Source organism: Streptomyces sp. (assembly GCF_031181555.1).
Lineage (GTDB): Bacteria > Actinomycetota > Actinomycetes > Streptomycetales > Streptomycetaceae > Streptomyces > Streptomyces fimbriatus.
This window is the reverse complement of record NZ_JAPSKQ010000022.1, coordinates 1-55,497: the sequence shown is the minus strand read 5'-3', so window position 1 is coordinate 55,497 and position 55,497 is coordinate 1. Positions and strand designations below refer to the sequence as shown.

Annotated in this window: 17 protein-coding genes and 5 pseudogenes; 9 read left to right on the top strand and 13 right to left on the bottom strand. The window is 73.9% G+C overall.

Annotation, left to right across the window (positions count from 1 at the left end; all coding sequences use genetic code 11):
* Positions 1 to 180, top strand: a pseudogene (locus RIM90_RS07490) (hypothetical protein); the annotation flags it as partial.
* 104 nt (positions 181 to 284) lie between these two features.
* Here RIM90_RS07490 and RIM90_RS07485 read toward each other — a convergent pair.
* The 10 genes from RIM90_RS07485 to RIM90_RS07440 form a co-directional block, all read right to left on the bottom strand.
* Positions 285 to 1,451 (bottom strand): MupA/Atu3671 family FMN-dependent luciferase-like monooxygenase, encoded by a 1,167-nt coding sequence (locus RIM90_RS07485; protein WP_309059783.1) that lies wholly within the window; start codon positions 1,449 to 1,451, stop codon positions 285 to 287.
* Entirely contained in the window at positions 1,448 to 14,803 is a 13,356-nt protein-coding gene (locus RIM90_RS07480) for an SDR family NAD(P)-dependent oxidoreductase (protein ID WP_309059782.1), read from the bottom strand. The genes RIM90_RS07485 and RIM90_RS07480 overlap by 4 nt, the downstream gene beginning before the upstream one ends.
* Positions 14,800 to 26,946 (bottom strand): SDR family NAD(P)-dependent oxidoreductase, encoded by a 12,147-nt coding sequence (locus tag RIM90_RS07475; protein ID WP_309059781.1) that lies wholly within the window; start codon positions 26,944 to 26,946, stop codon positions 14,800 to 14,802. The genes RIM90_RS07480 and RIM90_RS07475 overlap by 4 nt, the downstream gene beginning before the upstream one ends.
* Positions 26,943 to 39,290: an SDR family NAD(P)-dependent oxidoreductase gene (locus RIM90_RS07470; protein WP_309059780.1), complete on the bottom strand. Its 12,348-nt coding sequence runs from the start codon at positions 39,288 to 39,290 to the stop codon at positions 26,943 to 26,945. The genes RIM90_RS07475 and RIM90_RS07470 overlap by 4 nt, the downstream gene beginning before the upstream one ends.
* 18 nt (positions 39,291 to 39,308) lie before the next feature.
* A complete protein-coding gene (gene fabD / locus RIM90_RS07465; protein WP_309059779.1) occupies positions 39,309 to 40,181 on the bottom strand; it encodes an ACP S-malonyltransferase in 873 nt (290 codons plus the stop codon).
* Positions 40,182 to 40,222: 41 nt separating this feature from the next.
* Entirely contained in the window at positions 40,223 to 40,876 is a 654-nt protein-coding gene (locus RIM90_RS07460; protein WP_309059778.1) for a hypothetical protein, read from the bottom strand.
* On the bottom strand, positions 40,873 to 42,309 hold the full coding sequence (locus tag RIM90_RS07455) for a PfaD family polyunsaturated fatty acid/polyketide biosynthesis protein (protein ID WP_309059777.1): 1,437 nt from the start codon (positions 42,307 to 42,309) through the stop codon (positions 40,873 to 40,875). Before RIM90_RS07455 ends, RIM90_RS07460 begins: the two co-directional genes overlap by 4 nt.
* 17 nt (positions 42,310 to 42,326) lie before the next feature.
* Positions 42,327 to 42,863, bottom strand: a complete 537-nt coding sequence (locus RIM90_RS07450; RefSeq protein ID WP_309059776.1) for a hypothetical protein — start codon at positions 42,861 to 42,863, stop codon at positions 42,327 to 42,329.
* Positions 42,864 to 42,890: 27 nt separating this feature from the next.
* Positions 42,891 to 43,391 (bottom strand): hypothetical protein, encoded by a 501-nt coding sequence (locus RIM90_RS07445; RefSeq protein ID WP_309059775.1) that lies wholly within the window; start codon positions 43,389 to 43,391, stop codon positions 42,891 to 42,893.
* A 266-nt stretch (positions 43,392 to 43,657) separates the two neighbouring features.
* Positions 43,658 to 46,507 carry a LuxR C-terminal-related transcriptional regulator gene (locus tag RIM90_RS07440; RefSeq protein ID WP_309059774.1) on the bottom strand — a complete coding sequence of 950 codons (2,850 nt, stop codon included), beginning with the start codon at positions 46,505 to 46,507 and terminating at the stop codon, positions 43,658 to 43,660.
* Positions 46,508 to 47,259: 752 nt separating this feature from the next.
* Here RIM90_RS07440 and RIM90_RS07435 point away from each other — a divergent pair.
* Genes RIM90_RS07435 through RIM90_RS07420 form a run of 4 tightly spaced genes read left to right on the top strand, consistent with a single transcriptional unit; the run spans position 47,260 to position 52,158 of the window.
* Positions 47,260 to 48,834 (top strand): ABC transporter substrate-binding protein, encoded by a 1,575-nt coding sequence (locus RIM90_RS07435; RefSeq protein WP_309059773.1) that lies wholly within the window; start codon positions 47,260 to 47,262, stop codon positions 48,832 to 48,834.
* Positions 48,831 to 49,790, top strand: a complete 960-nt coding sequence (locus RIM90_RS07430; RefSeq protein ID WP_309059772.1) for an ABC transporter permease — start codon at positions 48,831 to 48,833, stop codon at positions 49,788 to 49,790. The genes RIM90_RS07435 and RIM90_RS07430 overlap by 4 nt, the downstream gene beginning before the upstream one ends.
* The gene (locus RIM90_RS07425) at positions 49,787 to 50,605 is read left to right on the top strand and encodes an ABC transporter permease subunit (protein WP_309059771.1); all 819 of its coding nucleotides are present in this window, start codon (positions 49,787 to 49,789) and stop codon (positions 50,603 to 50,605) included. Before RIM90_RS07430 ends, RIM90_RS07425 begins: the two co-directional genes overlap by 4 nt.
* Positions 50,602 to 52,158, top strand: a complete 1,557-nt coding sequence (locus tag RIM90_RS07420) for an ATP-binding cassette domain-containing protein (protein ID WP_309059770.1) — start codon at positions 50,602 to 50,604, stop codon at positions 52,156 to 52,158. Before RIM90_RS07425 ends, RIM90_RS07420 begins: the two co-directional genes overlap by 4 nt.
* An 85-nt stretch (positions 52,159 to 52,243) precedes the next feature.
* On the opposite strand, the gene RIM90_RS07415 is transcribed toward RIM90_RS07420, so the two are convergent.
* Positions 52,244 to 52,810 carry a DDE-type integrase/transposase/recombinase gene (locus tag RIM90_RS07415; RefSeq protein ID WP_309059769.1) on the bottom strand — a complete coding sequence of 189 codons (567 nt, stop codon included), beginning with the start codon at positions 52,808 to 52,810 and terminating at the stop codon, positions 52,244 to 52,246.
* A 14-nt stretch (positions 52,811 to 52,824) separates the two neighbouring features.
* Here RIM90_RS07415 and RIM90_RS07410 point away from each other — a divergent pair.
* The 3 genes and pseudogenes from RIM90_RS07410 to RIM90_RS07405 all read left to right on the top strand — a co-directional run.
* Positions 52,825 to 53,397 (top strand): annotated as a pseudogene (locus RIM90_RS07410) (transposase family protein).
* A gap of 83 nt (positions 53,398 to 53,480) precedes the next feature.
* The gene (locus RIM90_RS31530; protein WP_375165409.1) at positions 53,481 to 53,672 is read left to right on the top strand and encodes a transposase; all 192 of its coding nucleotides are present in this window, start codon (positions 53,481 to 53,483) and stop codon (positions 53,670 to 53,672) included.
* Between the two features lie 69 nt (positions 53,673 to 53,741).
* Positions 53,742 to 54,209: pseudogene (locus RIM90_RS07405) on the top strand (tyrosine-type recombinase/integrase); the annotation flags it as partial.
* 140 nt (positions 54,210 to 54,349) lie between these two features.
* On the opposite strand, the pseudogene RIM90_RS31525 reads toward RIM90_RS07405, so the two are convergent.
* Positions 54,350 to 54,739 (bottom strand): annotated as a pseudogene (locus RIM90_RS31525) (CPCC family cysteine-rich protein).
* Positions 54,736 to 55,101 carry a hypothetical protein gene (locus RIM90_RS07395; RefSeq protein WP_309059767.1) on the bottom strand — a complete coding sequence of 122 codons (366 nt, stop codon included), beginning with the start codon at positions 55,099 to 55,101 and terminating at the stop codon, positions 54,736 to 54,738. The pseudogene RIM90_RS31525 and the gene RIM90_RS07395 overlap by 4 nt, the downstream one beginning before the upstream one ends.
* Before the next feature lie 98 nt (positions 55,102 to 55,199).
* Between RIM90_RS07395 and RIM90_RS07390 the strand changes: the two are divergent.
* A pseudogene (locus tag RIM90_RS07390) lies at positions 55,200 to 55,497 on the top strand (esterase family protein); the annotation flags it as partial.

Genomic DNA, 55,497 nt, shown 5'->3' with positions numbered 1-55,497 from the left:
CTCGCCGAGCCGATCGACGCGGAGTGGCTCGCCTACCTGTCGCCCTTCCACTACTACATCGGCGGCGAGCCGCTGCGGAACGGCTTCCAGTGGGGCGACTACGGCGTCCTGGTGCTGCTGTCCGCCGCGTGCCTGGCCGTGGGCCTGAACCGGCTCAACCGGCGCGACATCAACAGCTGACGCGGCTGACCGCGGCCCGTACCCGGCGGGGGCGCACCGGACGATCCGGTGCGCCCCCGCCCTGTCCGCGTATCCGGCCGTCGACGACCGGGCCGCGACGCGGGTCAACGGTCGTAGTACCAGGCCATCGGTGAGTCGGTGGCTCCGGCGGAGGCCGCAGCGCGGGCCGCGCTGGGCACCCGGCCCGCGGGCGGCGCGGTGCGCGGGTGCGTGGTGGCCGGGGCGGGCGCGGGTTCGGCGAACCGGGCGCGCAGGGCGTCGAGGCGGGGCAGGGCGTCGAGCACGGTGGCGAAGGGGAGGCCGAAGTCGACCATGCAGGCGATCTCGTCGACGCCGGTGTCCCTCGCCCGGCGGACCACGGCCGCGCACTTCTCCTCGGTGCCGAGCAGGGAGCGGCGTTCGTAGAAGTCCTCGGCGACCACCTTGGCCAGTTCCTCCTTCTCGGCCGGGGTCATGGCGTTCGCGGTGGCGTCGTTGCTCTTCTGGGTGAGGAAGGTGTCGATGTAGCGGCGTACGGGATCGGCGACCAGGGCGCGCACCTTCTCCTCGTCGTCGCCGACGTAGGTGTGCATGCCGACGGTCACGATGCCGGTGCGGGGGTCGTGGCCCGCCTCCGCACGGGCCTTTCGGTAGGCGGCGATGTTGCCTTCGAGGCGCTCCCAGCTGTCCACCAGGGCGAGGACGTTGGTGCCGAGTTCACCGGCGGTGACCCAGGTCGCCGGGTTGGAGGAGTGCACGATCCACAGGGGCAGTTCGGCGCGGTACGGGCGCGGATAGGTGCGCACCGGCAGCATCCGCCCGCCGGGGCCGGGAAACTCGACGGTCTCCCCCGCCCACAGCCTGCGCAGTACGGGGATGGTGCCGAAGGCGACCTCGCGGCGCCGTTCGAAGTTGTCGGGGTAGAAGACGAAGTCGCCGCTGTGCCAGCCGGTGGCCACGCACAGCGCGGTGCGGCCGCCGGAGAGCTGGTCGACCAGCGCCCACTCCTCGGCGACCCGCACCGGATGGTGGTGCGGCAGGACGATACTGCCCGCGCGCAGTTCGAGCCGTTCGGTGGCGACGGCGAGGGCGGCGCTGAGGACGGACGGGTTGGGGAAGCTGCCGCCGAACTCCTGGAAGTGCCGTTCCGGCGTCCAGATCGCCTTGAAGCCGAGCAGGTCGATGGCCCGGGCGACGTCGAGGATGAAGCGGTAGCGGTCGCTGAACGGCCTGTCGTCGTTGGCCGCGAAGAAGTAGACGCTGAATTCCATGGTGCCCTCCCGGTCGTTCACTGGATCAGGTCACCGGCCTCGGGTGCGGGGGGTCCGCCCAGTGCCGGGGTCATCAGCCGGGCCATGGTCCGCAGCCCCGCGTCGTGGACGATGGTGAAGTGGTCGGCGTCCACGTCGTGCACGCGCAGCGGCTTGCCGACGAACCGGCCGAAGCCGTTGGTGCGGTCGCCGTCCAGGCGCCGCATCGCGGGCAGCCCGGCCGGGTTCCGGGCGCCGACGAAGCCCTGGGTGGCGTGGAAGAAGGTGACGTCGACGGGTTCCGGCAGCGGCTGCGGCACGTACTCGGTGAGCAGCCTGACGTTCTGGTTGAAGGCGTCATTGGTGCGCCGCAGCAGCGTCAGGACGTTGTCGTGGGCGAGTTTCGCCGCCGCCTTGTCGACGACGTGCCGGGCGATCAGCCGCAGTTGTTCGTCGATGTCCTTGCCGAGCAGCGACTCCAGGCTGACCAGTTCGGTGATGTTCCACCGGTGGCAGTAGGCGTTGCCGAGCATCATCAGCGGCAGGCTCTCCGACTCGTCGTCGGTGAGCGAGGACCAGTCGACACCCGCCCAGGCGGGCGTCGTCGGCATGATCCCGTCGGCGATGACGAGGGAGTGGACGCGTTCGCCGTGGTGCATCAGCTGGCGGGCGACCTCGAAGGCGACGACCCCGCCGAACGACGAACCGGCCAGGGTGAAGGGGCCGCCGGGGTGGTCGGCGCGGATCGCGGCCGTGTACGCGGCGCACATCTCCTGGAAGGTGTCGAAACGGTGCAGCCGGGCGTCGAGGTCGATCTGCTCGACCCCGAGCAGCGGGTACTCCGCGCCGAGGTAGCGCGACAGGTACAGGCCGTAGCTGACGTCGCCGTACATGTGGTGCATCCAGTACGACCGCTGCCGGTGCCCGGCCCGGTTGATGCCGGTGATGAACTTCCGCTCCTCGCGGGCCGCTTCGGGCGCCGGCCGCCGCAGCCTGCGCAGGTCGACGGCCGCACCGGCGGAGACCAGGTAGTCGGGGCGGCTCGGCAGGTCGACGGTGCGCGGCGGCACGTCCAGCCAGCGCGCCCAGTCACCGGTCGTGGGCCGGCCGTCCAGCAGCGCCCGTACGACGGTGACGCGGGCCGGTCCGGACAGCGGCCGGGGCGTGTACGACGCCAGGGCGGTGTGCAGCGCGATGCGGTGGGCGTGGGCCTCGCGGAGCCAGTCGGTGAGCATCGCCTCGCCCATCGGCGGGCTGGCGTGGGTGGTGAGCACCCGGGCCGCCTCGGCGTGACCGCCGTCTCCCGCGCCGTCCGGGACGTCCCCGCCGAGCCACCGGTACGCGCCCCAGACCGTGCCGAACGCGCCGGTCAGCGCGTCGAGGCCGGAGGGGACGGGCTCGCCGGGCTCGGGGGCGCCGACGAGGAGGAGTTCGTCCACCCGGTGTCCCTGTGCGAGGAGCCTGCGGGCCGTCTCGAAGGCGACGACCGCGCCGCAGCCCTGGCCCGCCAGCCGGTAGGGGCCCTCGGGCCGATCGGCGAGGACCGCGGCCGTGGCGGCGTCCGCCAGTTCGGTGACCGAGGACAGCGGGGTCAGGCCGGTGCGGAAGCCGGGCGGTTCGACGCCGAGGACGGGGCCGTCGTCGGCGAGGACCGTCTGCACATGGGTCAGCCAGCTGAGTTCGCCGGTGTCACCGGGCAGGCAGTGCACGGGGACGCCGGTGCCGTCCGGGACGAAGGGGGCGACACGGGCTGTCGGACGCTCGGCGGCCGTGGCGCTGACCGGTTCCGGGGCGGCGGAGGCGGCCGGTTCGGGGGCCGTGGGCCGCGGGCTCAGGGTGGCGATGTGGGCCACCAGGCGCTCCAGCGTGGACTGTTCGAAGATCGCCGCCATCGGGATCTCCTCGCCGAACCGCGCCTGGACCCGCTGCATGATCCGCAGCGCGACGATCGAGTCGATCCCGTACGCCGCGAAGTCCTTGGCGGGGTCGATCTCCTCCGGTGCCAGCCCCACCCCCTGCGCCACCAGCTCCCTGACGTGCACGGCCAGTTCGGAGGTGTCGTCGACGGGTGCGGGATCCGGCGGGGCGGGCTCCTGCGCCTGCGGGGTCTCGGGTGCGGTGGGAGTGTCCCGCTGTGGCGCGGCCTCGGGCAGCCAGTACCGGTCCTCGGCGAACGGGTACGCCGGCAGCGGCACCCGCCGTCCGGCCGGGCCCTCGAGCCGGGACCAGTCGGTCTCCTTGTTCCGGACCCATCGGATGGCCAGCTCCCGCAGCGGGCCGACGCCTTCCGGTTCGCGCGGCCCGGAGCCCGCGGCCCAGGCGCGCAGCCGGGCCGCCAGCTCGGGCAGGGTGTCCGCGATCACCGCCAGTCGTTCGGTGAGGGCGGGTCGCCCCACGCGCAGGGTGTGCGCCACGTCGGCGGGACGGTACGCGCCTCGCTCCAGGCCCTCGGCCAGGAGTTCCGCGTACCGGCGCAGCCGCTCCTCGGTGAGGGCGCTCAGCACGAACAGCTGGGGGCCCGCCGTTTCGGGGCCGGGCCGGTCGGGCTCGGCGGGCTCGAACTCCTCCACGACGACATGGGCGTTGACGCCGCCGAAGCCGAAGGAACTCACCCCGGCCCGGCGCGGCACCGCACCGCCGTCCCGGCCGGTCGGGCGGTGCCACGGCCGGGCCTCGTCGAGGAGGTGGAACGGGGTGGTGGTGAGGTCGATGAGCGGGTTGACGCGTTCCAGGTGCAGCGACGGCGGCAGGGTGCGGTGCTGGAGCGCCTTGATCACCTTGATCAGGCCCGCGATCCCGGCCGCGGTCTCCAGGTGCCCCACGTTGGTCTTCACGCTGCCGAGGGCGCAGTAGCCGGTGCGGCCGTCGCCGCCCAGCTCGTGGAAGGCGTCGACGAGGCCGTTCACTTCGATCGGGTCGCCCAGGGCGGTGCCGGTGCCGTGGGCCTCGACGTAGGTGACGGTGTCGGCGGTGACTCCGGCGGCGCGGTGGGCGCGCACGATGACATCGGTCTGCGCCTGCGGGTTGGGTGCGGTCAGGGAGTTGGCGCGGCCGCCGTGGTTGACGGCGGTGCCCCGGATGAGGGCGTGGACGTGGTCGCCGTCGGCGAGGGCGCGGCCGAGCGGCTTGAGGAGCAGGGCGGCGACGCCCTCGCCGCGTACGTAGCCGTCGGCACGGTGGTCGAAGGTCTTGCAGCGGCCGTCGGGCGAGAGCATCCCGGACTTGCCGAAGGCGAGATAGCCGGTCGGGGACAGGATGACGTTCACCCCGCCCGCCACGGCGGCCTCGCACTCCCCCGCGCGGATGGCCTGCACGGCCCGGTGCACGGCGGTCAGCGAGCTGGAGCACGCGGTGTCGACGGGCTCGCTGGGGCCGTGCAGGCCGAGCAGGAAGGAGACCCGGTTGGCGAGGACGCTGTGCGCGTTGCCGGTGGCGGCCTGCCCGTCGATCTCGACGCCGCGGCCGATCAGCAGCTGCGCGTACTCGGAGGAGCCGACGCCGACGAACACGCCGGTGCGGCTGCCTTCGAGGGAGGCCGGGTCGTGTCCCGCGTCCTCGATGGCGTGCCAGACCGTCTGGAGGAACAGCCGGTGCTGCGGGTCCATCGTGCGGGCCTCGCGCGGGGAGATCCGGAAGAAGTCCGCGTCGAAGCGGTCCACGCCGTCCAGGAACCCGCCCCAGCGGGACGGCACCCGGTGCGGGTCCTGACCCGGGTCGCCGTGGATGTCCCGCCAGTCGAAGCGGTCCTCCGGCACGTCATCGATCAGGTCCCGGCCCGCGACCAGGTGCTCCCAGTAGGCGTCGAGGTCCGGGGAGCCCGGGAAACGGCCCGCCATGCCGACCACGGCGATGGGCTCGTCGGCCGGTTCCCCGGCGGGCGGCGCCGGGGCGGTGCCGGCTGCGACCGGTTCGGGCACCGGCGGCACCGGCACCCGCGCGGCGAGGGCCGACACGAGCGAGGCGACGTCGGTGTGCGCGTACAGCTCGGGGGCGAGGACGCCCATGCCGAGCCGGTCACTGAGCACCGCCGCGAGTTCGGTGAGGGTGACGGAGTCGAAGCCGAAGTCGCTCAGGTGCTCCTCGGGGCCGACCTCCTCGGCGGGCAGGTCGAGGACGCCGCTGATGGCGGCGGCGACGATGTCGTACACGTCGTCGGTGGGGGCGGTGGCCGGGGCGGCGACGGGCGCGGCTTCGGGTACCGGGGCCGTGATCGGCTCGGGCTCGGGCAGCCAGTGCCGGTCGCGGGCGAACGGGTAGCCCGGCAGGGAGATGACGCGACCGGTGCCGTCGAGTTCCCGCCAGTCCACGTCCTCGCCGTCCGTCCAGCGCCTGGCGGCGGCCGCCCAGGCCGGCGACAGCGCGGCGAGGTCGGGAGCGGGCGCCGGGCCGCCGTCCGCCAACGCGCCCAGTCCGTCGATCAGTTCGGACAGGTCACGCGCGACCAGCGCCGCCCGCGTCCGTAGCGGCTCGCGCCCCACGCGCAGGGTGTGGGCGACGTCGGCGAGGGCGGCGTCGGCGCCCGGCCCGCGCAGGAAGTCCCGCAACCGGGCCGCCAGCCGGGCCAGTTCGCCGGGCCTGCGGGCACTGAGCGGGACGAGTCGCGGTCCCCCGGTGTCCTGGGCGACTTCGGCGGGCCGGGGCGGGGCCGCCACGATCAGCTGGGCGTTGGCGCCGCCCACCCCGAAGGAGCTGACGACCGCGTACCCCGCCGGGTGGCCGTCGCCACCGGGCCAGGGCTCGGTCCGGCGGACGAGGACGAGCGGGGAGCCGTCCGCCGAGAACGCGGGCACGGGTGTGGTGACGTCGAGGGTCGGGGCGAGCTGACCGGCCCGGAACTGGAGCAGCACCTTGGTGAGCTGGGCCATGCCGGACGCGGCCTCCAGATGGCCGATGCCGGGCTTGAGGGAGCCGACGCGGACGGGTCCGCGCCCGGCGTCCCGGGGGGTGAAGACCTCGCGCAGGGCCTCGGCCTCGACCGCGTCGCCCACCGGGGCGCCGGTCGCGGCAGCCTCGACGTACTGGATGTCGTCGGGGCCGAGGCGGGCCCGGCGCAGGGCACGGCGGAGCAGCGCGGCCTGCGCACCGGCGTCGGGGGTGGTGTAGGTGTCGTCGCCCGCGGTGTGGTTGACGGCCGAGCCGACGATCAGGGCGTGCACGCGGTCACCCGCGCGCAGCGCCTCGGGCAGCGGTTTGAGGACGACGACGCCTACGCCCTCACCGGTCACCATGCCGTCGCCGTCCCGGTCGAAGGCGCGGGCGCGGCCGTCGCCGGAGAGCATCCGGGCGCGCGCCAGCTCCTCGTGGTGGGCCGGGTGCAGGATCAGGTTGACGCCACCGACCACGGCGGCGCCGCAGTCGCCCCGGCGCAGGGACTCGCAGGCCAGGTGGAGGGCGGTGAGCGAGGACGAGCAGGCGGTGTCCACGGCGACGCTGGGGCCGGAGAAGCCGAAGCAGTGCGAGAGGCGGTTGGCGAGCGACCAGTGCGCGGAGCGGGCGTCGGGCCGCTCGCCCCGGGCGCGGCGGTCGGCCGCCAGTGCCTGGTAGGGGGTGTGCATGGCGCCGGTGAAGACTCCGACACCGGTCCCGGACGCGTGGACCGCGTCGGCCTCCAGGCGGGCCCTGGTCGCTCCCGCGTCCTCCAGCGCGGTCCAGGCCGTCTGGAGCAGCTGCCGTTCCTGGGGGTCCATGGCGGCGGCCTCGCGGGGCGAGATGCGGAACAGCAGCGGGTCGAAGCGGTCGACGTCGGTGAGGAAGGCGCCCCAGCGGAGGCCTGGTGCGGCGCCCTGCCCGTCGGCGTCGGCGTCGGTGTCCCAGCGGCCGGCCGGGATCTCGCCGATCGCGCGCCGCCCGTCGCGCAGGTTGTCCCAGAAGGTCCACAGGTCGTCGGCGCCGGGGTAGCGCCCGGCGACACCGACGACGGCGATGGGGGCCTCGTCGGACGGCTCCGGCCAGGGCTGGTCCGCCGTCTGCCGTACCACCGGCGCGGCGGCGGGCACGGTGACGCCCTTCGCGAGCACCAGGTCCGCCACCTCGGTGAGGGTGAGGCCGGTGAGCGGCTCGTCGAGGACGACGCGCTGTCCGAGGTCCTTGCTCAGCGCCTCGGTGGCCTCCATGACCACCAGCGAGTCGACGCCGTAGTCCAACAGCGGTATGTGCGATTCCAGTTCGGCCGCGTCGAGCTTGAGGCTCGCGGCGAAGCGGGTGCGCAGGCGGTCGACGAGCCAGGTACGGCCGTCGTGGTCCTGGTCGACCGGCATGGTCGGGGCCTCCGTTACGGCGGTGGCGGGCGCGGGATCCGGCTCCGGTGCCGGGTCGGCACCGGCTTCCGGGTGGGCGCCCTGGGGGCGGATGGTGCCGCGTTCGGCGAGCACGAGGCTCTGGTCGGCGTGTGCGTCGGCGTCCTCGGTGGCGGCCAGCGCCCGTACGTCGCGCAGCCCGGCCTCGGCGAGGAGCGCGCCCCAGTCGTCGGCCGCGAACAGCGGTGAGTGCGGCAGTCGCAGCGCGCCGTCGCCGTACAGCCACCAGCCGTCCGTGAGGCCGAAGACGAGGGTGACGGCGTCCAGGACGGCGGTCGACTCGGTGACGGCGAGCAGGGCGCCGGGGCGCATCAGGGACGCGACGTGGTGGAGGGTGGCGCGGATGTCGCCGGTGGCGTGCAGGACGTTGGCGGCGACGACGATGTCGTACCGTTCCCCGGCGAAGCCCTGCTCGGCGGGGTCCGCGGCGATGTCGAGGGTGCGGAAGACGGCCTCGGGGTGGTCGGGGCCGAGCCGTTCGGCGGTCTGGCGGACGAGGGCGGGTGAGATGTCGGTGCAGACGTAGGCGGGTGCTCCTCCGTCGCACCGCTGGAGGGCGGCGAGGAGGGGGCGGGTGGTGCCGCCGGTGCCCGCTCCGATCTCCAGGACGCTGAGGGGGCGGCCGGGTTCGCGCCGGCGCAGCTCCGTCACCCGGCGGGCGACCGCGGCGGTGCACATCGCGTTGAAGTGCCGGGAGCGCGGGTCGTCGTGGTAGAGGGCGGCGATCCGGTGCTGGGAACCGCCGGGGAAGAGGACCTCCAGTCCCCGGCGGCGGCCGGTGAGGACGTCGGGCAGGGCCGCCGCGCAGTCGGCGATCAGTTCCACGGTGGGCGTGCAGTGCGGGTGGTCGGCGACGAGCCGCTCGGTCAGCCGGGTGCGGTCGTCCGCGTCGGTCGCGGGGTACGGGTCGGTGGGGAAGCTGAGGCGGCCGTCGTCGTCCCGGAGGAGGCCGGGGCCGCGCAGCATGTCGAGCAGGGCGTCGAAGAGGCGCCGTTGCCCGGGGTCGACGCCCAGGTCGGCCGCGAGGGCGGTCGGGGTGCGGGCGGCGTCGGCGGGGCGGGGGGCGCCCATCCGGTGGAGGGCGGCGAGGACCTCCCGGCGGGCGAAGTCGTCCAGGCGGGCGAGGTAGCCGGGCGGTACGGAGGAGTCGCGCCGGGCCTCGGTGGCGCCCGCCACGGCCGCCCGTACCGCCTGTCCGTCGTCGGGGGCGTCGAGGGTGTCGGCAGGGGTGTCCGTGACGCCTTCGAGTGCCTGGTCGCCGGTGGTCTTCAGGACGGTGGCCTGGGTGAGCGGGGCGCCCAGCACGCGGCGGAACGCCTCGATGCCCTCCTCGTCGGTGAGCCCGGCCACGCCGAGGCGGGCCACCCGGCGCCGGTAGTCCTCGGTGGCGACGGAGCCGCTGTCGCTCCACAGGCCCCAGTTGAAGAGCCTGACGGGCAGCCGGGTGCGGGCGGCCAGGTGGTGGGCGTAGGCGTCCTGGAAGGTGGAGGCCGCGCTGTAGTTGCCCTGTCCGGCGTTGGCCCGGTGGGAGACGGCGGACGAGAACAGTGCGAGGACGTCGAGCGGTTCGCCCGCCAGTGCCTCGGCGAGGACGACGGTCCCGTGGGTCTTGGCGTGCAGGGCGGCGCGGAAGGTCGCCTCGTCCATGCGGTGCAGCAGGCCGTCAGCCAGGGTGAAGGCGGCGTGCACGGCGCCGTTGACGGCGCCGAAGCGGGCGCGGACCCGGGCGAGCAGCGCGCCGACGGCGTCGCGGTCGGTGATGTCGGCCTGTTCGTAGACGGCTTCGCCGCCCGCGTCGCGCAGTTCGGACAGCAGGGTGTCGGGCAGTTCGCCGAGGGGGCGGCGGCCGACGAGGACGAGGCGGGCGGCGTACTCGCGGGCGAGGTACCGGGCCACCGCCCGTCCCAGACCGCCCGCGCCGCCGACCAGCAGATAGGTGCCGCCGTGCCGGAGCGGCAGCCCGGCGTCGGGAACGTCGGGCAGGGTGACGGGGCGCAGTGTCTTGCCGAGCCGGATACGGCCGCGCAGGGCGACCTCCCGCACGGGGAGGTCGCCGGGCTCGGCCCGTACGGCGGCGGCGAGCCGGTCCAGTTCGGCGCCGCCGCGGGCCAGGGCGCGGCGGTCCAGGTCGAGACAGCTCACGGAGACGGACGGCAGCTCGCGGGCGAGGGACTTGGCGAGGCCGACCAGTGCGGCGGCGTACGGGTTGCGGGCCGGGACGCCCTCGTCGGTCTGCTGGCTGTCGCTGGTGACGACGGACAGCCGCAGCCCTTCGGGGCGCCGGGCGGCGAGCCGTCCCGCGAGCCGGAACAGGGCGAGGCAGCCCTGGTCGAGGGCGGTGTCGAGGTGGGCGAGATCGTGGCTGCCGTAGAGGCGGTCGTCGATCCCGCCGAGGAAGTGGAGCACGCTGTCGTCGTCCAGGGCTTCGACGGCGGGGCCGACGTGCCGGTACGCGTCCGCGGTGTCGAGGCGCAGCACGCGGGCGCGGGGCGAGCGGACGGCCAGGGCCTGGCCGAGGCCGAAGTCGCGGGCGGTGGTGAGGATCAGGGTGTGGCCGGTGTGCGGTGCCGGCGCGGGGGTGGGGGCGTTGAGGACCTCCCAGGCGGTGCGCAGGTGGCGGACGGCGGCGGTCTCGGCGCGGGCGGTGACGGTCTCGCCCCGGACGGCGGGACGGGCCACGCGCAGTTCGTGGAAGGCCGCCACGGGTACGCCGTCCGTGTCCGTCAGCGTCACGTCGGCGCGGGCCGTACCGCGTTCGGGGTCGTGGTCCAGCAGGCGTACGTGCACATGGCGGGCGTCCCCGAGGCGCCCGGTCAGCTCCACGCGGGCCACGGACGCCGGGAGGAACGGCGCGGTGCCCTCGGCGGGTTCGGGGAGCACGCCGTGCAGGGCGTGCAGGGCGCCGTCCAGGGTGCCCGCGTCCACCGCCCAGTCGGGCGCGGACGTGCCGGGCGGCGGTGTCAGCTCGCCGAGGGCCTCGCCGTCGGGGCCGCTGTGGACGGCCGCGAGTCGCCGGAAGAGGGGGCCGTAGACGAGGCCGCCGTGCTCGGCGCGGTCGGTGTAGAAGGCGGGGCCGTCGTGGCGGGTGGTGCAGCGGGCACGGATCGCGTCGAGATCGAGGGCGGAGGGCTGTTCGGCTGGGTCGGAGCCTGGGTGGAGGGTGCCGGTGGAGCAGGGCCGTCCGTCCCGGACGCCGATCGTGTAGTCGAGCGTGCCGTCCGCGGCGGCGGTGAGGGCGACGCGGACCGTGGTGCCGCCGTCGGGGATCTCGACGGGGGTCCGCCACCGTACGTCGGTGATCTCCCGTACCCCACCGCCCTCCGGTCCCTCGGCGGCGGCAGCGGCCAGCTGGAGCTGGGCCACTCCCGCGAGCAGGGCGCGCCCCTGGACGACGTGGTCGGCCACGATCCGGTCGTCCCGGGCGAAGTCGGCCTCGTGGTCCGGGCCGTCGAGGGTCGGTACGGCGCGGTCGAACGGTCCGGGCGGGGTGGGGCGCGCGTTGCCGCCGGGGTCGAGGGGCGGGGTGGTGGCGACCCAGTGGCGGTCGCCCGCGAACGGGTACGTGGGCAGCGGCACGCGCCGGGCGCCGCCGAAGGCACCGGTCCAGTCGACGGTGGCGCCCCGGGTCCACAGCTGGGCGAGCGTGCCGAGGTCGCGGGCGGCGAGCAGTTCGCGGGTGCGGGCCGGGTCGGCGGGGGGCTCGGCGGCGGGTTCGACACGCCCGGTGACCAGTCCCGGGGCAGCGCCGGTGGCGAGGAATTCACCCAGCCGGGTGCGGAGTTCGGCCAGGGTGCGGGCGGTGACGGCGAGTCTGCTGTCGAGCTCGTCGCGGCCGGTGGCCAGGGTGTGGGCGAGGTCGCGCAGGGCGGGCGCGGGACCGGACTCGAGGTGCCGGTGCAGCCGTCGCACGACTTCGCGCAGCCGTTCCTCGGTCTTCGCGGACAGGACGATCAGCTGTTCGGTGTCCGGCTCGGCCGTCGGGCCGGGGCGTGGGGTGTCCGGTGGTTCCTCGAGGATCACATGTCCGTTGGCGCCGCCCGCGCCGAAGGAGCTGACGGCGGCGCGGCGCGGGAGGTCCGGACGCAGCCGCTCCCAGGGGGCGAGGCTGCGTTGCAGTACGAACGGCGACGTCGAGAAGTCGATCTTCGGGTTGGGTTCGTCGGCGTGCAGGGTGGGCGCGAGCCGCCGGTGGGCGAACTGGAGCAGCACCTTGGTGATGCCCGCGACGCCCGCCGCCGACTCGGCGTGCCCGATGTTGGACTTGGCGGAGCCGATCGCGCAGTAGCCGACGCGGTCGGTGTGCTCGGCGAAGGCCCGCCGCAGTCCCTCGATCTCGATGGGGTCGCCGAGCGCGGTGCCGGTGCCGTGCGCCTCGATGTAGCCGATGGTGTCGGCGGTGACCCCGGCGTCGCGCAGGGCGGCCGAGATGACCTGGGCGTGGGAGCGGGGTGAGGGCACGGTGTAGCCGTTGGTGCGGCCGCCGTGGTTGAGGCTGGTGGCCAGGATGACGCCGTGGACGTGGTCGCCGTCGGCGCGGGCCGCGGACAGCGGTTTGAGGATGAGTGCGCCCGCGCCCTCGCTGGGCACGAACCCGTCGCCGCCCGCGCCGAACGCGCGGCAGCGGCCGTCGGTGGACAGCAGCCGCATGTCCGCGAGCACGCCGTACTTGATGGGGTGGGTCTGGATGTGCGCGCCCCCGGCGATCGCCATCGCGCACTCGCCGCGCCGCAGCGACTCCACGGCCAGGTGCAGCGCGGTCAGCGAAGACGAGCAGGCGGTGTCGACGACGAGGCTGGGGCCGTGGGCGTCGAGGAGATAGGAGAGCCGGTTGGCGATGGAGAAGTCCATCGACAGGGCGATGACCCGGTGGTCGCGGCCCCATTCCTCGGCGCCGATGAGCTTGTATGAGGTGGCGGTGGCGCCGACGAACACGCCCACGGCGTGCTGCTCGCCGCGCCGGGTGCGCTCGTGCAGCAGCCGCCGTGAGTAGCCCGCGTCCTCCAGCGCCGACCAGGCCACTTCGAGGAAGACCCGTTCGGTGGGGTCGGCGCGCTCGGCGTCGCGGGGCGAGATGTTGAAGTAGCGGGCGTCGAACCGGTCGGCGTCCTCGATGAACCCGCCCCACTTGGCGTACACCGTGCCCGCGCCGCGCTCGCCGGGGACGTAGTAGCGGGAGTGGTCCCAGCGGTCGGCCGGGACCTCGGTGATGGCGTCCTCGCCGTCGCGCAGGGTGCGCCAGAAGGCGTCGAGGTCGCGGCCACCGGGGTAGCGTCCGGCGACGCCGATGACGGCGATGGGTTCGTCGGTGGGGGCGGCTGCCGGGGTGCTTCGCGGGCGGTCGGGCTCAGAGGTCCGTGCCGCGGTGGTCCCCGGGGCGAGGAGACCGCGCAGGGTGCCGGTGTGCTCCGTGGCGAGGTGGTGGGCGAGTTCGCCGACGGTGCGGTACTCGAAGAGGAGGGTGGCGGGCAGCGGGCCGAGCCGGTCCTCCAGGACGGTGTGGATCTTCTTGATGAGGACGGAGTCGACGCCGACGCTGGACAGTTCCTGGTCGGCGCGGAGCCGGCCTTCGGGCAGCCGGAGGATGTCGCCGACGAGGGCGAGAAGGTACCGCTCGACGGCCGGTTCGAAGTCGTCGTCGCTGGTCGAAGGATGCCGCGGGCTCGCCTCCGCACGCTCGGCCAGGTGCCGTGCCACATAGGCGCGGACCCGGTTCGCGTCGCCGTGCACCGCGTACACCTCGGACCGCCCCGCCGCGAGGGCGGTGCCGATGGTGTCCAGGAGGGCGTCGGCGGACAGCGCCGTCATGCCCTGGAGGTCGTGGACGGCCCGCTTGTCCCGCTCGCTCAGGTCCATGCCGCCGCCCTCGGTCAGCGGCAGCGCGAGCGCGACGGTGGCGCCGCGCCGGTCGGCGGCCTCCGTGCGGGTGGCGGCGAGGGCGCCGAGGGCGCGGTTGGCGGCGGCGTAGTCGCTCTGTCCGGGGCCGCCCGTGTAGGCGGCGACGGAGGAGAGCAGCACGAACGACTCCAGCGGTTCGGCCGCGGTGACCTCGTCCAGGACGGCGGCGCCGATGATCTTCGGCGCGAGCACCCGGCGTACCGTCTCCGGCTTCTTGTTGACCAGGTACGCGTCCTCGTTGACGCCCGCCGCATGCAGCACGCCGGTCAGCGGCCCGAACTCCTCGTGGGCCCGCGCCACGGCACGCCGCACGTCGGCGCGCCGGGTGACGTCGCCCTGGACGTACACGGCCGCGCCGCCCGCCTCCCGCAGCCGGTCAAGAAGCCGGTCGACGCGCGCCGTCGGCGCGGAACGGCCGAGCAGGACCAGACGCGCCGCGTGCCGACGGGCGAGGAGCAGGGCGACGTGGGCGCCGATGCCGCCCGCGCCACCGGTGACGAGGTGGACGCCACCGTCGCGCCACGGAAGGCTGGTGGCGGGGTCCATGGGGGTGAGCGTCCTGGTGGCACGCCCGCCGGGCCCGTGGCGGACCTGGCGGGAGCCCGGGGCGGGCAGGCTCAGTTCGGCGGCGGCGAGTTCGAGGGACGTACGGCCGCTGCCGTCCCCGGCGGGGTCGACGCTGTGCACGGCGACGGTGTGGAGGCGGCGGTCCTCCTGGGCGGCGATCTGGCACAGCCCGCCCAGGGCGTCGGCCGTCACCCTCTGCCCGGGGCCGGCCGTGAGCACGGCGAGCGCGACCGGCTGCCGGGAATCGTCCTCGACGACCGTCCTCAGCAACGCGAACGCGGCGTCGAGGGCGGCCGGGCCGGACGCCTCGCGGAGGTCGAGCACGACTCCGGGGCCACCGCTGACCGCACGCCAGGCGCCCCGCCAGTCGACGGGAGCGTCCGCCGGCATCACGAACCGGCCGGAGTCGTCCGGGGCCTGGGCGTCGGTGCCCGGGCGCAGGACGAGGACGCGGGCGTCGGCCGGACCGGTGTGCGGGATCGGTGCGGGCGCCGTCCAGGTGGCCTCGTACCAGACGGTGGTCGGCTCCTCCGCGGTGAGGCGGCGGAGCAGCGCCGCGGCCTGCCGGGCGTCCAGTTCGCCCCGGCTCACCCGTGCCAGGATCTCTCGTTTGGCCTCTTGCAGACCGGTTCTCATCGATGGCCCCCATCCCCGAACACGAGCATGTCGTCGACCTCTTCGACCGACCTGGCGCCGTCGCGCAGGTCGTTGAGCAGTTGCACCAGTTCCTCGTCGTCGTCCGGCGCAGGAGGGGCCGTGGCCCCCGGTGGCTCGTCGGCCCAGTGGCGGGTGGGCTCGAACGGGTAGCCGGGCAGTGAGACACGGCGGGGTGCCGGGTCTGTGCCGTCCGGGTGCCGGTCGGGCAGGTCGCCGCCCGCCACCCAGTGCCGGGCCAGCGCCTCGGGATCGTCCGTTGTGGGCGGCGGGCCGGACGCGGGGCGTCCGGTCGCCTCGCCGTGGACGACTCCGGGGCGGTCGAAGGCGCCGTCCGCGCAGGAGCGCAGCCGGTCCAGCAGTTCGCCGGTGTCGGCGGCCAGCAGGGCGAGCCGCCACGGCATCGGGTCCCGGCCCGCCCGCAGGGTGAACGCCAGGTCGTCGAGCGGCAGATCGGGCTCGCCGTCCGCACGTCGTGCCGTCAGCCGGGCGGCGAGCCGGGCCGCCGTGGCGCGCAGCGCGGGCTCGGTGCGGGCCGACAGGACGATCAGCCGGGGACCGCCGGTGTCCGCCCGCGCCGGGTGCGGCGGCGGGATGAACTCCTCCAGCACCACATGCGCGTTGGTGCCTCCGAAGCCGAGTGAGGTGACGCCCGCCCGGCGCGGGATCTTCGCGCCGGTGTCGTCGGTGAGCCGGGGCCACGGGCGGCGCTCCGCGACCACCTCGAACGGGCTGCCCTCCAGCTCCAGCAGCGGGTTCGGCGCGTCGAAGTTGATGCTCGGGGGGAGTTCGCCGTGGCGCATGGCGAGCAGGATCTTGACGGTGCCGATGAGTCCGGCGGCGGCCTCCAGGTGCCCGACGTTGGACTTGACGCTGCCCAGGCCGCACCAGGGCGTCACCGGTTCGTTCTCGGGGCGGCCCAGGAGATCGGCGTAGGCCTTGCGCAGCGCGCGGACCTCGATCGGGTCGCCGACGTGGGTGGCGGTGCCGTGCGCCTCGATGTAGGTGACGGTGCGCGGGTCCACACCGGCCCGCCGGTGGACCGCCGCGATCAGCTCGGCCTGGGCGACCGGGTTGGGCACGGTCATCGAGGTCACCCGGCCGCCGTGGCCCACTCCGCTGCCGCGGATCACGCCGTGCACGGTGTCGCCGTCGGCCAGCGCCCGGGACAGCGGCTTGAGGTACAACGCGCCCACGCCCTCGCCGCGCACCATGCCGTTCGCCGCGCTGTCGAACGGGCGGCACACGCCGTCCGGCGACATGACGCCGAGCTGGCCGAGCGCCACGAACAGCCGGGCGCCCAAATTGAGGTGGACGCCGCCGACGACGGCCGCGCCGCATTCGCCGTCCTGGATGGCCCGGACGGCCCGGTGCAGCGCGCTGAGCGAGCTGGAGCAGGCGGTGTCCACCGTCTCGCTCGGGCCGTGCAGGCCCAGTTGGTAGGAGATCCGGTTGGACAGGATGCAGTGGCCGACACCGAGGCTGGCGTGTGCCTCGCGGTCCCGGCCGATGCGGATGAGGTGCTCGTCGTAGTCGTGCGAGGTGGCACCGACGAAGACGCCGGTGTCGGTGCCGTTCAGGCTCCCCGGGCGGTGTCCCGCGTCCTCGACGGCCCACCAGGCGCAGTGCAGCAGGAGCCGTTGCTGGGGGTCCATGAGCCCGGCCTCCAGCGGCGAGATGCCGAAGAACTCCGCGTCGAACTCGTCGACGCCGTCGATGAAGGCGCCCCAGCGGGTGTCGGTCTTGCCGGGTTCGCGCTGCGGGTCGCCGTAGACGGGCCGCCAGTCGAAGCGGTCCGGCGGGATCTCGGTGACCAGGTCGGCGCCCTCGCGCAGCCGCTGCCACAGGGTGTCGCAGTCGGGGGCGCCCGGAAAGATCCCGGCCATGCCGACGACGGCCACCGGGTCGTCGGGGGCGGGATCGGGAGCGGGGTCCGCCGGGGCGGGCCGCTCCTGCTGCTCGGGCCCCGGAGCGGGTGCCGGGGAGGCGGACACGGTCGCCGTCACCGCCTCACAGGCGGCGGGCGTGTTCTCCAGCAGATAGGCGGCCAGTTCCGCCACCGTCCGGCACTCGTACAGCAGCACCTTCGGCAGGGCCCCGAACGTGCCCTCCATGGTGCGGACCATCTGGATGGCCCCGAGGGAGTCGAGACCGTACTCCGCGAAAGGGGTGGTGTCGTCGACCGTCTCGGCCGGGATGGACAGGAACTCCGCGAACTCCTGGCGCAGATGGCGTGCCAGGGTCGTGGGCATGTCCTCCGCGACGGGAGCGGGGGGCGCGGTGGGGGCGGGCTCGGTGGGTGACGTCGTCGTCGGGCGCTCCACGGCCGCGACGGCCGTACCGGACGCGCCCGGGGCCGCCCGGCCCACCAGCACGCACTGGTCGGCCTCGGACTCGTCGACGTCGGCGGCGCCGAACACCCACACCGGCTCGAAGCCGCCCGTGGCCAGCACGCGCCGCCAGCCCGCCGCGTCCAGCAGCGGGGAGCCGGGCAGCCGTCCGTCCTGGGGCGGCTTCCAGCCGGGCACCATGCCGAACATCAGGGTCAGATAGTCCAGGGCCCGGGTCAGCTCGTTGAGGGCGAACAGGCCGCCGTCGGTGAGCAGTCGGCGGATCCGGGCGACCGAGTCCGCGACGACACGGGTGACATGGACGACGTTGGTGGCCACCACAGCGTCGAAAAAGCCGGGTTCGAAGCCCTGCCCGGCCGGGTCCGCCTCCAGGTCGAACGCCGCGTACCGCACCGCCGTACGGGCTCCGTCGAGGCGTTTGCGGGCGATGCGGAAGAACGCGGGCGAGACGTCGGTGAAGTAGTAGGTCACGGTGGACTCGGGCAGGCCGAGGGCGTCGAGCCGGCGCAGGACGCGCTCGGTGGTGGCGCCCGAGCCCGCGCCGATCTCCAGGACCCGCAACGGCTCGCCGGGGCGGCGGGCGTGCTGTTCGCGCAGGTGCGTCGCCACGGCGCGGGCGATCAGGTCGTTGAAGTGGTTGGCGATGCCGGTGTTGCCGTAGACGCGGGCGATGCCCTGGTCGTCGCCATCGCCGGGGAAGTACAGCTCCAGCGGGTTCACGCGGTCGGCGAGGACATCGGGGAGCTGGCCGGACCAGGCCACGACCAGGTCGATGTGGGGTTCGATCTCCGGGACGGCGCGGGCGAGTTCGCGCAGCCGGGCGGTCAGGCGGGCCTGTTCGGCCGCCTCCCCGTCGGTGGGCGGCTCGCAGGTGCGCAGGGCGCGCTCCAGGAACTCGGTGAAGTGCTCGTGCCCGGGCGCGATCTCCGTCCGGTCGGCGAGGCGGTCGTCCGCGCCGTACCTGCCGCGACCGGTGTGCCCGCGCAGCACGGAGGCGGCGAGCGCGCGTCCCAGGTCGCTGAACTCGACCAGGGCGTCGAGGATCCGCGCGCCGGAGTAGCCGCTCTCCGCGACCTGGGCGGCCAGTTCGGCGGCGAGGGGGTCGGAGGTGTCCGCCGGTGGGGACGACGGCCGTGGGACGGCCGGGGGTTCGCGCAGCCAGAAGCGCTGGGGTTCGAACGGATAGGTGGGCAGCGGGACGCGGGGCACCGGGCGGCCGTCGGAGCCGGTCGGCCAGTCGACCGTCTCGCCGTCCGTCCAGCGCCGGGCGAGCCGGGCCAGGTCGTCGGCGGGCCGCGCGTCGTGGGCGGCGGCGCCCGTCATGTCGTACACCCGGCCCGCGCCGTCCGTCTCGTCGGCCGCGAGCAGGGCTTGGAGACCGTGGACGAGTCCGGCGCGGTCGTCGGCGATCACCGCGGCGCGTACGGCGGCGGCCTCGCGGCCGTGCTGCAAGGTGGCCGCGATCCCGGTCGTGGGCAGGCCGCAGCCGGGGCCGAGGACGTCCAGGTACCGCCGGGCCAGGGCACGCAGCCGGTCCCGGGTCCGGGCAGAGAGCGGGAACACCAGAGGGCCGCCGGCGGGGCGTGCCGCCGGCCGCACCGGTGGCTCTTCCAGGACGACATGGGCGTAGGAGCCGCCGAAACCGAAGGAGCTGACGCCCGCGCGGCGCGGCACGCCGGGCGGCGGATTCCAGGGGACGGGCTCCCGGTTGACGTGCAGCGGGCCCTCGTCGAGACGGCAGTAGGGGTTCGCCTCGTCGAACGACGGCATCGCCGGGATCAGGCCGTGCCGCATGGACAGCACGGTCTTGACGACGCCCACCAGGCCCGCGGCGCCCTCGGTGTGCCCGAGGTGGGACTTGGCGCTGCCGAGCACGATGTGCGGCTCGCCGCCGCTGTCGCGCAGGGCGCTCTTGACGGCGTCGACCTCGATGGGGTCGCCGAGCCGGGTGCCGGTGCCGTGCGCCTCCAGGTAGGTGAGGGTCGCCGGGTCGATGCCCGCCTCCCGCCAGGCGCGGCGCAGCAGCGCCTCCTGGCGGGCCTGGTTGGGCGCGGTGGCCGAGCTGGCGTGTCCGCCGTGGTTGACGGCGACGGACTTGATGACGGCGTGCACGGGGTCGCCGTCGGCGAGAGCCCGGCGCAGCGGTTTGAGCAGGACGGCGGCGACCGCCTCGCCGGGGACGTAGCCGTCGGCGCGGGAGTCGAAGCTGTAGCAGCGCCCGCCGGGTGACAGCGCGCCGATGGCGGAGAGTTTCAGGTAGTGACGGGGGCTGGCGATGAGGTTCGTCCCGGCCGCGAAGGCCATCGCGCACTCGCCGCGACGGAGCGACTCCACGGCCAGGTGGAGCGCGGTCAGCGAGGAGGAGCAGGCGGTGTCGACGGTCAGGCTCGGGCCGCTGAGGTCGAAGTAGAACGACGGCCGGTTGGCGGTCATCGACATCGCGGCGCCGATCGGGTCGTGCACCCCGACCGTACGGCCCCGCGCGATCATCTCGTTGTCGTAGTCCTGGAAGCACTGGCCGACGAAGATGCCGGTGTTCGAGCCGCGCAGCGCGGGCGTCGCGCCCGCGTCCTCGGCCGTGGCGTAGAGGACCTCGAGCAGCAGCCTGAGCTGCGGGTCCATGCTCTCGGCCTCGCTGGGCAGGATGCGGAAGAACGCCGCGTCGAAGGTGTCGATGGCGTCCAGGAAGGCGCCGTGGCGGCAGTCCGTCGTACCGGGTGTGGTGCCGGTGGGATCGTAGTGGCGATTGTGGTCCCAGCGGCTCGCGGGCACCGGAGTGACCAGGTCGTCGCCCGCCGCCAGCCGGGCCCAGAGCGCGTCCGGGCCGTCGGCACCGGGGAACCGGCCGCCGATGCCGATGATCGCGATGTCCTCATGGTGTGGCATGGCTGGCCCGGTGGCTGTGTCGTCCTCCTCGGAGCCGCCGTCCGGCCGTCGGGCCGGTGCGTGTCCCGCGACGGCGGGCTCCCGGTGGCGGGCCGGCCCCCCGTTGCCGGTGGGTGAGTCGGCGGTCCGGACGGTGCCGTTGTGGGCGGCACGCCAGCGGGTCAGTTCGGCCTCGTACTCGTCGACGAGGTAGCGGGACAGATCCGGCACGTTCGGGTGCCGGAAGAGCGCGGTGGGGGGTACGGCGACCCGGAACTCCTCGTCGAGGGCGGCGTTCAGCTCGATGAGCGTCGCCGAACCGAGGCCGAGTTCCATGAAGTTGTGGCCGTTCAGCTCGCTCGGGTCGGTCCCCGCCGGGCTGGGCAGCAGCGCGGCCACGGCGGCGGCGACGCGCCGGCTCACGGCGGGCAGCAGGGCGTCGGCGGCGAGGGGGCGCGCGGGGCCCGGCTCCGGGTCCTCCAGCCAGTGGCGCCTGCGTTCGAACGCCGTCACCGGCAGCGGCGTGCGGGACGGGCGGTGGCCGGACGGGGCCTCCTCCAGCACGACGTGCGCGTTGGTGCCGCCGAAGCCGAACGAGGAGACACCGGCGCGGCGCGGAGCGGCGCCCTCGCGCGGCCAGTCGCCGCCGGTCAGCACCGGGCGGAACGGGGTCCGCTCGAACCGGATCCGCGGGTGCGGCTCGGAGCAGTGCAGGGTCGGCACCAGGCGGCCGTGGTGCAGGCCGAGCACCACCTTGATCAGGGAGGCGACGCCTCCGGCGTGCAGCAGCGCGCCGATGTTGGTCTTCACCGACCCGACCCCGACCGGCCGGGTCCGGCCCTCGGCCCGGTACGCCTCCGCGGCGGCGGAGATCTCGATCGGGTCGCCGAAGCCGCTCGCGGAGCCGTGTGCCTCCAGATAGCCGACGGTCGCCGGATCGACGCCGCCCGCGCGCAGTGCGGCGCGGATGACCTCGGTCTGGGCCTCGTGGCTCGGAGTGGTCGGACCGACGGTGCGGCCGTCGTTGTTGACCGCGGAGCCGACGACGGTCGCGAGGATGGTGTCGCCGTCGCGCAGCGCCCGCCCCTCCTCCTTCAGCAGCACCAGGCCCGCGCCCTCGCCCGGCACGAACCCGGCCGCGTCCCGGTCGAAGACGCGGGACCTGCCGTCCTTGGACAGCGCGCCGGCGCGGTCCAGACCCACGTACACGAACGGGTCGAGCAGCAGCTCGACGCCCCCGGCGATCGCCACCTCGCACTCCCCCGCCAGCAGGCTCTGCACGGCCCGGTGCAGCGCGACCAACGAGGACGAACAGGCGGTGTCCACGGCCAGGCTCGGACCGCGCAGGTCGAAGGCGTGCGAGAGGGCCGCGCCCGCCATGTTCGGCAGCGAGTCGGCGAGCAGCCTGGGCGGGGTCGGCAGTCCGGCGAGGAAGCCGCGCCGGGTGTAGTCGTTGGGGCCGACGCCGAGGAAGACGCCGGTCGCGCTGCCCGCCAGTTCGGGGCGCCGGTACCCGGCGCGGTCGAGGAGTTCCTGGGCGACCTCCAGGCAGATCCGCTGCTGCGGGTCCATCCAGCGGGCCTCTTCGTCGTCGATGCCGAAGCGGGCGGCGTCGAACTGGTCGACGCCGTCGATGAATCCGCCCCAGCGCGCGGCGGTGACGACATCGGCGCCCGCGTGCCGCAGCCACTCCCCCGGCCAGCGCCCGTCCGGCGCCGGGCCCACGCAGTCACGGCCCTGGACGAGGTTGTCCCAGAAGCTCTCCAGGCTGGGCGAGCCGGGGAAGCGGCAGGCCGCGGCGACGACGGCGACGCGACCGCCACCCGCGGACGCCGGCGCCACAGCGGGAATGGTGGCGTCCCGCGTCTCCGGCGCGGGGACGGTGGCCCGCGTCTCCGGCGCGGGCACGTGCGCGTCGCGCAGCACCTCGGTCGCGAGATGCCCGGCGAGCGCCTTGATCGTGCGGTGGCGCAGGAGCAGCGACGGCGGGATCGGTACGCCGTACTTCTCCTCCAGGCCGGTGAGGGCGCGCATCGCGGCAACGGAGTCCAGGCCGTAGTCGGAGAGCTCGTCGTCCACGTCCAGTTCGCTCTGGGGGAGCTTGAGGACGTCCGCGACGACCTCCCGCAGTTCCCGTACCAGGGTGTCGGGGTCCGGCCCGCTGCTGTCAGCCTCGGCCTCAGGCCCGGCCGGGGGCAGTTCCTCGCCCAGGTTCTCGACCACTGACCTCATCCGTGCCTCCAGCCGGGCCGGATCGCCTTGGAGCACGACCAGTTGCGGCTCGTCGAGGGCGAGCGCGGCGTGGAAGGCGGCGAGTCCCTCCGCGGTGTCCATCGGTTCGAGACCGGCCCGCACCAGCACGTCCTGCTCCACGTCGGGGTGGATGCGCATCCCGCCGTCGCGCCACATCGGCCAGTTGACGGACAGGGTGCGGCCACGGGCCTCGCCCCGGGCGCGCAGCGTCTCCCGCCATTCGGCGTAGGCGTCCAGGAAGCGGTTGCCCGTGGTGTAGTCGGCGGCGCCGACGCTGCCGAGGACGGCCGAGGCGGACGAGAAGAGCACGAAGTAGTCCAGGTCCTCGCCCCGGGTGGCCAGGTCGAGGGCGCGGGTGCCCGCCAGTTTCGGCGCGAGCACCCGACGTACCGAGTCCAGCGGTTTGGTGATGAGCAGCCCGTCCTCGGTGACGCCCGCCGAGTGGATCACCCCGTTCAGCGGCCCGAAGCGGGACCGGGCCTCGTCGACGACCCGCGCCATGTCGGCCGGGCTCACCGTGTCGGCTTGGAGGTACACGGCGTCGCTGCCCGCGCGCCGGATCTCGTCGACGGCGGCCTGTTGGCCGGGGCCCGGCGCGGAGCGGCCGAACAGGACGAGGGAGACCTTCGCCCGCGCCGCCATGTGCCGGGCCACGTGCAGGCCGAGGCCACCGGTGCCGCCGCTGATCAGGTAGACGCCGCCGGTGCGGGCGAGCGGGGTGCCGACGGCGGCCGGGGGACGGCTGCGGGTGAAGGACAGGACGGCGCGGGTGGCGCCGGTGTGGCGGACCTCGATGTCGTCGGGGCTCGCGGTCTCGGCGAGGAGCAGGGCGGCGAGTTCCGCGGTGCCGCGGCGGTCCCGGATGTCGACGGCCTTGACGGCAAGCTTGGGCTGTTCCAGGCGCACGCTGCGGGCGAAACCGCCGACCGAGGCGCCCGCGGGCAGGTCGCGGTTGCCGTCGAACGCGTGGACGACGGGCAGCGTACGGTCCAGGCCGACCATCGAGGCCTGGCAGAACAGGAAGACGGGTACGACGGCGGCGTCGAGGCCGTCGAGCGGTCCGTCGGCGGGGGTCGGGCCGTCCAGCTGCCACAGGTGCAGCACGGCCGAGGGCGTGACCCGGTCCGCGCGCAGCGCCGCCAGCAGGGCGCGGTGGTCCTCTGCGCTGTCGGGGGCGATGTCGTAGTCGTCCGGGGAGAGCCGGGTGTACTCCGCGCCGGGACGCACCCACACCACGCGTCCGTGCCGGGAGCGCAGTTCGGCGACGCGTTCGGCGGAGGTGTCGAAGACGAGCAGGGTGCCGGTGACGGGGTCGCCCTCCACGGGGCGCGGTGTCCAGACGGGGCGGTAGAGCAGGGTGCGCTCGTCGAGCGGGGCGAGCGGTTCCGGCGCGGTGGCGGGCGCGGGCCGCGGCTCCGGCTCGGGCGGCGCCACGGGTTCCGGGGGCAGGACGGCCGGCGCGTCGGCCTCTGGCGCGCGCACCGCGCCCGGCGGTACCGCCCTGGCCGCCGTACCGCCGAGGCCGGGGACCCAGCAGCGCTGCCGGGCGAAGGCGTAGGTGGGCAGGGAGATCCGGCGCGCCGTGGACGGCACGGTGTCCTGCCAGGGCACGTCATGGCCGCGCACCCAGCGTTCGGCGACCGACTCGGTGGTCAGTGGGGCGCTCGTCCCCTCCGGGGCGGACGCGTGCTTGACCCGGCCGGACCAGCGGCGCGCGGTGCCGTCCCGTCCGGCGAGGAAGTCCTCAAGGGCGCGGGTGAGTTCCCCGGTGTCGCGCGCCGCGAGGGCGAGCCGTGACTCCATGGCCCGGCGGCCCGCGCCGAGGGTGAGGACGATGTCCTCGATACGGAGCTGGGGGTGGGCGCGCAGATGGTCCAGCAGGCGCCGGGCCTGGTCCCGCAGCCTGCTGTCGTCCCGTCCGGACAGCGGGACGACGTACGGGTCGACGGCGCGCGGTCCGCTCCGCGCGGTGCCGCCCGCGAGGGCGGACGGTTCCGGCAGGTACTCCTCGACCAGCACATGGGCGTTGGCGCCGCCGAAGCCGAAGCTGCTCAGCGCGGCCCGGCGCGGGGCGGGGGCGCCGGTGCGCGGGTCGGTCACCCGCTCCCAGGCCTCGGTGCGCCGGGCGACGTAGAACGGGGTGCTGGAGAAGGGGATCTCGGGGTTCAGTTCGTCGGTGTGCAGCGAGGGCACGATCAGCCGGTGGCGCAGCGACAGCAGCACCTTGGTGAGCGAGGCGATGCCCGCGGCGCCCTCCAGGTGGCCGACGTTGGACTTCAGTGATCCGATGGCGCAGAAGCCCTGCTCCCGGGTGTAGCGGCGGAACGCCTTCGCCAGGGCGGCGATCTCTATCTGGTCGCCGAGGGTGGTGCCGCCGCCGTGCGCCTCGATGTACGTGATGGTCTCGGGCGGCACCTGGGACTTCTCCAGGACCTCCAGGACGACCCGCGCCTGCGCGTCGGGGCTGGGGACGGCGAAGCCGCTGGTGCGTCCGCCGTGCTGGGCCGCCGAGCCGCGGATGACGCCGTAGATCTGGTCGCCCGCGGCGATCGCGTCGGCGAGCGGGCGGACGAGGACGGCGCCGACGCCCTCACCGGGGACGTAGCCGTCGGCGCCGCGCCCGAAGACCCGGCAGCGGCCGTCGGTGGAGAGCAGGTTGCTGTCGGCGAGGCGCAGGTACTTGTACGGGTGCAGGGACAGGTTGACGCCGCCCGCGACGGCCGCCCGGCACTCGCCCCGGCGGATCGACTCGCAGGCCATGTGCAGGGTGAACAGGGAGGAGGAGCAGGCGGTGTCCATCGCCACGCTCGGGCCCTGGAAGTCGAAGGTGTAGGCGACGCGGTTGGGGATCAGCGAGGAGGTGGAGGCGACGACCTGCGGGGCGCCGTGCTGCACCGACTCCAGACCGTAGAGCTGGTAGTCGTTCCACATCACGCCCACGAACACGCCGACCTTGGCGCCGGTGGCGGCGCCGAGGGTCTCCGGGGTGTGACCGGCGTCCTCGATGGTCTCCCAGGCGGTCTCCAGGAAGAGCCGCTCGTGCGGGTCCATCAGTTCGGCCTGGCGCGGGGAGATGTTGAAGAACAGCGGGTCGAAGCGGTCGACGCCGTCGAGGAAGGCGCCCCATTTGCTGTACGAGCGTCCGGTGGTGCCGCGGCGCGGCTCGAAGTAGTCGCGGTAGTCCCAGCGCTCCTGGGGGATCTCGGTGACGCAGTCTTGGCCGTCGCGCAGCACTTCCCAGAAGCGGTCCACGTCGGCGGCGCGGGGGTAGCGTCCGGCGAGGCCGACGATGGCGATGTCGTCGTCGGTGGTGGCGGGTTCCGGTGCGCCGACCCGGGCCATGGGGGTGGGGGTGGCAGCGGGCGCCTGGGGCTCGGGTTGCGGCTCGGCCTCGGCGTCCGGCTGTGGTTCCGCCGCGGCGGGGCCCGGCTCCATGCCCTCCTCGCGCAGGTAGGCCGCCAGTTTCCGCACGGTCGGGTACTCGAACAGCAGTGTGGGGTACAGCTCCTGCCCGAGCCGTTTCTCCAGCTTGCCCGCGATGGCGAGCAGATTGACGGAGGTCAGGCCGAGGTCGTAGAAGCCGCGGTCCTGTTCCACGCCGTCGTCGCCGCCGAGGATCTCGGTCACCAGCTCCGTGATCACCTGGTCGAGGGAGGCGACCGGGCCCGCGGGCACGGGCGGCTCCGCCTCGGGGGCGGCGGGCCCGGGAGCCGGCACGAACGGGGAGACGGCACGGGCGGGTACCGCTCCGGCGAACTTGGTGATGTGCTCGGCCGACCGCACCCGTTTGCAGGTGAAGCCGTTCATCGAGGCGATGACGCGGCCGTCGGCACCGCAGATGGTGATGTCGCCGGTCACGGTGTCGCCGTCGGCCATGCGCTGGGAGAGGGCGGGCACGTACACCCTGCTGTCCCGGGCCGAGGATCCGGCGGCCCGGAAGGACCGGATGAAGATGGGGATGAACGGCCGTGTCAGCGCGGCCCGTTGGTCGCGCCCGAAGTGCAGGAACGGCACCAGGGTGGAGAAGTCGAGGACGACGGGGTGGATGTGGAAGTGGTCGAGGTAGGCCGCCGCCGCGTCGCCGAGCGAGATCTCGGCGAGCGCACCGCCCGGCCGGGTCCGCAGGCGTCCGCTGACCTTCATGAAGTCCCGGTGGTGGATGGAGAGCTGGCGGGCGAAGGCGTACAGTTCCTCGGCGTCGCCCTCCTCGGCCTCGGGGCCGGTCAGGTCCGTCAGGTCGAGGGCCGGATTCTCCACGGGCAGGCCGAGCCGGACCTCCGCCTGGAAGTTGCGCTCCCAGGTGTCGTCGACGACGTTGCCGCCGATGAGGGGGCGGCTCTCCACGTGCACGGGGACGGTGTCCGGTCCGGTGCGCTCGCCGACGACGATCCGCAGTTCCTTGTCCATCTCCGCGGTGGCGACGACGGGCGCGATGAACAGGCAGCGGCGCAGCTCCGCGGTGGCCGGGTCGATGCCCGCGCGGCGCAGCAGCCGGAGCGTCAGGTCGAGATGGAAGACGCCGGGCAGCACCGGCACGTCGTGGACGAGGTGGCCGCGGACGATCTCGTCCCCCGCCGTCACGACCGAGCGGAGCCGGCGGCCCTCGACGGCGGCGACGTCGGCCTCGGCGGCCGAGGGTCGGTGGGGTGCGGTCATGACAGCTCCTCCAGCTGGAGTAAGGGCCGGTGTGCGGGGACGCGGTGCGGTGCGGTGGGGGCGGGCTCGTCGTCCTCGGCCAGCTCCAGGTAGCGGCGGCCGTCGTGCGGGAACGCGGCGGCGGGCGCGGCGGCCGGATCGGTGGACGTGGCAGCCGGATCGGTGGGCGCGGCGGCCGGGTCGGCGGGCGCGGTGTCGATCCAGTGCCGGGCCCGCTGGAAGTCGGCGGGCGGCAGCGCCGTACGGACCGTCGCGCCGCGCTCGTCGGCGTACGGTTCGCGCAGGATCGCGTGGCAGTTGGTGCCGCCGAACCCGAAGGAACTGAGGCCCGCGCGGCGGGTGCCGCCGCCCCGGGGGATCCAGTCGCGCAGTTCGGTGTTCGGGTGGAAGGGGGAAGTACCGAAGGCGAAGCGGGGGTTGGGGGTCTCGCAGTGCAGGGTGGGCGGCAGCTGGCGGTGGCGCAGCGCCAGGACGACCTTGTGCAGGCCCGCCATGCCGGACGCCATCAGCAGATGGCCGATGTTGGACTTCACGCTGCCGATCGCGCAGAACCCAGGGGTGTCGGTGTCACCGCCGAACGCCCGGGTGAGGGCACGTAGTTCCATCGGGTCGCCGATCATGGTGCCGGTGCCGTGCGCCTCCACGTACGACACGGTGTCGGGGGCGGCGTCGGCCATGCGCAGCGCGTCTCGGACGACCCGTTCCTGGGCGTCCGGGTTGGGGGTGGTCAGGCCCATGGTGCGGCCGTCGTTGTTCATGGCCACGCTCTCCAGGACGGCGTGTACGCGGTCGCCGTCGGCGAGGGCGGCGGCGAGCGGTTTGAGCAGCACGGCCCCGGCGCCCTCCCCGGGCACGAACCCGTCGGCGTCCTTGTCGAAGACCCGGCAGCGTCCGGTGGGCGAGAGCGCCTCGGCGACGCTGAGCTTGAGGTAGGGCGTCTGGTCGAGCAGCAGGTCGGCCCCGGCGACCAGGGCGAGTTCGCACTCGCCGGTCAGCAGCGCCTGCCGGGCCAGGTAGAGGGCGGTCAGGGAGGACGAGCAGGCGGTGTCGACGACCATGTTGGGTCCGCTGAAGTCGTAGACGTGCGCGATGCGGGCGCCGATGAAGTTGGGGTTGAGGCCGGTGACGGTGGCGCGGCGGGGCTCGGGGATGCGCAGGCCGTAGTCGGTGGTGCCCGCGCCCGCGAAGACCCCGACGCGGCGCCCGGCCAGCTCGTGGCGCTCGTACCCGGCGTCCCTGAAGGTCTGTTCCGCGCACTCCAGGACGAGCCTGATCACGGGGTCGACATGGGCGGCGTCCGCCTCGGGGATGCCGAAGTAGGCGGGGTCGTACTCCTCGATGCCGTCGATGAAGCCGCCCCATTTGCTGGTCGAGCGGCCGGGGGTGGTCGTGGGCGTGTACAGGCGGGCGCTGTCCCAGCGGTCGGCCGGAATCTCCCGTACGGCGTCCTGGCCGGTGCGCAGCAGTTCCCAGAAGGCGTCGGTGGTGGGGGCGCCGGGGAAGCGGCCGGCCATGCCGATGACGGCGAGGGCGGTGGATCCTGTGGGTCCCCGGCCCGGGCCCTCCCGACGCGGCCGGGGGGCGGGTTCGCTGTGGCTCGGTGTCACCGTGGTCGTCGTCTCGCCGCCGCCGCGCGCCGTCGTGGTCGGCAACCGGTCCGCCGCCCACGCGGCGACACCGCGCGGGTGCTCCTGGAGCAGATGGGCGCCGAGTGCGGCGGCCGTGGGGTACTCCAGAACGGCGGACGGGGTCACGGGCTCGCCGGTGAGGGCCTCCAGCTTGGTGACGACACCGGCGAGCAGGATGGAGTCGACGCCGAGGTCGCTGAAGTGGACGTCGGGTGTGACGCGTTCGCGGGGCAGCAGCACCTCGTCGGCGATGAGGTCGCGCACGGCGTCGACGACCAGGGGCAGCAGTTCGCCGCGGGGCTCCTCCGCGGTCACGGCCCGCTCCGGTTCGGCGGTAGTGGTGTCGCCGTCGCGGGCCAGGGCGATGACGGTCGGCCCGGGGTCGCGGCGCAGCGCCTGTTCGAGGAGGCCGATGCCCTCGGCCGGGGTGAGCGAGGTGAAGCCCTGTTCGGTGTAGCGGGGGCTGCGGACCTCGCCCATGCCGATGCCGGACCAGCCGCCCCAGGCGACGGACAGATAGCGGGTGCGGGAACCGCGTCGTGCGGCGCGGGCGGCGAAGGCGTCGAGATAGGCGTTGGCGCTGCCGTAGTCGGACAGGCCGGCGGAGAGGAAGGGCAGGGCGGCGGAGAGCGAGGAGTACAGGACGACGAAGTCGGGTTCGTCGGCGGCGAGGAGGGCGTCGAGCACGACGAGCCCCTCGCCCTTGGGTTCCCAGGTCCGGACGATGTCCGGCCAGGTCTTGCGGAGGAAGACGGGGTTGCGCTGGTCGACGGAGCCCGCGCAGTGCACGACGGCCGCGATCGGCCCGAGTCCGGCGCGCACACCGTCGAGGAACGCCCCGAGGGCCGCCCGGTCGGTGAGCGGTCCGCCGTACGCCGCTATCCGGGCGCCCCGGTCCCGCAGCTCGACCAGGTCGGCCATGCCGTTGGGAAGTTCGCGGGCGCCGCGGTCCTCCGTCCACTCCTCGACCGGGGGCAGGGGGCGGCGGCCGGTCACGGCGAACCGGCGGGCGCCGCGCGCGAACAGTTCCCGGGCGAGGGCCGCGCCCAGGCCGCCGGTGCCGCCCGTGATGACGTAGACGCGGTCCGGGTGCACGGCGAAGCCGCCGAACGTGCCCGGTGCCGGGGGCTGTTCGGGTTCGTCAGGCAGGTCCGTGAGCCGGGGCGCGTGCCGGACGTGGCCGCGCACGCACACCTCGGGCTCCGAGCCCGCCGTGTCGATCTCCCGCAGGGCCAGCGGCAGCGCGTCGGCGGGTCCGGTGTCGCCTTCGAGGTCGAGGGTGGTGGCGCGGACCGCCGCGTACTCGCCGCCGACGGCGCGGACGAGCGCCGCCATCCGGGCGCCCCTGGTCCCGGGCCGCGGGTTGCGGTGGCCGGCCAGGCACCGGGTGACGTGTACGACGGCCAGGTCCGCGCCGGTGGTGCGCGGGGCGCCGGAGCCGGCGCCGGTGGCGTGCCGCACCAGGGCCTGCAACAGGGCGACGCGGCCCGCCTCGTGTCCGAGGCCGGAGTCCTCGGCGCCGGGCTCCGGTCCCGCGAGGTCGACGAGGTCGAGTACGGCGTCCACCCGGGGGTGCCGGGCCAGCAGCGCGGCAGCGACCTTCTCGCCGTCGGCGTGGTCGTCGTGGTCGAGTTCGTACTCGTACGCGGGTGGCAACAGCCGGGGCAGGCCCCCTCGTTCCCGCAGCACGATCCAGTCGATGCCGTCGGGCAGGGCGCCGATCAGGCCGAGGCTCTCGGGGCCGCGCAGCACCAGCAGGCAGGTGAGGCGGCGGTGCGGGGCGCGCGGTGTCGTGTGCAGCGGGACCCAGCGGCGTTCGACGAGGACCGGGTGGTGGCCGTCGCCGGTCTCGGCGGGCGCGGGTGCCGGGAGCGCGGTGGCCCGGCCGGGGCCGTGGCGCCGGGTGTGGTCGAAGGGGTAGGTGGGCAGGGGCACCCGGCGTCGGGGGCGGCCCGCGTGCGTCGCGGCCCAGTCGACGGTGTCCCCGGCGGCCCAGGCGGCGGCCAGCGCGTCCGTGTCCGGGTCCGTGGTGGCGGACCGGCGCACGGAGCCGTCGCCGCCCGTGTGCACGACCGGGCCGTCGCCCGCCGTCAGGAACCGGTCGAGGCGGTCGCGGAGTTCGTCGACGGACTCGGCGACCAGCGCCACCCGGCTGTCCAAGTGCGGGCGGCCCGTCTGGGTGGTGTACGCCAGGTCGGCGAGGGCGGGCAGATCGGCCTCGTCGGGGGCGGCGAGGGTGTCCCGCAGCCGCTGGGCGTAGGCGCGCAGGCGTTCCGGATCGCGGGCGGACAGGGTGACGGCCTGCCGGGTGGGCTCCTCGATGACGGGGTCCGGTGTCAACGGGGGTTGCTCCAGGACCACATGGGCGTTGGAGCCGCCGAACCCGAAGGAGCTGACGCCTGCCCGCAGCGGCGGCGCGGCGCCGTCGGCACCGACCGGGGGCTTCCAGGGCTCGGCCACGTGGAGCAGCCGGAAGGGGCCCTCGGTGAGGTCGAGATGGCGGTTCGGGGGGTCGCCGTGCAGGTTGGGCGGCAGGGTGCGGTAACGCATGGCAAGCAGCACCTTCAGCAGGGAGGCGATGCCCGCGGCCGACTCCAGGTGGCCGATGTTGGCCTTGACCGCGCCGAGGACGCAGCCGCCGGTGGGCCCGTCGGCGGCGCCGAGCCGGCCGAAAGCCTCCTTGAGGCCGCTCACCTCGATGGGGTCGCCGAGTTCGGTGCCGGTGCCATGGGTCTCGACGAAGGTGATGGTGTCCGCCGGTACGCCCGCCGCCGTGACCGCCTCGACGACCACGTCGGCCTGGGCGGAGGGCTGCGGCGCGGTCAGCGAGTGGCCCCGGCCGCCGTGGTTGACGGCGGTGCCGAGGATCACTCCGTGCACGGTGTCGCCGTCGGCGAGCGCGGCGGACAGGCGTTTGAGGACGACGGCTCCGACGCCCTCGCCGCGCACGTATCCGTCGGCGGCGTCGCCGAAGGTGTGGCAGCGGCCGGTCGGCGACAGCATCCCGGCCTTGGCGAGGGACTCGTACACCTCCACGGAGAGCAGCGCGTTGACGCCTCCGGCGAGGGCGAGGTCGCACTCGCCGGAGCGCAGCGCGAGCACCGCCCGGTGCACGGCGGCCAGCGAGCTGGAGCAGGCGGTGTCGATGGCCTCGCTGGGCCCGCGCAGGTCGAGCAGGTGGGAGACCCGGTTGGGGACGATGCTGTGCACATTGCCGGTGACGGTGTGCGCGGCGGGCGGTTCGTCGCTGTCGCGCAGCACGTCGAGCCAGTCGTGCAGGGTCACTCCGGCGAAGACTCCGGTGCGGCTGCCGCACAGGGAACGCGGGTCGTGTCCGGCGTGTTCCAGGGCGGACCAGGCGGTCTCCAGGAAGAGTCGCTGCTGCGGGTCCATGGTACGGGCCTCGCGCGGTGAGATCCCGAAGAATTCGGCGTCGAAGGCGTCGATGTCGTCGAGGAAGCCGCCGTACCGGCAGTGCTCTCCCGCGGCCGTGGCCCGCCAGTCCCAGCGGGCGGGGTCGACCTCGGTCACCGCGTCGTGGCCCTCCAGCAGCCGCTCGAAGTAGGTCTCCAGGTCGGGGGCGCCGGGGAACCGCCCGGCCATGCCGACGACGGCGACGGGTTCGGGCCCGGCCGGTACGACCGGGGGCTCCTCGGCGGTGGGTCGTTCCGTCGGTGCCGGTCGCACCACCTCGTTCGCGGCGAGCGCCGCCGTCAGCCGGGCGAGGGTGGGGTGCTCGTAGAAGACGACCGGGGTGAGCGCGGTGCCGAAGGTGGCGTTGATGCGCTGGCAGAACTGGAGGAACAGCACGGAGTTGAAGCCGAAGGCCCCCCACTCGGTGTCCGCGTCGATCTCGTCGCGGGGCGCCTTCAGCAGGTCGGCGGCGAGGTCGAGGAGGGTGTCGCGCAGGGGCCGCGCCGCCGGGGCGGGGGGCGGTGCCGCCGGGGGCGTACCGGCGAACGCGGCGATGAAGCGGTCCCGGTCGCCGACCCCGACGACCGTGCACCCGGGCTCGCCCGAGAGGGCCACGTCCAGGGCGCGCAGGCCGGTCTCGGTGCCCATGGGCCGCAGCCCGGTGGTGGTCTCGGCGAGGGCGAGGGCCGCCGCCGGTGCGGTCATGCCGCCGTCGCGCCAGTGCGGCCAGGCCACCGAGACGGTGCGGCCGTGGCGTTCGCCCGTGGTGACACGGGCGGCGCGCCACAGCGCGAAGGCGTCGAGATGCCGGTTGGCGGCGGCGTAGTCGCTCTGCCCCGCGTTGCCGAGGGTGCCGCTGACGGACGACATCAGACAGAAGAAGTCCAGCTCACGGTCCGCGGTGACCTCGTCGAGCAGCCGGGTCCCGGTCGTCTTGGGGGCGAGGACGCGGGCCATCGACGCGTCGGACTTGTCGCGCAGGGCGGCGTCCTCGACGACGCCCGCGGCGTGCAGGACGCCGTTGAGCGGGCCGAAGCGTTCCTCCCCGGCGGCTACGGCGGCGGCCAGCGCGGCCCGGTCGCTGACGTCGGCGCTCACATACAGCGCCCGTCCGCCCGCTTCCTCGACACGGCGGACCAGCCGCCCGGTGTCGGGTCCGGCCGGGCCGCGGCCGAGGAGGATCAGGGAGGCGTGGTGGGTGCGGGCGAGCCGCTCGGCCAGGATCCGGCCGACTCCCCCGGCACCGCCGGTGACGAGGTAGACGCCCCGCTCCCGCCAGGGCGCGGCGTCCGGCAGGGGCGCGGCCTCCGGCAGGGGCTCCAGCACGCGCGTCCAGTACCGCCCGTCGGCGAACCTCGCCTCCGTGCCGGGACCCTCGGCGGCGGCCAGCAGCTCCGCGGTGCCGGGGAGGTCGGCCATCTCGACGCGTACGCCGCGGAAGCCTGGGATCTCCTGCTCGGCGGAGCGGGTCAGGCCGGGCACGGCCGCGCCCATGGGGTCCACGGCAGCCGGGAGGTACAGGCCGGCGTAGGTGACCGGGACGCCGTGTGTGGCGCAGGCCCTGGCCAGGGCAGTGGGCAGCCGCAGCGGATCGTCGCCGAGCGCGCCGGGGTCGAGACGGCGGCCGTCCAGGACGGTCACGCGAGTGCCGGGGGCGGCTTCGGCGAGGGCGCGCAGCACGTCGTCCTCGCTCCCGGCGACGGTGACGGCCGGGTCGTCGGGCCGCCAGCCGCCCCCGGTCAGCGCCAGCACGCGCGCCCGGTCGGGGCGCGCGGGGGCGGGCAGGGGGGCCGTGCGCCAGGCGGGGCGCAGGTACCACTCCGGCGCGGCCCGGTGTTCCGGCACGGGGGTCGGCGCCGTGATCCCCAGGTGGGTGCCCTCCAGCCAGTACCGGGTGGCCCGGAAGGGCCGCGGCGGCAGCGGCACGCGGCGCCCGTCGGTGTGTGCGAACAGCGTCCGCCAGTCGACGGCGGCGCCGCGTGTCCACAGCCGGCCGATCCGGCCCGGCTCGCCTCCCGCGACGAGGCGGGCCAGGAAGCCGGCGGTCTCCTCACCTTCGGGGAACACGTCGGCGAGGGAGGCTGCGCCGTCGGCGCGGCCGTACACGATGCCGGGTGCCTCCCCGGGACCGGCGAGGGCGGCGAGGCGCTCGGCCAGTTCGGTGAGGTCCGACGCCGTGAACGCAGCCCGGTGGGCGAGGGGTTCACGGCCGACGCGCAGGGTGTGCGCGATGTCCGCGAGCCGGGCGGTGCGGCCGGGCCCGGACGTCACATGGGCGTGGAGCCGGCGGGCGTGGGCGCGTAGCCGCTCGGGGTCGGCGGCGCTCACCACGATCAGCTCGGGACCGCCGCCGGCCCGTTCCGCGGGGGCCGTCTCGGGGGCCTCCTCGACGACGAGGTGGGCGTTGACGCCGCCCGCCCCGAAGGAGCTGACCCCGGCGCGCAGCGGCAGCGGGCCGTCGGGGCCCACCGGGCGCCGCCAGTCGCCCGGTTCACGCTGGACCCGGAACGGAGTGCGGTCGAAGTCGATGTGCGGGTTGAGGGTCTCGGCGTGCAGGGTGGGCGCCAGGGTGCGGTGGCGCAGCTGGAGCAGCACCTTGGTGAGCCCGGCGATCCCGGCGGCCGGCTCCAAGTGGCCGATGGCCGACTTGACGCTGCCGATCGCGCACCAGGCGTCGGCGGTCTCCCCGCCGAACGCCGTAGTCAGACCGCGGATCTCGATGGGATCGCCGAGTTCGGTGCCGCTGCCGTGCGCCTCGACGTAACTGACAGTGCGCGGCGGGACATCGGCGTCGGCCAGGGCGCGGGAGACCAGTTCGGCCTGTGCCCGCGGGTTGGGCACGGTGAAGCCGCTGGTGCGGCCGCCGGAGTTGGTCCAGCTGCCCTTGATGACGCCGTGCACGTGGTCGCCGTCGGCGAGCGCCCGCGACATCGGTTTGAGCAGGACGGCGCCGACGCCCTCGCCCATGACGAACCCGTCGGCGCCCTCGCCGAAGGGGCGGCACCGGCCGTCCCGGGACAACATGCCCATCTGCGCGTACTGGATGTGCCGGGCGGGGTGCAGGACGAGGTTGACGCCTCCGGCGACGGCCGCCGTGATCTCGCCCCGGCGGATCGCCTCGCACGCGAGGTGCACGGCGACGGCGGAGGCGGAACAGGCGGTGTCCACGGCGAGGCTGGGTCCGGTGAAGTCGTAGAAGTACGAGACCCGGTTGGCGATCTGGTAGTTCTCGGCGTACGGGAAGGGACCGTGCCCGGTGACGGCCGCGGAACGGCTCAGCGCCGCGTAGTCGTTGGCCATGACGCCGACGTAGACACCGACGTGCGGGCCGAGGCTGGCGCGGGTGTGTCCGGCGTCCTCAACGGCCTCGTGGGCGACTTCGAGGAAGAGCCGCTGCTGCGGGTCCATCATCTCGGCCTCGCGCGGGGCGATGCCGAAGAACTGCGCGTCGAACCGGTCGACGTCCGAAAGCAGGGCGGCCCAGGCAGAGTAGGTGGTGTCGGGGCCGCCGTCCACGGCGAGGTGGCGGCTGTGCTCCCAGCGCTGCGCGGACAGCTCCCGCACCGCGCTGCGGCCCTCCGTGAGGAGTTCCCACAGCTCGTCGACGCTCGCGGCCTGCGGGTACCGCCCGGCCAGGCCGATCACCGCGACGGGTTCGCGCCGGTCGGCGGCGCGCGGCAGGACGACGGCGGCGGGGTCCGGGGGCGCCGCCTCCTGGGCTGCCGCCTCCTCGGGCACGTCGGCGAGGACGCGGGCGAGGCCGTCGACGGTGCGGTGCTCGAACAGCAGCGTCGTCGGCAGCTCGCGGCCCAGTCGCCGCTCCAGCGCCACCGTGAGGTTGACGATGTCGAGCGAGGTCAGCCGCAGCGCCTCGAAGGTGGTCTCGGGGGTGACGGGGACCTGGGGGTGGGCGAGGGTGCTGGTGAAGGTCTCGCGGACGAGGGTGCGTACGGCGTCCAGCCGATCGCCCGCGACCGGGGACGGGGCGGACGGCGTGTCCGAGGTCGGCCGCGGTTGGTGCCGTACCCGGGCGTGCAGGGCCGTCAGGTCGGTGATGTCCTCGGCGAGTTCGGTCAGCGCGGCGAGCCGTGCCGGGTCGGCGGTGGCGGTGCGGGGGTCGTGCCGTTCGGCGCCGCTGTCCGGCGCCTGGTGTTCCTCGGGGCGGAAGGCGACGGCCGCGGCGTGCGCGACCGGCATCCGGTGGACCACACCGCCGTCGTCGCGCGGGGTGCCGGGCGCGGCGGCGACGGATTCCAGGAAGATCCGGGCCGGCTCGTTGCGGGGCGTGGGCAGATAAACGGCTTCGAGGTACTCGGCGCCGTCGTCGCGTGCGGCCTTCCCCAGGTGGCTGAGCAGGGCGTGCTCGGCGCCTCGGCCCAGTGCCCGGCAGCTCATCAGGAAGGTGTCGACCACGACGGTGTCGCCGCCGCGGCTCCGCCGGGTCAGGGCGGCGGCCACGATGCCGTAGTCACCGAACCGGTCCCGGACCTCGGCGACCCAGCACCGTACGTCCTCGTCCCCGGCGGCGAGCAGGGCGCGCAGTTCCGCCTCGGTACGGCGGACGGTGGTGAGGTTGAACTGGTTGGTGCGCTGGGTGAGCTGGGAGACGCGCGGCAGGTCCGCCTCGGCGGCCGGGCGGACGTCGACGACGAGGCCGAGGCTCGCGATGAAGTCGGCGAAGGTGAGCACGGAGTCGCGCAGTCGGTCGCGATGGCGGCGGGCCGTGTAGTCGGCGGCGCGGCCCCGGTCCTCCGCGGTCACCTCGGGGCGGTCGAACGCCCAGATCCGCTCCAGCATCCCGGGCAGCCGCTCGGACCGGTCCGCGGGGAAGGTGAGCGCCAGGACCTGCGGGCAGGCGGCGCGCACGGCGGCGATCTCGACCGGGTTGTCGTCGAGGAAGACGAAGCTGTCGAGGCCGAGGCCGAGTTCGCGGGCCAGGGCGACCAGGCCGTCCGGCTTGGGGTCCCAGCCGATCCGCCAGGCCGCCAAGTGCTCCCGGCGCAGTGGCATCTCGGTGCGGCACCGGAACACCTCGAAGACCGCGTCCTCGTCGTTCTTGCTGGCGAGGCAGAGCAGGACCCCGCGCTCGCGCAGGCCCAGCGCCCACTCCTGGAGCGCCAGATGGGCGTCGTCGAGGGCGATGCCGTCCGGGCCGTCCTCGCCGCAGACGCCCCGCCACAGGGTGTTGTCGCAGTCGAGCACGAGCACCTTGAACGGCGGGGCGAGCAGGCTGTGCGCGGCACGCGTCAACGCCGTCCCCATGGCGGTGAAGGCGCGGTCGGTGTAGGGGATGTGGGCGTGGGTGAGCCGAGCGCGGTCGTGGTGGTCGTCGGTCTCGAAGCCGCCGCCCCACCGCGCGCCGCCGCCCAGGTGCACCCCGCGCAATCCGGCCAGTCCCCGGGTGACGAGGTCCGTCGCCTCGTCGAGGACGCGGCGGCGCTCGGCGCCGGCGCCGGGGGTGGGCGGGCAGAGGTGCACGATCAGCTGGGCGCCGCCCTGCCGGACGTAGGTCTCGACGGCGGCGACGAAGTCGGCGGCGGTGCCGCCGGGGTCGCTGTCGCCCACCAGCCAGTCCTCCGGGCGCAGCAGGACGGCGTTGCAGCCGCCGGTGTTGCGGTGGAAGGCGCTCGCCGGGTCCAGCAGCTCCTGGAACACCTGTCCGTACGGCGCGAGTTCGAGGCGCAGACCGAGCCCGAGGCGCTCGTTCCAGTGGGCGAGGACGGGCAGCAGCGGGTCGGTGGTGAAGGTGGCGGCGACGACCAGTGCGGGTCCGGCGGCCTGCTCAGGGGGGTCGTCGTGGTCGAAGGTGTCCACGATGTGGGCCCGGCCCGGTTCCAGGTCCCGGTCGCCGATGCGGCGCACCAGCGCGGCGGCGACCGGTTCGACCGGGGCGCCCGCGTCCTGTCCGGCGATGCCCCCGGACAGGGAGGTGGCGAGCCGGGGCGGGCGGGCCACCAGGAACCGTACCGAGGGGTACTCGACGGCGGCGCCGCGGACCAGGCCCTCGACGGCGGACTTGGCGGCGACGTAGTGGGCACGGCCCGCGGGCGGCTCGGTCACCCACTGCGAGGAGAGCGCCAGTACGCGGCCGCCGGTGCCGGCCAGGTCCTCGGCGAAGCGGGACAGCGGGCCGCGGACGAGGGCCAGGCTGTCCATGACGTACGCGTCGACCCGGTCGGCGGCGGCGGGGTCGAGGCCGAGGGCGGTGACGGGCGGGCAGGCGGTGAGCACCAGGATGTCGAGCCGCCCCTGTTCGCGCAGCAGGCGTTCGCGCGCGTCGGCGCACCACCGCGGGTCGGACCAGTCGCCCTGCACCAGGTGCAGCCGGTCGGCGGCGTCGCCGAGGCCCTGGCGCACCGCTTCGGCTTCCGCCCTGCTGCGGTGGAAGCCGCCGTACACGGTGGCGCCCTGGAGGACGAGGGCCTGGGCGAGGGCCGCCCCGAGGCCCCGGCTGGCGCCGACGACGAGGGCCACCTGCCCGGTGAGGGCGGTGCCGGTGCCCCCCAGCAGCTCACGGACGCGGTCCGGCTCGGGCGCGGGCACCTCCTCGCGCACCAGCGCCTCGGCCTCGACGGTGCCGGTGAGTCCGGTGCCGGTGGCGCGCCCGGTCAGCTCAACTCGGCCGAAGCGGTGGTCCACGGCGGCGATCCGGGCCGTGGCGCCCGGTGCGTCCGAGGTGTCCTCGGTGAGCAGGCGGACCGTGTATCCGGCGGCGAGCGCACGACGGCCGGGTGCCTCCATGCCGACCAGGTAGCTGGCCCAGCCGAGCAGCGCGGCCAGTTCGACGGTGACTCCGGCGGTGGCCGCGCCGGTGCTGGCGAGGAGCCGGGCGTAGGCGGCCTCGTCCGGGTCGTAGGCGGCGTCCAGGTTGCCCTCGGCGAGGTCGCCGAGGGGGCGATCGGCGGCCTCGGCGCGACGGCGTACGCCGTTGACGGGCAGGGTGCCCTGGGGCCGGGTGCCGTAGTGGAGTTCGACGTCGAGGAGCGGGCGGGTGCCGTCCAGGACCCGGACGGTGGGCCGGGGGGCGTCCGGTTCGGCGGTGGCGGTGTAGTCCTGGCCGGTGAACAGGGGGGCGTGGAAGCGGGCGCGCAGAACGACCGGTACCTGGCCGTCCGGCGGGGCGGGCAGCGCGGCGAGGGCGTGCAGCACCCCCAGGGCACCGTGCACGACCCGCTGCCCGAAGGACGTACGCCGGGCGTAGGCGTCGTCCGTGTGCAGGGGGCTGTGGTCCCCACTGGCCCGCCCGAACGCCTCGACGTCGGCGCGGGTCACACGGAACCGGCTCGCTGAGGTGGATGGCATTGCCTTGAGTCCTTCCGGTCAGCTCGACGCACCGGCGAGGGCGGGACGCCCAGCGCGGATTTGGGCGATCAGGCCGGTGAGCACCTGGCCGGGCCCCAGCTCGTGGAACTCGGGCTCCGGCTGATCGAGGAGGTACTCCACCGACTCCGTCCACCGCACGGGGCTGGTCAGCTGGCGGACCAGGAGCGCGGCGGTCTCGGTGTCGTCGTAGAGACGGGCCGTGGCGTTGGAGACGACGGGGATGCGCAGCGGTGCGAACCGGTAGCCGCGCAGGAAGCGTTCGAACCGGGCGGCGGCCGGGGCCATCGGCCGGGCGTGGAAGGCGCCGCTGACCTTCAGCGGGACGACGGCCCTGGTCTCCTTGCGGAGCAGCGTCATGGCTTCGGCGATCGCGTCGGGCGGGCCGGAGACGACGGTCTGTTCGGGGGCGTTGAGGTTGGCGATGTCGACCTCGGGCGCGCCGCCGCGGGCGAGGATCTCCCGTACCCGGTCCGCGGTGATGCCGAGGACCGCGGCCATGGCGCCGGGGCCCGCTTCGGCCATCGCGGCGGCGCGCTCGGCGACGAGTTCCAGCCCGGTGACGAAGTCGAAGGCACCGGCCGCGAACAGGGCGACGTACTCGCCGAGGCTGTGCCCGGCGAGGAAGTCCGGCAGTCGGCCGGAGGCCCGGACCCGGTCGACGTAGGACAGCGCGCCGACCACGTACACGGCGCACTGGGTGTAGCGCGTGTCGGACAGGCGCTTCTCCGGGCCGGTGAGGCACAGCTCCTCGATGGAGTACCCGAGGACCGCGTCGGCCTGCCGGACGAGGTGGGGGTAGCTCTCGAAGAGCCGCCGTCCCATGCCCACGTGGTGTGCGCCCTGGCCGGGGAAGACATGAATGACCGTCACTTGCGACCTCTCTGTGGGGGCTGGGGCGTGCCGGACGCGCCCTAGGTGGCGTCGGCGGGGCGGAGGGTGTGTTCGGGCAGCCCGAGGTTGGGGAGCCCGAGGTAGCGGACATTGAGGTGCAGCAGGGGCTGGATGAGCACGTCGACGCCGACGAGGAAGCAGACGGTGCCGGCGCCGACGGGGCCGCCGAGCAGCAGCCCAGTCGTCATCAGCGCGACCTCGATGAGCCCCTTGGCCGCCCAGAACGGCCAGCGCCACTTGCGGGTCATGGTGATGGCGAGCACGTCGATGGGGCGGATGCCGAAGCCGCCCAGGATGATGAGGGCAGAGCCGTAGGCGCACAGCAGGGTCGCCGGGGCGAGCAGCACCGGCCCGTCGGCGCCGAGGCGGCCCGCGGGCTCCGTCCACATCAGCAGGTCGATCACACTGCCGCAGAGGAAGAAGGTGAACAGCGGTGCGAGCAGCGGCCGGTGCCGGTTCCACAGGGCGGACAGGCCGAGACAGACCACCGCCACGGCGGCCTGGGCGAGGCCGACCGTGATGGTGATGTGCTCCTTGAGGCCGAGCGCGAACGCATCCAGCGGGTCGGTGCCCAGGTTGGAGCGGATGAACAGGTACGCGCCGGTCGAGAACACCAGGCAGCCGAGCAGGTAGAGCAGCAGGGCGCGGAGACGCTCATGCTGGGTGTCGGTCACAGAATCGTTCCTTCTGGTACGGCGTCCTCACCGTGGGCGGCGGTCTCCTCCAGGCGGCGCTGCCACAGTCGGGCGGCGCCGTCCATGAGGAGTTCGGCGAGGTCGTCGACGTGTCGGGCGCGCCAGTTCTCCCGCGGGGTGCCGCGCAGCAGGCTGTTGAGGGCGCCCAGGGAGGGACCGCAGGGAATCTGGTAGTCCACGCGCTGTTCGGGGGCGCCGCTCATCGCGAGCCGGGCGGAGTGCACGAAGTACCACTTGAAGGTGAGGATCATCCGCAGCTTCGGGTCGCGTTCGGCGGCGGCGAGCTGGTCGGGGTCGGTGCGGGCAAGGTGCTCCGCGGTCTCCTGCCACACCTCGTCGAAGGTGCGGTGGAAGTACCTCTCCTGGATCTGCCGGGCGGTCCGGTCGTCCAGTTCGTCCAGTGAGTTCAGGCGCAGGGAGAGTTCGTAGAGCTTGTTGGCGCGGGTCGGGAAGAGCAGTCCCTTGCGCAGCACCTGCGCCTTGGCGCCGATCTCCAGCATGTCCCCGGCGGGCACGATCGCGGTGTCCTGCACGCCCGCCTGCTGGAGCATGTCCTTGGCGGCGTCGCTGGTACCGGCCTCGACGGTGCACTGGTTGATGCTGCCGGTCAGCACGAAGTCCGCGTTCAGCATGAAGGCGGCGGCGACGGCCTCGGGCGTGCCGATGCCGCCCGCCACCCCGATCCGGACGGCCGCGGCGCCCGCGAAACGCTCCGCGGCGACCCGGTCGCGCAGCCCGACCATGTCCGGCAGCAGTGTGATCAGCGACCGCTGGTCGGTGTGGCCGCCCGAGTCGGCCTCGGCGCACAGGTCGTCGGCCATGGGGATCCGGGCCGCCAGCTCCGCCTCCTCGGCGGTGACGCGGCCCGCGCGCAGCAGGTCCCGTACGACACCCGCCGGGGGCGGGCTGAGGTAGGCCTCGGCCGTCTCGGGCCGGGACACCTTGCCGAGCACCTTGTGGGGGATGTGGACCCGGCCGTCGGGTGCGCGGGTCAGGCCGGTGATCCGGTAGCGGACCAGGGCGGGCGACATCCGGATGAACGCCGCCGCCTCCACTCGCCGGACGCGGCGGGCCAGTAGCAGGTCGACCAGGTCCTCCTCCTTGCGGGGCGAGCCGGGTGAGGACAGCAGGTTCATGCCGTAGGAACGGTCGCCGCCGAGGGTCGCGTCGAGGGCGCGGATGACCGACTCGACGCGTTCCGGGCGCAGTCCGCCGGTGCCGAAGTAGGCGAGCAGGCCGGCTCGGGCCATGCGGACGACCATGTCCTGGGAGGCCGTCGCCTTGAACATCGATCCGGCGACGTACGCGTAGCGCACGCGGTGGTCGCGCCGGAACGCGGCGGACCCCAGGTGCTCTGGCCGCACCCGGCGGGCGGGGGTGAGTGTGGGGGCGAAGGCGCCGTCCTGGTCCATGGGCGGGTACCCGGTTCCTACTTGGCCGTGGCGGTCTCGAACCGGTCGAAGACCGCGGGGATCTCCACGGCGAGGTGGCGGTAGAGGTGCTCCAGGGTGGCGATCCGTTCGCGGCGCTCCGCAGGGGCGTCCGCCAGGACCTCCAGGCCCCGCTTGAGGACCTCGTGGAACCTGGGCATGTTGACGAGGGAGTAGCGCACGGCCTTGGGCCAGTTGCCATCGGGCAGCCACATCAGGAAGTCGTCGCTGCCGGGCTCGTCGCGGCGTTCGAAGACGCCCGGGGTAACGAGGAGCTGCGACACGCGGTCGACGTCCTCCCGGGTCACGCCGAGGGCCTCGACGATCTGGCTGGCGCGCTGCTGGACCGGGGTGCAAATCATCAGGTATCCGAAGACATAGCCGTAGTTCCAGGCCATGTTGTCCGTGTTGCGGTAGTGCTGGGCGACCTTGTGGACGAAGCCGCGTTCACCCTCGGTCAAGCCGGGGGTGGGGGGCGGCTGGTCGGTCTGCTCGATCCGGTCGATGGCGTCGGGCTGTACGGTGCTCTCGCTCATGGCTGTCCTTCGGGGAGTCGGGGCGGGTCACTTCAGGGGTGCCGAGGCCTCGTACCGGTCGAAGACGGCGGGCAGTTCCTCGCCGAGGTACCGGAAGAAGCGCTCCATGTTCAGCAGGCGGCGACGGCGTTCCTCCGGCTCCCCCTCCAGGACCTGGAGGCCGTGCTCCATCACCGAGTGGAAGGAAGGCACGGCGAGCATCGAGTGCTGCACGGTCTTCGGCCAGACGTCGAGGCTCATCGCCAGCGCGTACTCGCCGCCGGGCAGTTCCTTGCGGGTGAGCACGCCCGGCGGTACGAGGAGCGCGTCGATGTGGTCGACGGACTCCCGGCGTACGCCGAGCGCCTTGCACAGCTCGCCGGCCGACTGCTCCACGGGGTCGCAGATCATCAGCCAGCCGATCAGGAAGCCGTGCTCCCAGGCCATGTTGTCGGTGTCGCGGTAGTGCTCGGCTACGCGGTTCACGTAGTCCCGCTCGCCCTCGTTGAGCCCTGGAGTCGGCGGCTTCACGTCCACGGGTGCGGTCATCGGGTGGCCCTTTCGCCGGAGGTCCTCGGGGTGTTGGCGACCTTGAGCCTCGCCCGTGCGACCGGAACCGGGCACCAGGGGACGCCCCCAGCATTCCCGGCCCGGGTACCGGACGGCGAGGTGTCGGGGTGGGACGAGTGACCTGGGGGCGGGGGGTGGGGGAAGGGGAGTGGGGAGTCCGGGTGCGGGGAGTGTGGGGTGCGGGAGTGTGGGGTGTGTAAGGGGTAGTCGGACAGTACCGACCCAGCGGGCGGGGCTCGCCCGGCTCAGGAACTCTGCCGCACCGGCGACCCGTCGAGGGGCAGGGCCCGGGGCAGTTCCGAGCGCTTGGCGATGCCGAGCTTGGCGTAGACCTGGCCCAGATGCCATTCGACGGTCTTCACGGACACGTACAGCTCGCGGGAGATCTCCTTGTTGCTCAGCCCCTCGGCCGCCTTCTGCGCAACGCGTTCCTCGGCCGGGGTCAGGGCCGTGCAGAGCCCGTCGCCGACCCGGGAGAGGCGGGTACCGGCGAGCCGTAGCTCCGAGCGGGCGGCCGCGGCGACCGTGGCCGCGCCGATGCCGTGGGCCAGCTTCAGGCCCGCCGTGAGCGGCTGCCGGGCCTGGGTGCGATGGCCCGCTCGCCGCAGTGCCGAGCCGAGTTCGACCATGGTGCGGGCGCGCTCCAGCGCGTCGGGCAGATCCTCCAGCAGCCGGTCGGCGTCCTCCAGGCGGGCGAGCACCTTGTCGCCGGTGACGCTCGCCAGCGTCCGCAGGGCGACCGCGAGGGGCCGGGCGGCACCGAAGGCGCGGCAGCGGTTGACCTCCTCCAGGGCGAGGGCTCGGGCGGCGCGCACACTGCCGGTCACGGCGAGGGCGCGGGCGGCGTCCGTGAGGTACTCGGTGGTGGCGGACGGATAGAGCCAGCCCTCGGCCAGCGCCAGGGCCCGGCAGGCGAGGAGTTCCTGGAGTCCGTCCTCGTCCCGGGTGAGCCGGATGCTGAGCCGTCCCCGGGCCAGGCGCAGTGGGACGAACGGCGCGGCGTCGGGGAGCGTCCCGGTCAGGCCCCTGGCCTTGAGGAGTTCCTCGGCCTCGGCGGGCCGGCCGGTCTCGATGAGGCAGTGCACAAGGACGGCGGCGGCCACGGGGACGCCGACCGGGGTGAGGGCGGTGGTGTGGTGGTCCCCCAGGACGGACCGGGCCACGGTCTCGGCCTCGGCGAGCCGTCCCGTGTCGAGCAGGACCCGGGCGCGCATGCTCTCGGCCGTGGTCGCGGTGAGCAGGAGCCCGTGGCGGGACGCCTGGCGCGCGACCCGGGTGAGGACCTGTTCGGCGGCGGGCAGGTCGTCGCACTGGGTGAGCATCCAGGCGGCCAGGGACACGGGCGGCAGTTCCATGTCCTGGTCGGGCAGGCGCACCCCGTCGGCGACGGCCGCGCTCGCGAAGCGGGCGACCCGGCCGGCGGGCAGCCCGCGGCTCCACGCCTCGACGGCGGCGTGCGCGCGTACGGCCCCGGGGGTCAGGTCGTACGCGGGCGTGGTGCGGCTGCCGCCCCTTGACATCCGGGTCAGCACGCGTTCGATGAGGCGGGCCCGGGTGGTGACAGTGTCCTCCGGCCCGCTCGCGGTGCCGCAGGACTGGCGTGCGACGTCCACCGCCTCCGGGTAGCGGCCGCTGGCGGCGAGGGCGAGGGCGAGTTCGGGGCGTACGGCGCGGATGACCTCACGGTCGCGGGAGTGGTGGACGGCTTCCGCGAGGTGGCTGACGGCCGCCCGGTCGCGGGCCAGCAGTTCGGCGGAGCCGAGCTGGGCGAGCAGGTGCGCCCGGGAGGGGTCGGGGGTGGGCTCGGCGAGGGCGCGCCGCAGGTACCGTACGGCGGTGGCCGGTTGACCGGTCTGGACGGCCTGGCTGGAGGCGGAGCGCAGCACGCGCACGGCCCACGGGGGGACCCCGGGTCCGGTGCGGCAGATGTGCTCGGCGACCGTGGCGGGACCGGCGTCCGCCGCGTGCAGGCTGGCCGCGGCCCGGCGGTGCGCCTGGTGGCGTTGCTGCGCGGTCATGTCGGCGTAGACGACGTGCCGGGCGACGGAGCTGTGGAAGGCGTACGGCGTTCCGGAGCGTAATACCCCGGAGTCCCGCAGGTACTTGGCGGCCTCGTCGGCCCCGCTCTCGTCGAGGCCCGCGACGTCGGCGCTGTGCTGGGGCGCGGCGTCGGTGTCCAGGACGGCGATGGCCTGGGCGAGGGCGACGGCCGGTTCGGGCAGTCGGCCGAGGCTGCGGCGGATGTCCCAGGCTATGGAGGCGGGGCTGAGCAACCGTATGCCTGGCACTGCGGACGCCGTCGGCCGCAGGCCCTGTGACTTCATCTCCTTGGCCAGTTCGGTGAGATGCAGGGGGTTGCCCTCGGTGATCTCCATGCAGCGGTGGACGACGGAGTCGTGCGGGGCGGTGCCGAGTTGGGCGGTGAGCACCTCGCGGGCCGCGTCCTCGCTGAGCGGGGCGAGCCGGGCGACGGTGGCCAGGGGTGAGGCACGGGCGGACATGATGAGGTCCTGGGCGGCGGCGTGCGCGGAGGGGGCCGGGGAATGGGCGAGGGCGACGAGGACGGACTCGCCCTCCAGTCTGTTGATCAGGTAGCTGATGAAGTGCAGGGAGAAGCGGTCGGCCCATTGGGCGTCGTCGACGACGAGCAACAGCGGCTGCCGGGCGGAGAGGTTGCAGCACAGCCAGTACAGGCCGTGCACGGTCGCGTAGAGTTCGTCCTCACCGAGCGCCGCGAGGCCGCCGGGGTGGTGTTCCTGGTCGTAGTCGAAGAGGGTCCGGATCAGCGCGGCGCGGCCGGTGAGCGCGGCGCCGTCGCCGGTTCCGGCGGGATCGGCGGCCAGGAGGCGCTCGAAAAGCTGGCGTACCACGGTCCAGGGGAAGTCGCGTTCCAATTCGCTGCCGCGCGCGTGCAGGACCCTGAAGCCCTGGGTCTGCGCGGCGACGCGAAGCGACTGGAGCAGGCTGGTCTTGCCGAGGCCGCCGGTGCCCTCGAAGGCCAGGACTGCGCCGTCGCCGCCCATGGCGTGTTGCAGCGCCGACTGCACGAAGCCAAATTCGCAATCTCGTTCCAGTAGTCGGTTTTCTCGACGCACGAACTCATCCTCCTTGGACCCATGACTACGGCCATGACTTCGAATGGACACGAGAAACTGGAACAGGAATGTTCAACTACTGCCGAGGCAAAAAAAAGCCCCCTCCTGCTTTGTTTTTCACCGGCGACGGATTCACCGGTGATGGATTCCCTAAGGCATCGGAATATCATCGGGCGCTCAACATTGAACCCCGGTGTGCAGATGTCAGGCAAGGATTGCTGACAGCCCTGGCCGATCAGCAGCACTTGACAGGTACGGTCCTGACCACTGCGGGCTTCCTTTCCATGCGCTCCCGGTGCCGTCAGTATCGTCTGCGCACCCCGGTGACGACAGGGGCATGCCCCCGGCATACCCCCTGGCCCACGGCGCCGGTGCTCGTGCCCGGGGCCTCCCCGGTGGACAGGCACCGTGACGAACGGAACCCTGCCCCCATGACGCGGGGGAACGGCGTCCGGACCGTGCGCCCCGCCCGTCCTCACACAATGCTTGAACTTTGCTTTATCGAAAACGCAACGACTCTACGGGTCGGCTGGACCCGGGAGACCGGATCCGGATGCGCCATCGTCGGCCTCCGTCTGATCGATCGCGAGTGCACAGCCTTTTACGGGAAGCGCCCGAGCGGGGTGCCTCGGGGCGGCGGGGCCGGGCGCAGCCCCCGGGGATGCGCTGGGGGTGACCCCTGGGGTGGCAGCGCCCGGCGGTGAGCAGACTCCGTCGTGCCCTAACCGCTGCGGCCCCGGAGGTGCCCACCCATGTCCGTCCCCTCAAACTCCCTCAGCAGGCGCCGCGCCATGGGCATGGCGGCGGCCGGCGGAGCGGCGCTGTCGCTCCCGCTGCTGAGCGGATGCAGCAACGACGACCCTGGCGAGGCGGCCCCTCCCCGCGACGACGCGCCCGGCAGACCACAGCGCGGCGGCACGCTCACCGCCGCCCTCGCCGGGGGTGGCCCGGCCGAGTCCCTCGACCCGTTTTCCGCCGCCAGCCCCGCCGACTTCGCCCGCAACCGCGTCATCTACGACGCCCTGTTCTGGTCGGCGCACGACCGGGTCCAGCCCGGCCTCGCCCTGTCCGCGACCACTGCGTCGGGCGGCACGTCCTTCACCCTCAAGCTCCGCAAGGGCGTCGTGTGGCACGACGGTTCCCCGTTCGGGGCCAAGGACGTCGCCTTCACCCTGCGCTACGTCACCTCGCCCGACCGCACGTACCCGAGCGAGCTGTCCGGCTACATCGACCCCGCCGGGATCGAGACCAAGGACGACCACACGCTCGTGGTCCCGCTGAGCCGCCCGATCGGCGACCCGGCGGGCCTGCTCGCGGCCAACCAGATCTTCGTCCTGAAGGACGGCACCGCGTCCTTCGAGCCCGGCAAGGTCATGGGCACCGGACCGCTCAAGGTCACCGACTTCGCCCCCGGCCGCTCCAGCACGCTGCGCCGCTTCGACGACCACTGGGACGGCGCCCCCTACCTCGACGAGCTGGTGGTGCTCAGCCTCGACGACCCGCAGGCGCGCGTGAACGCGGTCCGCTCGGGCCAGGCCGACTTCGCCGCCGCGCTGCCGTACACGGAGGCCGCCAAGGGGCGCGGCGCCGGGGCCACCGTCGTCCACAAGGGCACCCGCAACGAACGCACCGGATTCGGGTTCATGCTGTCCACCGGCCGCCCGCCCTTCGACGACCCCCGGGTGCGCAAGGCCGTCCGCCTCGCCGTCGACCGCCAGGCCCTCGTCGACACCGTCCTCCTCGGGTACGGCGAGGTCGGCAACGACCTGTACGGCGCCGGGGCGCAGTACTACGCCGACGATCTGGAGCCCCTGGCCCGCGACGTGGACCAGGCCCGGAGCCTGCTGCGCGCCGCGGGCGCGGAGGGGGTCGAGATCACCGTGCGGTCGGCGGAGATCGAGACCGGCTGCAACGCCTCGGCCGAGCTGTTCGCCGAGCAGATGAAGGACATCGGCCTAAAGGTGAAGGCCCAGACGGTCAGCGCCGCCGAGTTCTTCGACGTCAAGGCGATGGAGTCGGTGGACGCGGTCACCTTCGCCATCTACGCCTTCCCGTTGCAGGCCATCTACACCCGCACCGCGCTGCGGCCCTCGCTCTCGTTCGACGACGCCCAGTTCAAACGCGCCCTGGCCGACGCGATCGCGGTGCGTGGGGCGGACGAACGGCAGCAGGCCTGGCGCCGGGTGCAGACGGCCATGCACGACCGGGGCAACTGGGTGGTGTGGGGGTTCGCCGACACCCTCAGCCTCACGCGTGACCGGGTGCAGGGCGTCACCGGCCGCGGCACCGCCAAGTTCCCGTATCTGGGCAAGGCCTGGCTGGCGTGACCGGCGGCCTGCTGCGGTTCGCGGCCCGGCGGCTCGGCGTCTGCGCCGTGCTGCTCGCACTGCTCAGCCTGGTCGTCTTCGCCGGCGTGGACCTGCTGCCCGGAGACCCGGCCACCAGCCGCCTCGGCGACCGGGCCACTCCCGAGCAGCTCGAAGCCGCCCGGGACCGGCTCGGTCTCGACGACCCGCTCTGGCAGAGGTACACGGAGTGGGCCGGTGGTCTGCTCCGGGGCGATCTCGGCGTCTCGATGCTCAGCGGGGTGCCGGTCCGCTCGCTGATCGCCGACCGGCTTGGCAACTCGCTGTTCCTGGCCGGGCTCACGCTCGCCGCCGTCGTACCGCTGTCGCTGCTGCTCGGCGTCTGGGCCGGGGTGCGGCGCGGGCGGCTGCCCGACCGGACGGTGTCGACCGTGGCGGTCATCCTGGTGGCGCTGCCCGAGTACGTGGTCGCGGGCGTTCTCGTCCTGGTGCTCTCGGTGTGGCTCGGCTGGTTCCCCGCCGTGTCGTTGGCCCCGGCGACCGACGGCCTGCCCCTCGATCCGCGGCTCCTCGCGCTGCCGTTACTGAGTCTGCTGTCCCTGTCGCTCGCCCATGCCGTTCGGGTCATCCGGGCGGCGACGGCGGCCGCCCTGCGCGCCCCGCACGTCGAGACCGCCGGGCTCAACGGAACGCCCCGGCGCGCCGTCCTGCGCCGCGCCGTGCTGCCCGCCGTGCTCCCCGTCGCCGTGCAGATCTGGTGCGTCCTCGGCATCGGCCTGGTGGGCGGCGCCGTCCTCGTGGAGCGGGTCTACGGCTATCCGGGGATCGGTCAACTCCTCGTCGGCTCGGTGCAGTCCGGCGACATCCCCGTCGCCCAGGCCCTCGCAGTGCTGCTCGGCGGCGCGACGCTCCTCGCGCTGGCCGCCGCCGACATCGCCGTCACCCTCACGACGCCATGGAAGAGGACCGCGCCATGACCTCCCATACCACGCCCCGGCCGCCCCGGGGCGCGCTCGCCGCCTGCGCCGTGCTGGCCGCCGTCATCCTGCTGGCTCTCGTGGGGCCGTGGCTGGCGCCGCACTCCCCCACCGAGATCGTCGGACGGCCCTACGCGGCACCCGGTCAAGGCCTCCTGGGGACCGACCAGTTGGGCCGCGACGTGCTCTCCCGAGTGCTGCACGGCGGCCGCGGCGTGCTGCTGACCGCCGCGGTCACCACCGTCGCGGGCGCCGTCCTGGGCGCGGCCGTGGGCCTGACCGCCGCGCTCGCCGCGGTGCGCCGCCCCTGGGTGGACAGCCTGGTCATGCGCCCCCTGGACGCGCTGCTCGCCATCCCGCCGCTGCTGCTGCTCCTGCTCTTCCTCACCGCGGCCCCCGGCCGCTGGAGCATCGTCGCGGCCGTCGTCGTGGTCAGTCTCCCGCTGTCCGCGCGTGTCGTCCGGGCGGCGGCCGGACCGGTCACCCGGCGCGCCCATGTGGAGGCCGCGGTCGCCCGGGGCGAACGGCTGCCGTGGCTGGTCGTCCGCGAACTGCTGCCCTTCGTCGCGGGACCGCTGCTGGCCGACGCCGCGGTCCGCTTCGTCCTCAGCGTCTATCTCGTCGCCGCCGCGGGCTTCCTCGGCCTCGGCACCGGCACCGCCGACTGGGGCGTCCTCATCGCCGACGCCCTGCCCGGCGCGGAACTCCAGCCGTGGGCGCTCGCCGCGCCCGTGCTGCTGGTGGCCCTGCTGGCGGTCGCGGCGAACGTCCTGTCCGACGACATCGCCCGCCGCTCGCGGGCGATCCAGGCATGAGCGCCGGGCAGCGGCCCCTGGTGGCCGTCGAGAAGCTGACCGTCAACGCCGGAGGGCGGGTCGTCCTCGACGAGGTGAGCCTGACCGTTCCCGAGGGGGCCGCGGTGGGCCTCATCGGGGCGTCCGGCTGCGGCAAGACGACCACCGCGCTGGCCGTGCTCGGCCACCTCCGCGAGGGCATGCGGCGCTCGTCGGGCACGGTACGCGTCCAGGGCAGCGAGGTCTTCCCCGCACCGCCCTGGCTGCGCGGCCGGACGGTGGCGTACGTTCCCCAGGACCCGGGGCACGCGCTCAACCCGTACCGGCGCGTCGGCGCGGCGCTGCTGGACTCCCTGCCGGAGCCGCCCACCCGGCGCGAACGCCCCCGAGCGGTCGCCGAACTGCTGGCCCGCGTCGGGCTGCCCACGGACCGGGACTTCGCCCGGCGCTACCCGCACCAGCTCTCCGGCGGGCAGCAGCAACGCATCGCGCTCGGCATGGCTCTCGGCCGCGCCCCCGCCCTGCTGGTCCTCGACGAGCCGACCACGGGCCTCGACCCGGCCACCAAGGAGGGCATCGTCGGCGAACTCCGGCGCATCCACCACTCCGGCACGGCCCTTCTGTGGATCAGCCACGACGTCGACACCCTGGCCCGCTCCGTGGACCGGGTGGTCACCATGGCGGCCGGGCGTGTGGAGAGCGACCGGCCGTCCGCCGTACGGGAGGAGCGGCGTGGGCCGGTCACCCTGGTCGCTCCGCCCGTCGAGGTCCCGGGGAACCCGGGCGACGCACGCCCGACGGCTCCCGCCCCGGCCACCCGCACCGGCGAACCGGTGCTTCGCGCACGGGGCATCACCACCAGCTACTCCGGTGCCCACCCCGTCCTGTCCGACGTGGATCTCGATGTGGCACCGGGCGAGTGCGTGGCCGTCCTGGGGGTCTCCGGCACCGGCAAGACCACCCTCGGCCGCTGTCTGGCCGGGCTGCACCAGCCGCGCGCCGGGACCCTGTCGCTGGACGGCGAGCCCGTGCCGTGGGACGCGCGCCGCCGCGGTCGCGCCCAGCGGGCGGCCCTGCAACTGGTGGCGCAGAACCCGGCCGAGGCGCTGCACCCCCGGCAGACCGTACGCACCGCCCTCGTCCGTCCGCTGCGGCTGCTGCGTGAGACCACCGACCGCGAACGGCTCGCCGCCCAGGTCGACGACCTGCTGCGCACGGTGCGGCTGCGCCCCGAGCACGCGAACCGGCTGCCCGGTGAGCTCTCCGGCGGCGAACGGCAGCGGGTCGCGTTGGCAAGGGCGTTGGCGGCCGGCCCCCGGGTCGTCGTCTGCGACGAGAGCACCTCGGCACTGGATCCCGACACCGAGGCCGAGATCCTCACGGTGCTCGACGACGCCCGGCGGGAACTGGGCCTCGCCGTCGTCCTCATCACCCACAGCCTCGATGTCGCCGCCCGCGCGGACCGCGTCCTCACCGTGGCCGACGGCCGCGTCACGGAGGGCGCCGAACCACCGCCCGGCCTTCGCCTCCCCGTGACCGTCCCACCACGTCCGGGCCGGGCGGGCGGCGGCTAGGCGGACGGTGGCGTTGTCACGTTGTTGAGTGTGTGAGCGCCTGATGACGTATCGGGTGTGGTGGGGCCGGGTTCCGGCTCAGTGCTCAGACCGCGGCAGGCAAGCCGACAACGCCGGTGATCCGCTTCCAGATCGCGAAGCGGACGGTCATCTCGGTGCGGTGGTCGGTGGCGGTCATCAGGTGGCGGCGGGGCCGGAAGCGCGGTGAGATGCCGCCGAACGCGGCCAGGAACCGCCCGGCTCCCCCTACGCTGCGAAAGCCCATCATCGCGCGTTCGCACTGCCTGGTGGGCTGGTGGCTGTCCTCCGCTCGGTTGTTCAAGCCCTTGTGGGAACGATGCTCGACGGAGGGCATCACCTCGCGGTGGGCCACACTGCGGGGACGAAGCTTGTGCGTGACGACCACTCCGGGCACCGTGCCCGTGTTTCTCATCAGGCGGCGGAAGAACCGCCTGGCCGCGGTGGCGTCCCGGCGGTTCTGCACGAGAATGTCGAGGACGCTGCCGTCCTGGTCGACGGCTCGCCACAGGTGCCTCTGTTCGCCGCTGATCTTGATGAAGACCTCGTCCAGGTACCACTTGTCTCCGGGACGAGGCTGTCGGCGGCGCAGCGCGTTGGCGCGAACGGCGTCCCGTAAGCCCTGGTCAGGCATGTGATGATCTTGATGTGAGTGCTGTGGTGACGGCGGCTGAGCCGCAGTGGGTGGACCTGTTCGCCGGACTGAACGGCCACCAGTTCCGCAAGCTCGTCGGGGTCGTGCGGCGCCGGCATCCGGCCGGCACGGTGCTGATCGTGGACGGCACCCAGGTTCCCACCCGTGACCGTAGCGTGGCCGCCTCCAGCAAGAACTACCGCTAGTCCACCAACCACCAGGTCTCACCGACGCCCATACCGACTGGTCGTGGCGGCCGGGCGGCCCTTGCCCGGCAACCGCCACGACGCCCGTGCCTACCGTGAATCGGGCGTGGACCGGGCCGTGAAAAACGCGCCGTTCTCGGTGACGGCGGCTATCGCGGTACTCCTGCTCTCATCCCGCACTGGCCACGCAGAGACCGGTCACCCACCCCCGCGCAGCAGGCCGGCAACACCGTCCACCGCCGAGTGAGAGCCCGTGTTGAGCACGCCTTCACCAGGATGAAGGCTTACAAGATCCTCCGCGACTGCCGACTACGCGGCGACGGCGTCCACCACGCCGTCCTCGGCGTGGCCCGGCTGCACAACCTGGCCCTCGCTGGATGAACCCCACCCCAGTCGAGGACATCAAATCCTGTCCCTCACTCCCTCACGGGACGCCGTTTAGGTCCGTCTTCAAAGATCACTAGGTGGTGGATCATGGTGGGCTGGTACGTCGTCATGAACTCACCCACCGTGGGTGGGAGTTGCTCGCTCCGCTGATACCGCGGGCCGCGACGGGCCGGCCGCGCGTGGAGGACCGCCGGGTGAGCAACGGGATGGTCCACAGGAGCCGGACCGGGATCTCCTGGTGTGACCTGCCCGAACGCTACGGCCCGTGACAGACGGTCTGCACCCGCTTCCGCCGCTACGCCCTGGACGGGGTCTTCACCCGAGCCCTGCAGCAGGTCCAGGCCCGGGCCTCCGAGCGCCACATCGCCCTCCCCGCCCGCTGCCTCCAGTCGCTGAAGCACCACCACGAGGAGCAGCAACGCGAACGGCACGCGGCAGGAACCGAGTGGCAGCACAACGGGTACGTGTTCACCACGCCACAGGGCAGGCCGATCGACCCGACCAACCTCACCCGCACCTTCACCACGCTCCTCCGCAAGGCCGGCTTCCGCCGCATCCGCTTCCACGACCTCCGCCACCCGACCACCACCCTGCTCTTGGAACAGGGCGTCGAACTCGTCGTCATCAAGGAACTCCTCGGCCACGCCCACATCGGCGTCACCGCCACCGTCTACGCCCACGTCCGACTCCGCCTCCAGCGCGACGCCATCGACACCCTCAGCACCGCCCTTGACGGTCCTGCCAGCGGCGAGTCGACCCGCGACGAGGGCGATGACCCCCAGCTGTGCGGAGCCACCGTCCGCTGACGTTGCCGTCAACTACTGCCGTCACCCCATGCAGAAGCCCCGCCAGGACGCACCTGACGGGGCTTCATATTTGCTACCTGAACCCTTCAAGAGGAAGGCCGGAGGCAACGGTCTCGCTCGTCAGCTCGGAGCAAACGCCCTCACGCTTCCGAATCAATTCCCCTATACGACCGCCACCAAAAGTGCGGCCTCCACCAGTAGAGCTGCGTTCGACCCTCAGGCCATTCCGCCCCCATCACCCCATCAGGCTCGAATTCATCGACTTCCGGAATGACAGCACGAAAACCGTCCTCCATCGGCCAGGATCTATCCGGCAGGCGGACCTTTGGGACGAACACGGGATCGGCAACTCCGACCTCTTGATAAAGCCGCTGAGCCTCTACAAGAGAGCGGCGATTGGCGCCGCTGACACCGGGCCAACGCAGCTGAGCCAGGTCGTCCTACCAGCCGCAGACGGGGCAGATCCGGAAAGAGCCGGGCGGGACTTCATGGACGAGGTGCCCGCAGCAGGGACAGGGGTAGAGGCTCATTTATGGAACCTCGACCCCGGCTGCCGCCTGAAATAGCCCAGGCCGTCATCTGGCTTGAAGTACGTGACGATGCCCCTCGGCCCAGCAAACCCAAATTCTCCCGACTCAGGGTCGAAGAACCGCTGAACATCACCATCCCTCTTCACGAGACCCCCAGGCCTACGACCATCACCCATACACATGAGGTCCTGCGCCGCACAGTTGCACTCGGTCATGGTGTCGAATCCCATTTCCTCACCATGCTTCCTGAGGTGCTCATCGAGGTTGTTGTCGTCGCTCCATTCACCCCCGAAGCAGTTGCCGTTGTGAACGACTACCGGCGCAGCCCCCGCCAACACATAGATAGTACGTGTGGATGTCATTGAGCCCTTTCCAACCTCGCACTGAAGCTGCGAGGTTGGAGCGTCTGGATGAAAATCCCTTGTGGTCAAGGGCGGTGATCGTCCTACGGTTGCTCCCCATGACCATCGAGATGCCCTACCTGCCACTTCCGATCGACCAGTCGGACGTGCGCTACGTCCACGGACCCGATTCCGCTCCACAACAGGGCGTGCCCGCTGGCGAGACGGTTGTGTTCGAGTGGAGGGACAGCGAGGTCTACCCGGGCACCTTCCGGAAGTTCTGGGTCCATGTGCCTGCACGGTACGACCCAGCGGAACCGGCATCCTTGATGGTGTTCCAGGACGGATGGTGGTACCTGGACCCCGCAGGGGAGGTACGCGGCGCGATCGTCCTGGACAACCTCGTTCACCGTGGCG

Bases quoted from the DNA above. Each gene is read 5' to 3' on its own strand.
- RIM90_RS07480 (WP_309059782.1), bottom strand. From the start codon at position 14,803: ATGAGAACCGGTCTGCAAGAGGCCAAACGAGAGATCCTGGCACGGGTG.
- RIM90_RS07475 (WP_309059781.1), bottom strand. From the start codon at position 26,946: ATGACCGCACCCCACCGACCCTCGGCCGCCGAGGCCGACGTCGCCGCC.
- RIM90_RS07470 (WP_309059780.1), bottom strand. From the start codon at position 39,290: ATGCCATCCACCTCAGCGAGCCGGTTCCGTGTGACCCGCGCCGACGTC.
- RIM90_RS07455 (WP_309059777.1), bottom strand. From the start codon at position 42,309: ATGGACCAGGACGGCGCCTTCGCCCCCACACTCACCCCCGCCCGCCGG.
- RIM90_RS07450 (WP_309059776.1), bottom strand. From the start codon at position 42,863: ATGAGCGAGAGCACCGTACAGCCCGACGCCATCGACCGGATCGAGCAG.
- RIM90_RS07445 (WP_309059775.1), bottom strand. From the start codon at position 43,391: ATGACCGCACCCGTGGACGTGAAGCCGCCGACTCCAGGGCTCAACGAG.
- RIM90_RS07435 (WP_309059773.1), top strand. From the start codon at position 47,260: ATGTCCGTCCCCTCAAACTCCCTCAGCAGGCGCCGCGCCATGGGCATG.
- RIM90_RS07425 (WP_309059771.1), top strand. From the start codon at position 49,787: ATGACCTCCCATACCACGCCCCGGCCGCCCCGGGGCGCGCTCGCCGCC.
- RIM90_RS07420 (WP_309059770.1), top strand. From the start codon at position 50,602: ATGAGCGCCGGGCAGCGGCCCCTGGTGGCCGTCGAGAAGCTGACCGTC.
- RIM90_RS07415 (WP_309059769.1), bottom strand. From the start codon at position 52,810: ATGCCTGACCAGGGCTTACGGGACGCCGTTCGCGCCAACGCGCTGCGC.
- RIM90_RS07395 (WP_309059767.1), bottom strand. From the start codon at position 55,101: ATGACATCCACACGTACTATCTATGTGTTGGCGGGGGCTGCGCCGGTA.